Origin of the sequence: Bacillus sp. DX4.1 (assembly GCF_030348195.1) — a bacterium.
Taxonomy (GTDB): domain Bacteria; phylum Bacillota; class Bacilli; order Bacillales; family Bacillaceae_G; genus Bacillus_A.
Genome location: NZ_JAUCFT010000006.1, coordinates 1 through 57,671 on the forward strand (window position 1 = coordinate 1; position 57,671 = coordinate 57,671).

At 34.2% G+C, this 57,671-nt stretch carries 44 protein-coding genes and 13 pseudogenes (1 of these 57 running past the window's edge); 36 read left to right on the forward strand and 21 right to left on the reverse strand.

Features of this window, described 5'->3' with window-relative positions; translation table 11 throughout:
* From QUF99_RS00175 to QUF99_RS00185, 3 genes are all read left to right on the forward strand, one after another.
* On the forward strand, positions 1–380 hold a 380-nt coding region (locus QUF99_RS00175), incomplete at its 5' end, for a hypothetical protein (protein ID WP_289367988.1).
* Between the two features lie 524 nt (positions 381–904).
* Positions 905–1,327, forward strand: a complete 423-nt coding sequence (locus QUF99_RS00180; RefSeq protein WP_289367989.1) for a hypothetical protein — start codon at positions 905–907, stop codon at positions 1,325–1,327.
* Between the two features lie 4 nt (positions 1,328–1,331).
* Positions 1,332–2,789 (forward strand): FtsZ/tubulin family protein, encoded by a 1,458-nt coding sequence (locus QUF99_RS00185; RefSeq protein ID WP_289367990.1) that lies wholly within the window; start codon positions 1,332–1,334, stop codon positions 2,787–2,789.
* Positions 2,790–2,821: 32 nt separating this feature from the next.
* On the opposite strand, the gene QUF99_RS00190 is transcribed toward QUF99_RS00185, so the two are convergent.
* The 4 genes and pseudogenes from QUF99_RS00190 to QUF99_RS00205 form a co-directional block, all read right to left on the reverse strand.
* Positions 2,822–3,562, reverse strand: coding sequence for a MerR family transcriptional regulator (locus tag QUF99_RS00190; protein WP_289367991.1), 741 nt, complete (start codon positions 3,560–3,562; stop codon positions 2,822–2,824).
* Between the two features lie 2,233 nt (positions 3,563–5,795).
* Positions 5,796–6,908: an RNA-guided endonuclease TnpB family protein gene (locus tag QUF99_RS00195; protein WP_289367992.1), complete on the reverse strand. Its 1,113-nt coding sequence runs from the start codon at positions 6,906–6,908 to the stop codon at positions 5,796–5,798.
* An 11-nt stretch (positions 6,909–6,919) separates the two neighbouring features.
* Entirely contained in the window at positions 6,920–7,318 is a 399-nt protein-coding gene (gene tnpA / locus QUF99_RS00200) for an IS200/IS605 family transposase (RefSeq protein WP_230576261.1), read from the reverse strand.
* Positions 7,319–8,147: 829 nt separating this feature from the next.
* Positions 8,148–8,542: pseudogene (locus tag QUF99_RS00205) on the reverse strand (DDE-type integrase/transposase/recombinase); the annotation flags it as partial.
* A gap of 7 nt (positions 8,543–8,549) precedes the next feature.
* On the opposite strand from QUF99_RS00205, the pseudogene QUF99_RS00210 reads away from it, so the two are divergent.
* The 15 genes and pseudogenes from QUF99_RS00210 to QUF99_RS00280 all read left to right on the forward strand — a co-directional run bounded on the left by QUF99_RS00210 (position 8,550) and on the right by QUF99_RS00280 (position 24,011).
* Positions 8,550–10,342, forward strand: a pseudogene (locus QUF99_RS00210) (reverse transcriptase domain-containing protein).
* 111 nt (positions 10,343–10,453) lie between these two features.
* Positions 10,454–10,918, forward strand: a pseudogene (locus QUF99_RS00215) (C40 family peptidase); the annotation flags it as partial.
* A gap of 27 nt (positions 10,919–10,945) precedes the next feature.
* On the forward strand, positions 10,946–11,524 hold the full coding sequence (locus tag QUF99_RS00220) for a MerR family transcriptional regulator (RefSeq protein WP_289367993.1): 579 nt from the start codon (positions 10,946–10,948) through the stop codon (positions 11,522–11,524).
* 23 nt (positions 11,525–11,547) lie between these two features.
* Positions 11,548–12,444: a hypothetical protein gene (locus QUF99_RS00225; protein WP_289367994.1), complete on the forward strand. Its 897-nt coding sequence runs from the start codon at positions 11,548–11,550 to the stop codon at positions 12,442–12,444.
* Positions 12,445–12,639: 195 nt separating this feature from the next.
* On the forward strand, positions 12,640–12,900 hold the full coding sequence (locus QUF99_RS00230; protein WP_289367995.1) for a hypothetical protein: 261 nt from the start codon (positions 12,640–12,642) through the stop codon (positions 12,898–12,900).
* Positions 12,893–14,087 (forward strand): annotated as a pseudogene (mobP2, locus tag QUF99_RS00235) (MobP2 family relaxase). Before QUF99_RS00230 ends, mobP2 begins: the two are co-directional and overlap by 8 nt.
* Entirely contained in the window at positions 14,088–14,519 is a 432-nt protein-coding gene (locus tag QUF99_RS00240) for a hypothetical protein (RefSeq protein ID WP_289367996.1), read from the forward strand.
* Between the two features lie 9 nt (positions 14,520–14,528).
* Positions 14,529–14,804 carry a hypothetical protein gene (locus tag QUF99_RS00245; RefSeq protein WP_289367997.1) on the forward strand — a complete coding sequence of 92 codons (276 nt, stop codon included), beginning with the start codon at positions 14,529–14,531 and terminating at the stop codon, positions 14,802–14,804.
* Positions 14,797–17,405 (forward strand): annotated as a pseudogene (locus QUF99_RS00250) (LPD25 domain-containing protein); the annotation flags it as partial. The gene QUF99_RS00245 and the pseudogene QUF99_RS00250, both read left to right, overlap by 8 nt.
* A 743-nt stretch (positions 17,406–18,148) precedes the next feature.
* Positions 18,149–20,803 (forward strand): type IA DNA topoisomerase, encoded by a 2,655-nt coding sequence (locus QUF99_RS00255; RefSeq protein ID WP_289367998.1) that lies wholly within the window; start codon positions 18,149–18,151, stop codon positions 20,801–20,803.
* Positions 20,804–20,896: 93 nt separating this feature from the next.
* Positions 20,897–21,886 carry a DUF3991 and TOPRIM domain-containing protein gene (locus QUF99_RS00260; RefSeq protein ID WP_289367999.1) on the forward strand — a complete coding sequence of 330 codons (990 nt, stop codon included), beginning with the start codon at positions 20,897–20,899 and terminating at the stop codon, positions 21,884–21,886.
* Positions 21,879–22,541, forward strand: coding sequence for a restriction endonuclease (locus tag QUF99_RS00265; RefSeq protein ID WP_289368000.1), 663 nt, complete (start codon positions 21,879–21,881; stop codon positions 22,539–22,541). Before QUF99_RS00260 ends, QUF99_RS00265 begins: the two co-directional genes overlap by 8 nt.
* Positions 22,542–22,886: 345 nt before the next feature.
* A complete protein-coding gene (locus tag QUF99_RS00270; protein ID WP_289368001.1) occupies positions 22,887–23,111 on the forward strand; it encodes a hypothetical protein in 225 nt (74 codons plus the stop codon).
* Between the two features lie 203 nt (positions 23,112–23,314).
* Positions 23,315–23,557 (forward strand): helix-turn-helix domain-containing protein, encoded by a 243-nt coding sequence (locus QUF99_RS00275; RefSeq protein ID WP_289368002.1) that lies wholly within the window; start codon positions 23,315–23,317, stop codon positions 23,555–23,557.
* A gap of 175 nt (positions 23,558–23,732) precedes the next feature.
* Positions 23,733–24,011 (forward strand): annotated as a pseudogene (locus QUF99_RS00280) (AbrB/MazE/SpoVT family DNA-binding domain-containing protein).
* A 618-nt stretch (positions 24,012–24,629) separates the two neighbouring features.
* Here the strand turns inward: QUF99_RS00280 and QUF99_RS00285 are convergent.
* Complete coding sequence (locus tag QUF99_RS00285; protein WP_289368003.1) at positions 24,630–25,829, reverse strand: hypothetical protein; 1,200 nt, start codon at positions 25,827–25,829, stop codon at positions 24,630–24,632.
* Positions 25,830–26,426: 597 nt separating this feature from the next.
* On the opposite strand from QUF99_RS00285, the gene QUF99_RS00290 reads away from it, so the two are divergent.
* The 4 genes and pseudogenes from QUF99_RS00290 to QUF99_RS00300 all read left to right on the forward strand — a co-directional run bounded on the left by QUF99_RS00290 (position 26,427) and on the right by QUF99_RS00300 (position 31,180).
* A complete protein-coding gene (locus tag QUF99_RS00290; RefSeq protein ID WP_289368004.1) occupies positions 26,427–28,643 on the forward strand; it encodes an N-acetylmuramoyl-L-alanine amidase family protein in 2,217 nt (738 codons plus the stop codon).
* A 213-nt stretch (positions 28,644–28,856) separates the two neighbouring features.
* Complete coding sequence (locus tag QUF99_RS00295) at positions 28,857–29,168, forward strand: heavy metal-binding domain-containing protein (RefSeq protein WP_000637487.1); 312 nt, start codon at positions 28,857–28,859, stop codon at positions 29,166–29,168.
* 223 nt (positions 29,169–29,391) lie between these two features.
* A pseudogene (locus QUF99_RS28375) lies at positions 29,392–29,579 on the forward strand (hypothetical protein).
* Between the two features lie 62 nt (positions 29,580–29,641).
* A complete protein-coding gene (locus QUF99_RS00300) occupies positions 29,642–31,180 on the forward strand; it encodes a thiol-activated cytolysin family protein (protein ID WP_289368005.1) in 1,539 nt (512 codons plus the stop codon).
* Between the two features lie 728 nt (positions 31,181–31,908).
* Here the strand turns inward: QUF99_RS00300 and QUF99_RS00305 are convergent.
* Positions 31,909–32,616: pseudogene (locus QUF99_RS00305) on the reverse strand (IS6 family transposase).
* Positions 32,617–33,275: 659 nt separating this feature from the next.
* Between QUF99_RS00305 and QUF99_RS00310 the strand changes: the two are divergent.
* The 9 genes and pseudogenes from QUF99_RS00310 to QUF99_RS00350 all read left to right on the forward strand — a co-directional run bounded on the left by QUF99_RS00310 (position 33,276) and on the right by QUF99_RS00350 (position 41,326).
* Complete coding sequence (locus QUF99_RS00310) at positions 33,276–34,037, forward strand: hypothetical protein (protein ID WP_289368367.1); 762 nt, start codon at positions 33,276–33,278, stop codon at positions 34,035–34,037.
* 120 nt (positions 34,038–34,157) lie between these two features.
* Positions 34,158–35,012: a phospholipase C gene (locus tag QUF99_RS00315; protein WP_289368006.1), complete on the forward strand. Its 855-nt coding sequence runs from the start codon at positions 34,158–34,160 to the stop codon at positions 35,010–35,012.
* A 268-nt stretch (positions 35,013–35,280) separates the two neighbouring features.
* A pseudogene (locus QUF99_RS00320) lies at positions 35,281–35,445 on the forward strand (heavy metal-binding domain-containing protein); the annotation flags it as partial.
* 565 nt (positions 35,446–36,010) lie between these two features.
* A pseudogene (locus QUF99_RS00325) lies at positions 36,011–36,337 on the forward strand (winged helix-turn-helix domain-containing protein); the annotation flags it as partial.
* 32 nt (positions 36,338–36,369) lie between these two features.
* Entirely contained in the window at positions 36,370–37,449 is a 1,080-nt protein-coding gene (locus tag QUF99_RS00330; protein WP_289368007.1) for a sensor histidine kinase, read from the forward strand.
* A 76-nt stretch (positions 37,450–37,525) separates the two neighbouring features.
* A complete protein-coding gene (locus QUF99_RS00335) occupies positions 37,526–38,023 on the forward strand; it encodes a DM13 domain-containing protein (protein ID WP_289368008.1) in 498 nt (165 codons plus the stop codon).
* A gap of 310 nt (positions 38,024–38,333) precedes the next feature.
* Entirely contained in the window at positions 38,334–39,041 is a 708-nt protein-coding gene (locus tag QUF99_RS00340; RefSeq protein ID WP_289368009.1) for an IS6 family transposase, read from the forward strand.
* A gap of 44 nt (positions 39,042–39,085) precedes the next feature.
* A complete protein-coding gene (locus QUF99_RS00345; RefSeq protein WP_289368010.1) occupies positions 39,086–39,400 on the forward strand; it encodes a hypothetical protein in 315 nt (104 codons plus the stop codon).
* A 984-nt stretch (positions 39,401–40,384) separates the two neighbouring features.
* Positions 40,385–41,326 carry a hypothetical protein gene (locus QUF99_RS00350; RefSeq protein ID WP_289368011.1) on the forward strand — a complete coding sequence of 314 codons (942 nt, stop codon included), beginning with the start codon at positions 40,385–40,387 and terminating at the stop codon, positions 41,324–41,326.
* A gap of 488 nt (positions 41,327–41,814) precedes the next feature.
* On the opposite strand, the gene QUF99_RS00355 is transcribed toward QUF99_RS00350, so the two are convergent.
* Both QUF99_RS00355 and QUF99_RS00360 read right to left on the reverse strand, forming a co-directional pair.
* On the reverse strand, positions 41,815–42,072 hold the full coding sequence (locus QUF99_RS00355) for a tyrosine-type recombinase/integrase (protein WP_289368012.1): 258 nt from the start codon (positions 42,070–42,072) through the stop codon (positions 41,815–41,817).
* Positions 42,073–42,139: 67 nt separating this feature from the next.
* Entirely contained in the window at positions 42,140–42,847 is a 708-nt protein-coding gene (locus tag QUF99_RS00360; RefSeq protein WP_289368013.1) for an IS6 family transposase, read from the reverse strand.
* A 92-nt stretch (positions 42,848–42,939) separates the two neighbouring features.
* Between QUF99_RS00360 and QUF99_RS28615 the strand changes: the two are divergent.
* Positions 42,940–43,023 (forward strand): annotated as a pseudogene (locus tag QUF99_RS28615) (IS6 family transposase); the annotation flags it as partial.
* 158 nt (positions 43,024–43,181) lie between these two features.
* On the opposite strand, the gene QUF99_RS00365 reads toward QUF99_RS28615, so the two are convergent.
* The gene (locus QUF99_RS00365) at positions 43,182–44,822 is read right to left on the reverse strand and encodes a family 14 glycosylhydrolase (protein WP_289368014.1); all 1,641 of its coding nucleotides are present in this window, start codon (positions 44,820–44,822) and stop codon (positions 43,182–43,184) included.
* A gap of 293 nt (positions 44,823–45,115) precedes the next feature.
* Between QUF99_RS00365 and QUF99_RS00370 the strand changes: the two genes are divergently transcribed.
* Complete coding sequence (locus QUF99_RS00370) at positions 45,116–45,823, forward strand: IS6 family transposase (RefSeq protein ID WP_289368015.1); 708 nt, start codon at positions 45,116–45,118, stop codon at positions 45,821–45,823.
* A gap of 131 nt (positions 45,824–45,954) precedes the next feature.
* On the opposite strand, the gene QUF99_RS00375 is transcribed toward QUF99_RS00370, so the two are convergent.
* From QUF99_RS00375 to QUF99_RS00390, 4 genes are all read right to left on the reverse strand, one after another.
* Positions 45,955–46,134, reverse strand: a complete 180-nt coding sequence (locus QUF99_RS00375) for a hypothetical protein (protein ID WP_289368016.1) — start codon at positions 46,132–46,134, stop codon at positions 45,955–45,957.
* A 190-nt stretch (positions 46,135–46,324) separates the two neighbouring features.
* Complete coding sequence (locus QUF99_RS00380; protein WP_289368017.1) at positions 46,325–47,011, reverse strand: IS6 family transposase; 687 nt, start codon at positions 47,009–47,011, stop codon at positions 46,325–46,327.
* A gap of 266 nt (positions 47,012–47,277) precedes the next feature.
* The gene (locus tag QUF99_RS00385) at positions 47,278–48,192 is read right to left on the reverse strand and encodes an Rpn family recombination-promoting nuclease/putative transposase (protein ID WP_289368018.1); all 915 of its coding nucleotides are present in this window, start codon (positions 48,190–48,192) and stop codon (positions 47,278–47,280) included.
* Positions 48,193–48,260: 68 nt separating this feature from the next.
* Positions 48,261–49,133, reverse strand: a complete 873-nt coding sequence (locus QUF99_RS00390; RefSeq protein WP_289368019.1) for a recombinase family protein — start codon at positions 49,131–49,133, stop codon at positions 48,261–48,263.
* Positions 49,134–50,031: 898 nt separating this feature from the next.
* On the opposite strand from QUF99_RS00390, the gene QUF99_RS00395 reads away from it, so the two are divergent.
* Complete coding sequence (locus QUF99_RS00395; RefSeq protein WP_289368020.1) at positions 50,032–50,817, forward strand: GNAT family N-acetyltransferase; 786 nt, start codon at positions 50,032–50,034, stop codon at positions 50,815–50,817.
* A gap of 154 nt (positions 50,818–50,971) precedes the next feature.
* On the opposite strand, the gene QUF99_RS00400 is transcribed toward QUF99_RS00395, so the two are convergent.
* The 5 genes and pseudogenes from QUF99_RS00400 to QUF99_RS00420 all read right to left on the reverse strand — a co-directional run.
* Positions 50,972–51,301, reverse strand: a complete 330-nt coding sequence (locus QUF99_RS00400) for a 6-aminohexanoate hydrolase (RefSeq protein WP_289368021.1) — start codon at positions 51,299–51,301, stop codon at positions 50,972–50,974.
* Positions 51,294–51,530 carry a helix-turn-helix transcriptional regulator gene (locus QUF99_RS00405; RefSeq protein ID WP_289368022.1) on the reverse strand — a complete coding sequence of 79 codons (237 nt, stop codon included), beginning with the start codon at positions 51,528–51,530 and terminating at the stop codon, positions 51,294–51,296. Before QUF99_RS00405 ends, QUF99_RS00400 begins: the two co-directional genes overlap by 8 nt.
* 276 nt (positions 51,531–51,806) lie before the next feature.
* Positions 51,807–52,193: pseudogene (locus QUF99_RS00410) on the reverse strand (IS4 family transposase); the annotation flags it as partial.
* Positions 52,194–52,336: 143 nt separating this feature from the next.
* Positions 52,337–53,644, reverse strand: a complete 1,308-nt coding sequence (gene ltrA / locus QUF99_RS00415) for a group II intron reverse transcriptase/maturase (RefSeq protein WP_289368023.1) — start codon at positions 53,642–53,644, stop codon at positions 52,337–52,339.
* A gap of 519 nt (positions 53,645–54,163) precedes the next feature.
* Positions 54,164–54,316 (reverse strand): annotated as a pseudogene (locus tag QUF99_RS00420) (IS4 family transposase); the annotation flags it as partial.
* A gap of 93 nt (positions 54,317–54,409) precedes the next feature.
* On the opposite strand from QUF99_RS00420, the gene QUF99_RS00425 reads away from it, so the two are divergent.
* A complete protein-coding gene (locus QUF99_RS00425) occupies positions 54,410–55,117 on the forward strand; it encodes an IS6 family transposase (protein WP_289368024.1) in 708 nt (235 codons plus the stop codon).
* Positions 55,118–55,156: 39 nt separating this feature from the next.
* Here the strand turns inward: QUF99_RS00425 and QUF99_RS00430 are convergent, their stop codons facing one another.
* From QUF99_RS00430 to QUF99_RS00440, 3 genes are all read right to left on the reverse strand, one after another.
* Positions 55,157–55,540 (reverse strand): carboxymuconolactone decarboxylase family protein, encoded by a 384-nt coding sequence (locus QUF99_RS00430; RefSeq protein WP_289368025.1) that lies wholly within the window; start codon positions 55,538–55,540, stop codon positions 55,157–55,159.
* Positions 55,541–55,876: 336 nt separating this feature from the next.
* Positions 55,877–56,050 (reverse strand): hypothetical protein, encoded by a 174-nt coding sequence (locus tag QUF99_RS00435; RefSeq protein ID WP_006096976.1) that lies wholly within the window; start codon positions 56,048–56,050, stop codon positions 55,877–55,879.
* A gap of 142 nt (positions 56,051–56,192) precedes the next feature.
* Entirely contained in the window at positions 56,193–56,816 is a 624-nt protein-coding gene (locus QUF99_RS00440) for a TetR/AcrR family transcriptional regulator (protein WP_289368026.1), read from the reverse strand.
* A gap of 117 nt (positions 56,817–56,933) precedes the next feature.
* Here QUF99_RS00440 and QUF99_RS00445 point away from each other — a divergent pair, with 117 nt between their 5' ends.
* Positions 56,934–57,671: the 5' portion of an MMPL family transporter gene (locus tag QUF99_RS00445; RefSeq protein WP_289368027.1), read on the forward strand. It continues 1,491 nt past the right edge of the window; only the first 738 of its 2,229 coding nucleotides appear in the window; its start codon is at positions 56,934–56,936; the stop codon falls past the right edge of the window.

A 57,671-nucleotide genomic window follows, 5' to 3' on the forward strand; every position in this document is an offset into this window, starting at 1 on the left:
GCCTTTTTTATTACTATAATATCATGAGAAGGCTTCACCAAAATTGCGGAAGAACCATTTTACCACCGTTACTAACAGTTATGGAATTACAGGTAAGCCAGAATGATTTTGTGGATATGAAATTAACAACATTCACAAATAAATTTCTAGAAATGACTGAAAAAGATAACGAATTAGATCCAAAAGAAGCACATTTTTTCTTGCTGTATATACAACTTTGTGAACTAACAACAGAGTTAAGTGAAGAGATACGTCAATATAACATGACATTGACAACCTCTCCCCTAACAAGAGATGTATCGTATAGAACCAAACGGTTAATCAAGAAAGATACTCAGCATGAGTTGTTCGAGGCACTAAATGAAAGTTATTTAGCATAAACACTAAAAATGCAATGCTGTTATAGCATTGCATTTTTTTGTTCGTAATAAGCAGTATATATAAGTCTTATATATACTGCTTATTATATTAAGATTGATATAAAATTGATATATAAGAAGGTAAAACCTTTTTATAGAAAGGCTTTATTATACGCTGTGTAAATAAGCCTTGTATATACAGTGTACAATGGACATGTTATACAATATGTGAGTTTCATATCAACGTATAGTACTATTTTTTAGGGATATGTGTAATGAATATAGTAATGATAGTGAAATCTTTTCTATTAAAAGTTTAGAATGTGAATCACATGAAATAAAAGATTAACATAGTATGTATACGCTGTATATATAAGGCGTATACATAAACCTTTGTAAATTAAAGGTTCTTTTGATGATGACATTTATAAGTCCTACATATAAGTTCTATATGTAAGTTTTATATATAATGACTTGATATACGTCTTATAATGATGTACTATGTTTCTAGGAATAATTAACCAACGCTTTAAGGGGGGGACAACTTGAACGAGGTTTTAAGTGAAAAGTATCAAACGATAAGATTTACAGATGAAGTAGTGAACATGTTTGCAGACATTCTTGAACAAGACGAGATACTATATAATGTCTTTCTATACATAGGGAACGTAGTTAATACACAATTTCAAGAAACCAACTACATGAGGGGCATATCGATTAATGAAATAGTGGAAAATGTAGTCATAGATAGGAGAGTAAAGAAAACAAAAGGCAAATCTTATTCATTAGAAGTTGAGCGCACAAATATATCAAGACGTTCAGCTGAAATAAGTGTTAGTACATTATCATCAATGTCCTTAATCTATGAAAAGGTTATGCACCCGTATAAATTTTTGATTTCAACTTATAGAGGGCAACAAGTACTTATTGAGTTAGGGAAAAGAAAAAAAATTAATAAGGAGAGATAAAATAATGGCGAAAAATTTCTTGAAGAATGAAGTAGCAGTTAAGATGACGATGGTTGGTTTTGGTCAGGCTGGTACTAGAATGGTAGATAAATTTGCTGAATATAAACATACAGATGGAACAGCAGTATATAATTGCTTAGCATTAAACAGTAATGATGGAGATCTAGCAGAACTAAAAAATGTACCAAAAAGCAATCAAGTATCACTTAAATTAGGTGGTTTAGGTAAAAACCCCGAGCGTGCGGTAAAAGTGCTTGATTCAAATGATGATGCAAAAGAAAAATTAAAGGAATTTATCACAGAACGTGTAAGACCATCCGATGAACTTGTTTTATTTTTTGCAGGCCTAGGTGGAGGAACAGGAACTTCTACAATTATTAAGGCGATTGAAGAGTTTTCCGCTTTTCATAACAAGCCTATAATCAGACAAGAATTACAAACAGTTGCACAGCAATATCCAATGGCAGAGATAAAAGCTAATCAAGCAAAATTTGCAAGAATAGCTTTTGAAAATGCTATTGAGCGTAAAGACTTTATTAAAATGGGGATTGTTGTAACCCTTCCAGTAAGAGCAGATGGACCGGATGTACTAAGACAAGTTAATAAATTTTCTCAGGAGATTTGGAAATTAGCTAACGATAAATCAAAAGGTGTAGCATTTGTAGTATTTGCTGATAATCAGCACTTTTACGATGAATTTAAAGAGCTAAATGAAAATGAGAAAAAAGGTATTGCCAATGCGCGTGATTATGCAAATCAACGCATTAGCGAAATTATTCATGAGCTAAATACAGCTACAAATGGCTCTGGTACATCTGTAATACTTGATTCGCAAGACTTTAAACGTATTTTACTTGAGAAAACGGGATGTTTAGTAATTAATAAGATTTCACGTAATATGAACCAGATAGAAAATAGCCATACAATTGTAGAGATGTTTAAAGAATCATTAAGCGGAAGCTCTTTCCATCATCCAATTGATTTGATGAAAAAGAATAATGATGGTTCTGTTGAAGCATCAAAAGTGCATCATTTTGGTATGCTTGCTATCCTAGATGAACAAAAAAACATTGATGATTCCTTTATGGATGATGCTAAAGTAGAAGTTTCAAATAATCTACCTATAAACGGTACCGTTTTTAACGGGTATTTAGTAAGTAAGAATGATTTCTTGGGAAGTGTATATACGTTCTATAAAACTGATGCATTACCATCAAGGTTATCTAAAGGATTAGTTGAAGAGTTTAATGAATTTAAAGAGAAACAAAGTCAAATTCAATATAAAAAGTCTCAAATTAGTACAATAGAAAGTGTAGATGATGATGAGGACTTAGGTTTTGCATTTGGAGATTTTATCGATATGGGTAGTGACGAAGAAAATAAAGAAGCTGGAGCAAATGAAGATGATGCTGAATTTGCGGATTTTTTAGATCCAGATAAGATGTTTGGTACTACAAAATAACAAAAAGTCTGGAGATAGCTCCAGACTTTTTGTTATTTTGTAGTATTCATGAGAGATTTCATATAATCAATAATATTGTCATGTATGTACTGCTCAATGAAGAGTTGCTTTTTAGCTAAGTCTTCTTCTTTTTTAAACCATCCTACCTTTTTAATACGTTCTTCATCAGGTTTATTACTCCAGAGGTCTTCCGCTTTTTTTCTTAATTCTTGGCGTGCTCTATGTTCAATAATGAAATTGTCTAGTCTTTCTTGCCGTTGACGTAATTTTAAAGCTTCTGCATCTTCTGGTTGTGGTAACTGTTTTAATATATTTCCTATCTTTTCCTCGTACTGAGATTCAATATTTTTTATTTTTTCTTCTATCTGCTTATTTACCATTTTTTCAATTATTTCTGTAGTTGCTTGAAGGTTTAATTGAGCAGATACTTCATTTATTTGATTCTCTAATGATACTGGTCTTAAATCAAATTGATGTGGTAAAAGTTCAATAATGGCATCTAGAGACCATTTCTCATCTCTTTTTTGTTTTATGAAAAGAGCAATTTCAAGATCTAAAGTATTATAGAGTTTTTCGTTGGTGTTATTGGTTCTTAAAGTTTCATGTAGCCCTTTTTCTTCTAAAATATTGAACCAATTATATACGGTATTATGGTGGCGTCCGACTAATTTAGAGAATTCTGTTATCCTCCATGCCTTCTCAAAAACATTATCGTTTAATATATCATCATCGTGTGTTTGATGGTCTTGTGAATCGTTTTTTTGATCAATCATTGTAACTACCTCCTTAAAAAATCATCAAATAAACACTTGGATTGAAATTAACATGTGAACTGAAATTGACATGTTAATTGTTATTTCGGTGATATCAATACAAATACCTACTAATTTAGGTATTTACATGAAATATGAGATTAACATATAACCAAGAGTGTATTAACAAAACATTAACTATAAATCTGCAATCTGTTGATGTTTTGTTAACTAAAAACTCATAAATAGTAATGTTATATTAATGATAGTGAGTTTATTTTGTGTTAGAAATATGACTTATAGTTACCATGAGATTAACATGTTATTTTGCTTAATATTAATGATAAGGAAATATAGAGGTTTTGTAAACAAATTATGAGGATATAATAACTTTGTTCTGTGTGAACCAAGAATAGTAAGTTATTAAATTCTAATTTTAATGTATAAAAAGATAGAAAAAAAGCTACACTACTAATGTAGTGTAGCTGGTAAGCCTATTTTATAATACTAAGCAATATAAAACGAAAATCTATATAAATAATAGGTTGTATAAAGGCCTTTGAGTTGAGAATAAGATTTTCAAAGTAATCTTGTTCAACTATTGATCCTCAATTGAATTTAATGTCTACCTAGCTGTGTGATTACTTTTGGATTGACACGAATCTCTGTATTGCTAGTATGTTCCCCGTTATTTATGATATGGAGTTCATTGTTCCTTCTTTCATATAAATACGTAAGTGTGTTTTGTCACAGTATAGAATTTAATGAGTCTAGTACTTCTAATTAGCTACGAGTAAGCTTGTATAAAGCACACAAAATAGTATGTTTATGTACGGATAAGCGTCTGTAAGTAACTGAGTACGAAATATTATTGAGCCTATAGACTGAATTCGACTGTTATCCATATGAAATTGACGTGTTGAATGTGTATTGCTCATATCACCTCAAATACCTTCTGAAACAGATATTAACATGAAATATGAGATTAACATATAACCGAGAATGTATTAACAAGGCATTAACTATGAAATCATAATTCATCCGTATTGTTAATGTTATATCAACTAAAAATACATACATATCAATGTTGTATCAATGATAGTGAGCGTATTTTACGCTAGTAAAATGACGTATAGTTGCCATGAGATTAACATATTAGTTTGCCTAGTGTTCATAAAACAGAAATATAGAGATTTTATAAACAAATTATGAGGATATCAAAACCTTATTCAGTGGAAAAAGAGAATAGTAAGTTCTTAAATTTTAATGTATAAAAAGGTAGAATAAAGGCCACACTGCTAATGTAGTGTGGCTGGTAAGCTTATTTTATAATACAAGACAATATAAAATGAATAACTATATAAATAATAGGTTGTATAGAGGCCTTTGAGTTAAGAATAAGATTTTCAAAGTAATCTTGTTCAACTATTGATCCTCAATTGGATTTAATGTCTACCTAGCTGTGTAATTACTTTTGGAGTGATGCGAATCTCTGTATTGCTAGTATGTTCCCCGTTATCTATGATATGGATTGAATTCGACTGTTATTCATGTGATTTAGATTATATGAAATTGACATGTTAAACGTTTATTGCTCATATTAACACTCGAATACCTTCTAAAGCAGACATTAACATGAAATGTGAAATTAACATGTAACCAAGAGTATATCAACAAGATAGTAACTATGAAATTATAATTCCGTCAGGTTGTTAATGTTATATCAACTAAAAAACATATAAATAGCAATGTTGTATTACTGTGTTTTGTAGAAAATGAGCATAGTAAGTTCTTAAATTATGATGAAAAATTAAAGTGATTGCTGAAACATTATTTGATAGTGATGTATGCATTTTAAGGTTCACTTCTATAAAATTGTAGAAAAAATATGATACGATTATCATTAGTGTTAAAGATGATGCCTTTCATAAGTAATCTACCAGAGATTACTTGTAGAGGATCTTTAACACTTTTTAATTTAATAGTTTCTTTAGTGAGTTCCTGTGGAAATAGTTCCGTCTTCTATTACAGATATATCAACCCCGTAAGGTATTATTCGCTCGATAGTTTTTTGAATTTGTGATAATGATACGTGATTTATTGGTAGCTGAGATAAGTGAACTACCCACCACTTAACGCTCTTACGAGCCGTTTGAAGTGGGGGCTTCTCGGTTAGTCGTTACTTTTATTAGCTAACGAATTAGTCATAAGACCACAAGCTATCTCCCATGTTCCATAGGTTCTTTGATACGTTTTATGATAATGCTAACAAGCGTATCGCTTCATTTTTGATGTTGATTGCAGAATTATAATCTCTATCTATTGACGTACCGCAATCACAAGCATACACTCGTTCAGATAGTGCTAAATCCTTTACGTTTCCACAACTACTACATGTTTTTGTAGAAGGAAACCATTTATCAATTTTCACAAGTTGTTTGCCTTGTTCTTGCAACTTATAGGATAAAAAATTCGTGAACATCCCCCACCCATTATCAGCAACACTTTTACCAAAGTTAAGTACTCGTGACATCCCTTTCATGTTCAAGTCTTCAATTGCTACAACATCAAAGTTGTTGACTAATTCTTTTGACTTATGATGAAGGAAGTTTTTACGTTGGTTTGCTACTTTTTCATGCAACTTAGCTACACGAATACGTTGCTTATTCCAACGCTCTGAGCCTTTTGTACGTCTTGATAATACTTGTTGGGCCTTTGCTAATTTTTCTAATACTTGACGATAGAAGCAAGGATAATTGGCTTTCTCATTCTCACTACTAACATATAATTCAGACATGGCAAAGTCTAATCCAACAACAGTTTCAACTTCTTTCTGCACGATTGCTTTTTCATACTCAGTCAAGATAGACACATAGTATTTCCCAGTCGGTGTCATGGAAATCGTACATGACTTAATCACATGGTCTTGGGATATTTCTCTATGTTGTTTGACCTTTACAAGCTTCAATTTCGGTAATTTGATATGACCATTCAGCAACATAATATTTCCGTTGACCATATTCGTTGTATAAGATTTTCTACCCTTTTTGCTTTTGAACGTTGGGAAGTCATTTTGACCACTAAAGAAATTTTTATAAGCAGTTTGCAAGTTTAATTGAGCATTCGCTAATGCTAATGAATCCACTTCTTTCAACCATTCAAACTCTTCCTTGTACTTTGCAGGAGTAGGAAATTTTTGTTTCTTTAGTTCTTCCTTATTACCTTTGTGCTTCTCATACACTTCTTTTCGTTCAGCCAACATCTTATTGTATACAAATCGCACACACCCAAAAGTTTTACGTATAAGATGTGCTTGTTGTTCTGTTGGATACAAACGAAATTTGTACGCTTTATTGTGTATTGTCATATCATTTCACCTCACTTTTCACCTTGATTTTCGATATACTTTTTTACTACTTCTATTGGTGAACCACCAGTAGTGAGTAAGCAAAAACTTCTTGACCAAAACATCTCTTTCCAAAGTTTCTTTTTCACTTGTGGAAAGTCTCTCTTGATTAGTCGAGAACTGGCACTTTTATATGCATTGATGAACTTTGTTATTTCTGTATTTGGATGTGCTTTGAATAAAATATGAACATGGTCATTGTCATGATTCCACTCAACTAAAGTTATGTTATAGCTTTCTGAAAGCCTTATAAACATATCTTTTGCATAGTTAGACATATCATCATCAAATACATTTCTTCTGTATTTCACAACTAATATAAGATGATAATAAAGCGAGAATACTGAATGATTATTACTATCTAACTTCATTGATATACCAACCTTTACACTTTATAAGACTGATTATATCAGAGCGAAAATAAAAATAATAGCAAGTATTTTTTGGCTAATGCCAAACCGAAATTCATCTCCCACCTACCGTTGGGCTATCGCCCTGCACACGCTTGAGGAAGGAGAATTCTTTCGGGTAAAGCGTTAAAATCCTTCTAATAAAATATTCATTAATTTTATGTTGATAAATACTTAATAAACTAGATTGCAGTTGATATGAGATTAACGTTTGTTCCTTTGTTTCTTATTAACATGTCAATGTCAGTTGACATGTTAATGTTAATTATTTTATTGAAATGGGTTAATTGAGGTTCATTTATTTACATAACATTGATATTTATGTGCACGACTCACCAGTTTACAACCTGGCGGTTCGTTTGAAGTGAGCTCTTCTTGGGGTGGAGATACTTTTGTTAGCTATTTACCAAGCTATGAGGGGAGTCATTGTTTATCTTCTCCAATCTTATGCGTAAATATAATCGATTGGTTGGAGAAATTTTTTGTTTTTAGAGATTAATAGAAAAATATAGTTTACATAATTAATATTATGTAATATTTTCTGTATTTCAAGTAAATTATTTAAGATGAATAAGGGTAGTTTAATAGAAAATATAAGTTTGGGGGATTAGTCTATGTTAATGGTTCTGGTGCAAAAACTCTAAGATTCCTGCAAGCAATCTCCTAAACTTGGACATACTGATAGTATGACTCTAAAAAGGTGTGTGATCAGTATAGAAAAGAAACAGGTTCTGGTGCAAATATATGAAGAAGAATACGGATAATAGTAGATTTTTAACGGAATCGTATTTTATACTGCAAGTTCAAACAATTGATGGATGAATTCTTTCTGTTTTTGGACAGACTGGTTCCGTAAATCAATCTGTTCTTTTTTTATCATATGCATGGCTTCTACTCCAGAAAGAATGGTTGTAGCTGTGTCAAAAGATTTGAACCCTAGCATAGAACAGACTCGCTTTTTTATAAAGCGATGATCTTGCTCTACTATGTTATTCAAGTACTTTTGTTGTCTAAGTTGCATACCGTCAGGTATGCTTTTCTCTTTTTTCAACTGTTCAATTGCTATAGGATAGCCGGATTCTTATCGACTGTTATGACACGAGGCTGTGAAACATGAAAAGACCGCAAAGCTTTCTTGAAAAAGTGCTTTGCAGCCTTCTGATCTCTTGTTTTACTTAGGCAAAAAAGAAACCTGCAAAAACAGAGTCAGAAGGAAGACTATAAATTCCGACGACTCTATCGAAATTTGTACAATCCAGAGTTTTATTTCACGGCGTATGACAATCTTAGTAAAAATGATGGAGCACTCACAATGGGTGTAGATGAACGTTCTATTGATGGATTTTCAATAGAAATTATTGAAGAACTTATAGAAACTCTTAAGCAACGGACATATCAACCGTTTCCATCAAAAAGAGTATATATCCCTAAGAAAAACGGAAAGAAAAGACCATTGGGTATACCTAGTTTTGCGGATAAATTGGTGCAAGAAGTTGTGAGAATGATATTGGAAGCGATATATGAACCAACGTTCTCCATATCATCACATGCTTATCGAAAAGGAAAAAGCTGTCACACGGCACTTCAAGAAATCCAAAGAACGTTTACTGGTAGCAAATGGTTTATTGAAGGGGATATTAAAGGGTTTTTCGATAACATAAATCATCATACTCTGATTGGCATCTTAAGAAAACGTATTGAAGATGAGGCATTTATTGAACTGATATGGAAATTTCTTCGTGCTGGATACATGGAAGAATGGAAATTTCATAATACCTTTAGCGGTGCACCGCTAAAGGTATTATCAGTCCACTTCTTTCGAATATCTATTTAAACGAACTGGACCAATACATGATGGATTTTATACAAAAATTCAATCAAGGAAAGAAACGTAAGATAAATCCAGACTACGAACGAAAATATACTCAAATGAGAAAAGCGATTCGGAAGTATAAAATTGCATTAGAAAATGAACAAATGGGAGAAGCAGAGCAACAGCTAGAACAAGCTAAAGCGTTAAAGAAGGAATTACGCTCAATTCCATATAGCAATCCAATGGACTCAAATTATAAACGTCTTACTTATGTCAGATACGCTGATGATTTTCTAATCGGTGTGATTGGTTCAAAGTATGACGCTAGAAATATTAAGGAAACACTGACTGAGTATCTAATGGAGACACTTCAATTGGAATTGTCACAAGAGAAAACGCTTATTACCCATGCTTCCGAAAAACATGCAGGATTTCTCGGTTATAACATTCGTGTTTTTAGAGGAAGTGAACCTCGAAAAGATGCGATTGGCAGAGTATGTAGATACCTTAATGGAAAAGTTCAGTTAAAAATGCCTCACGAAGCTTGGGTTAACAAGTTGAAGAAATACCAAGCTATCAAAATGAGTGCCGATGGCACATGGATGCCAAAAGATAGAGGATACTTCCTTCATAATGAAGATTTAGAGATTGTCGCTCAATATAACAGTGAAATAAGAGGGTTATACAACTATTATCGGCTAGCAGAAAACGTGAGTAATCATATACATCGTTTTGCTTACTTTATGTATTACTCTATGCTGAAAACATTTGCATCTAAGTATAGAGTTCGGACGAAAGAGATTCGAAAACGATATGAGAAAAATAAGCGATTTACTGTCACATATAAAACATCTCGAGGAGAAAAACAAACTTATTTCATTGAACGTAGTTTTCCGAGAGAGAAAAGGTCAAAAGAAGCGAATCTAGACCTAATTCCAGATACAAAATATGTGTTAAGTGAAACGAGACTTTCTGATCGAATCAAAGCAGAACGATGTGAATTGTGTGGGGAAACTAACACCATAATTCATATGCATCACGTAAAAAGGTTGAAAGACATTAAAAATAAGCCGAATAAATCCTTCCTAGAGAAACGTATGGTTTCAAGGAATCGTAAAACCATAGCGTTATGTAAGGAGTGCCACGTTAAAAGGCACAAAGGAGAAGTATAAGCAGGAGACAGATGGAGAGCCGGATACATTGAGAGATGTAAGTCCGGTTCGGGGAGGAGCATTTGGAAACCTATCACAGCAATGTGAAAAGGCGCCGGGTGCCTACTCTACATGTACGTTGATGCAGTTTTGAAATATTATACACCTGGTTCAGTCGTTTCAGGTGGAGATAAAGGAGGCAATAGTGGTTCAAAAGTTGCCGATGTTGGGCGTGTTTGGATTGGTCGTTCCACCTATGTTTTTGGCGGAGGACGTACCAAATCAGATATAGAAAGAGGGATTTTTGATTGTAGTAGTTTTGTTCGCTGGGCGTTTGAACAAGTGGGAATGAACGTTGGAGATCTTGGAAGCACAAGTACAGAAACACTGAATAAAATTGGTACAAAAGTTTCTTCAAATGATATGAAAGCTGGCGACGTTATTTTCTTCGATACGTATAAAGGAGACGGTCACGTTGGAATTGTGATTGATAAAAATACCTTTATAGGCTGCCAAACAAATAAAGTAGTTTCCATTGAAGATTTAAATAATCCGTACTGGAAAAAAGTCTTTTCTGGTCATGTAAGAAGGTTCTAAAAATCGAAAGAATAGGAGACTTTTAGTATGAAAGATAAACGAAAAGTTTTGTTCATAGCGCTTGCGATTATAGTCGCAGGCGTTACGATTTTAAACGTCTATTTGAGTACAAAATCAATGAGCGATGGAAATGAAAAACAGTTAAAACTTTCAAATGAATTTTTAACAAGACAGAATGAAGATTTGAAAAAAAGGCTCGATAAGGTTCTTCCTTCGGCGCAAGAACAACAAAGAAGAGAGTATTTATCGACAGTTGAAACGTTCATACAGTTATCCTTTCATCGAGAAAAAGAGGGATATAACGAAAGAAAAAAACAAGCAAAAAACATTATGAGTGAAGAGCTGTTACAACAATTTTATCCAACAGATAAATACGAACTTGGGGATACGTATAAAACAAAACCAACTGAAATGAAATTCTATTTACAAGAAAATGATCCAGATAAAGATGAAGTTCAGATGTTAGCTGAATTTATAAATGTCACGACTGATCCATCACAAAATCGAGAAGAAAAACTTAATAATGTATTACGAGTTACGGCGAAAAAAGAAAAGGATACATGGCAAGTCACGAATGTAGAAGAACTCAATATAAAAGTTTTATAACGAAAAAACGGTGAGGTGGGAATGTGTTAGGTGCTATCAGTAAAAAAAACGAAAGAATGAATTTGAGACGGGATAAGTCATGGATCTATGGAGCAATTATTAGCTTTTTATTACTCGGTTTTTTCGCTTTCCTAACATCTAAAATTTACATGCCGAATAATGAAAAGCTATTTCATACAGAAACAAATAAAGTCGTAAAGTTGTCTGGGACAGGAAAGTTATTAGTGGAAAAAAGAGAGTACAATCCGCATAAAAACTTCATTGAAATTCGATTCAGAATAGAAGGATATGAAGAAACTGATTTTATATTTAAAGCACAAGAAAAAACAAATCCAGGTGCTCAATTACCTGTCAAAGTATTGTATCAAGAAAATGGGAATTACGTGGTGGAAGTACAACAATTATCTCCCAATTGGGGAGCTTTAGCGTTAGATATTTACAACAAAAACAGCGAAATAGAAAAAATGGATATTCGGAAATTCACGCAAGAACCTTCTGAATATGAAGAAGAAACTACGAGCAAGCAAAATCCAAATAAGCTCATCCAAACCGTTTTTACTGATCAAAGAAAAACAAAAGCAAATGATGAATTGTTGGCAAATGATAAGAAGTCATATGAACTAGATTTCATCGCAAGAGATAAGAAAGATTGGAATACAAAGATTGAAAACTATGGAAAAGCAATCAAGATTGAGGAAGAAAATGCGAAACAAATTGACCAAAAAATAAGAGATCTGAAGGAGGAAACGAAGTACCAAACGGAAGCTGAAAAGATGGAAACACAATCAAAAATTTCAGTTTTAGAATCTAGCATTAAAACCTCGGATAAGAGCATAGAGCTGTTTAAAGCGGAACAAAAAAGCACACGAGATAAGATCAAAAAGTTAGAGCAAAAGGCAACTGAAATTAATAAAAACTGAACAAAGTAGTGGGGACATAGTGGAGACATTGAAGAAAAATAAGGGGACGTAAAGGGGACATTTCCCTTCTTTCCTTGTTCCCATCGTTTTGCTAGGCTCCGCCTAGCTTCACACCTTCGGTGGGAACAAAAACCCCTTATGCTCTTCTCACTATTTTTAGTGCTCTACCCAGAATTTCAGAAAGGAGAGAGAAAAGTGGAAATAAGAATTAGAGAAGTAGATCCTGTAGCGGTAAATAAAATTGATGAAATGGCAAAAAGAAAAGGGATATCAAGGCAGAAGTTTTTGAAAGGTCAAATTGAAATGATCGCATTTTTTCAGGAGCAAAACAAAAGAGAGATGGAGTTACAAAGTCTAATCGAAAAAAACATCTATATGATGAATAAGTGTACCGATGAAATGCAAAAAATGAATCAGTTTATAGAAATGATGATGCAAGGTGATGGAAATGAATAATGCGGTAGCTGTTCAACCTTTAGTTACGCCTGGTGTTGTTTTGAAAACAAAATTTGTTCTACCAAGTAATGATGCGCTTCAAAATTATATTGAGTATGTAGATCGGGAAGAAGCAAAAAGTGAAGTGAAGTTAAATGAAAAAATGTTTTCGCTGTATCAAGACTATATGGGGAACCCGGAAAAGACTTCCGCACTCTTTACGGAACACTCTAATCGTTTAACAGAAAGTGATAAAAGAGCTGTAAAGGAAATGTTTAAAACCGCTCATGAGAATGGAAGTATTATGTGGCAAGATGTCATTTCTTTTCACAATCCTTGGCTCGAAGAACAAGGGATTTATGATGCGAAAACGAAAACAGTTGATGAGAAAAAACTAATGGATGTGACACGACTTGCAATGAAGGAAATGCAGAAACGAGAGGGCTTAGAAAAAAGTTCTACCTGGTCGGCAGCCATTCATTACAATACAGGAAACGTTCATATTCATGTGGCAACTGTTGAGCCGTATCCCACAAGAGAACGTGGTAAGAGAAAGCCAAAAACACTTGATGCGATGAGAGGAAAAGTAGTCAATAATCTTCTAGATCGAAAACAAGAACAAAAACAAATCAATGACCTCATTCGAAGCAACATGGTAGGAAGTAAAAAAGAAGATTCTACATTTACCTGGCGTAACAACAACTTGAAACCACTGTTTCTTCAAATCTATAAACAGTTACCAGCCGATAAAAGACAATGGCAATATAGCTACAATACAATCCAGCCATTAAAGCCTGAAATTGATGAATTAAGTAGAAGGTACATTCAGCAGCATCATAAAAAAGATTACGAACAATTTATGAAAAGTTTGGATAAGGAAGTTAAGGTTTTTAAAGAAGCATATGGAGAAGGGAAATACGATAAGAAGCTGTATGAGAATTATAAGAAAAACAAAATTAACGATCTCTATAAAAGAATGGGGAACGCTTTTTTACAAGAAATGAAGGCATACGATAAAGAACAAAAAAAAAATTCATCACACGAAAAAGTCAAAGCCGTATCAAAAATTTCAACAGAACGTATCCATTCAATATTCTATGAAAAAAGTAGAACGTGCTTTTAAAAGTGAATATGAAAGTTGGAAAAACCAAAAACACTATGAACGTATGCAAAAAGAAATTGAGTTTGAAAACGAAAGGGGTTATTAGATGAAAGATTTTAGAATGCAAGTTACATTGGATGAAGAAACAGATACTTATATTAAGGAGTATATGGAGGAACACAATATCAGATATAACGGTGAAGCAATTGTACGAATTTGTAAAGAACATCAGGCAACAAAGAGTAATGAATGGTCGCTCAATTATATTACTGAAGTGGTATCAAAAAATTTGCATGAGGTTTTAAAGAGTGAGTTAACAAAAATTCGTCTTGGCTCAAATAGTGCGGATAAAAATACGCAAATCTTAATTGAATTAATGAATGGATTACTCTTTCATCAAGGTGTACAAAATATTATTTCAACAGAAGTGGAAGAAATGGAAGGCGTAAAAACAGCGAAGCAAGTAGTGGGAAATCGAATCAGTCATTCGAGACAAAAACGATTGGATCATGAGGCATCAAAGAACAATGTAAGTTAGGTTTATTGGATGTTATTTTTTAATGAAGACATGGTATTAGGGGTTATAAAATCGATTGGAGAAGGTGAAATTGTATTACTGGTAAAAGATGAGGAATTAACAATCCAGCTAACAGAAGAACAAGAAGATGAACTCACGTTGCATGTAATGAATCAAGAGAATATGTTGCTTCCCATCAATGTAAAAACACATGAACTGTTTTTTGATACAAGTGAAAAGTGGAATGAAGAGGAGATGGAAGAATTACAGAAAGCAAGTGAAAGAGTAGGGGAAGGTCATGAGTAAAAATTATAAAAAAAAATATCAAACAAAATCATCTGAAGAAAAGAAAGAAGCCATTCAAGCATTAACAAAAAAGATGGAAAAAACGTAGAAGGTTATTTTCGTTCACCAGAAGATATGAAAGAATATCTTTCGTTTAGGGCAAATTTTCATCAGTATTCGATTTCGAATATCTCACTCATTCAAACGCAATTCCAGGGAGCCACGGCAGTGGGTTCCTTTTCTTTTTGGAAAGAAAAAGGCTTCTCTGTTCAAAAGGGTGAGAAGGGAATTCAGATTCTCGTTCCTAATCGAACAGTACCTAAGTTTAAAGATCAAGAAGGGAAATGGAAGTCAGTTAATAAGGCAAGTGAGGAAGAAAAAAAGAAAGTTGAAAGAGGACAAACTGAAGTTCAACCAGGACGTCTTTATTTTTCAATCGGAAATGTATTTGACGTTTCGCAAACGGATGCTTCCGCAAAAGATTTACCAAGTATTTTTCCGAATCGTTGGCTAGAAGGAAGCATAGAGGATTACAAATTATTGTACAAAGGTATGGAAGCCATTGCGGAAAAAAACGGTGTAAAAATCATTGCACCAAAAGAAGAACTCGGTGCCGCAAAAGGTGTGAGCTATACATTAACAAAAGAGGTTGCACTCAATCCTCGAAATTCAGAATTACAAAATGTGAAAACCCTTCTCCACGAGTTAGCCCATGCGAAACTTCATACAAAAGAGACACATATGAATTACACCGCACCAGAAAAAGAGTTTCAAGCTGAAATGACAGCTTATACCGTTGCTTCTTATTTTGGAATTGATACAAGCGAATATTCATTAGGATACTTAGCAAACTGGACACAAGGAAGAGAGCTGAAAGATAAAACAAAGTTATTGAAAGAAGTACATGATACGTCAATGGAATTTATCGAAACAATTGAAAGTAATTTAAATAAAGAAAATGAAAAATCACATGAAAAAGAGGTGGAAGGTTTGGCAAAATCAGTGGATGAAAAGAACGTTCTGTTAGTGCAATTTACGGGATTGAGTAATACAACGCAAGAGCTTGTTTCTGTTTCAGAGTTGAAAGAAAGAGCATCTAGAGACACAGCATTTAGACCGATAGAGAATGCAGAACAATTACATGGTAAGGAATTTATAGATGCTTTTAACGAATCCAATAAAGAACGATTTGCAGCACTAGATCAAAATGAGATTACCCGTCCAACGATGTTAATTCAGTGGTCTGAGAATGAAAATTTTAAGAGTAATGAATTGATTCCGTTTGGAGAAGCAAATGAAAAAATGACAGCAGCTATTACAAAAATTGAGGAAGCAAAAGAAATCGCAGAAGCGAAAGGTGAGTATGTTAGTTACGACATAACACGGTATCATATTGTGATTCCAAAGGACGTAGATGAGGATTTTGGAAGAATGCAGTTAGTCAGTATGGATCGGTTAGATCTCGGCGATGGTGCCTATACATCTCCCTATCAACAAGTATTAAATGAAAAAACATTTTTATCAGATGAAGTGAAACATGCGTTACGAGATGATGTAATAGAGCATACGCCTATGGAACCAGCAAAGGAGAAAATGTTTTCCATGTTGAGATCGGACGGCATAAATCCTCCAGAATATGAGTATGTTTCTATTCGGGAATTAAAAGAAAGAGAAGCCAGAGAAGCAGGTTTAGTGTATGAAGAAGACGGTAGTGAAATAGAACCAGCGTATAAAACACCGCTAGTAACAATTGAAGCATTGCCAAATGCGAAAGATGAAACAGTAGGAATCATGCATATGATGGATGCTGTTTCAAAAGATATACACCAGGTGCCAGTGTTACATCCAGATTCATCAAACCGTGATTTATTTGTGCCTCTAATGAGAGAGAATGGTGAACGTGGTAAGCTTCCTTTGGATATGATGTTGAATGAAAAATTATACGAAAAAGTCCAGCATTCTATTTTGGATGGGAGAGGGAATCAATCCTTTGTCGTACATCAAAAGGATGCAGATATGAAATTACATGAAATTGTGAGAACAGAGCGATATGGTGCTTTAGTTGATAAAGAAAAGGGGCAAGAAAATCCAACGTTTAGTGAAAAAGAAGTGGAACTATATAAAAAAGTGAGGAAGAAAAGATATGCGCCTATTGCTTCTCTAAATCAACAACTTCAGCAACAAGATAAAAATGAACCTTCTTTACTAGAAAAGGATTTGAGTGCGAAATATGAAACGTATAAGCGTGCACAGCATCTTGAATCGGCAAACGATATCGATAGTATTGTGAATCGTGTAACGGCAGAAGAACGTTATTATGCAACAAAAGATGTATCCATCGACAATGAACTTGTGAGCCAGAAATATGTGATGAAATTAGAAAAAAAAGTGGAAGAGAAATTGAGTAAAGAAGGAATTACACAAACGAATCATCCCACTTCAGTGTCCCAAGAACCATACAAAGAACAGTATAAAGAGCAAGTACTCGAAGAAATTGCTCCTTCAAAAGAGGAAGAACGTTATAAAGACCAGTACAAAATTGCAGTGTTAGAGCTTTTAGGAATCGATAAGGAGAAGTCACCTGACAAAACGACAGATAAACCAGAAAAATCATCCAATGAAGAGAAAAAGGAACCTGTGAAACAAGAGGGAAAACCGTCAAAAAGTCGTGAGGATCGTGTGAAAGAAATGAAAGAATTTGAAAAAGTACATTCCTTCACTGAAGTATATCAGTTAAAAAAAGAGGCTCTTCAAGAGATCAAAGAAATGAATCTTACAGATTCTCAAAGGGAAAAGTTATCAAAATTAGAAAAAGCCCTGGATACAGAAAAACAAGAATACGATAAAAATAATAAGCAAGCATCTAACAAAGACCAGGGGAAAGAGGAAGGTCAAAAGGAACAAAACAGCTTTTCAAAGATATTCAATCGATTCAAAGGTGTAACAAAGAAAGCAAAAACGGAAGAACAGGAAATGGAGCGATAAAAAATATAGATTACGTATAGGAAAGAGGAAACCGTATGAGATTGATGCAAGCCAATCAAAAAGGATTTGAAGATAAAGTAGAATGAATCATTTTTTGTTACTCAATTGAGTGAACGAAAAATGATTTTTTTATTAGAAAGATAAAAGAGAGCGAAGCTAAACGCTCTCTTTCTTATTTTGAGAATGAAAGGAGCAAAAGGAATGGAAAACCTTGAATCGAGGTTCGTGTCATGAATGTATGGCTATTTGCAGGCTGTATGTTCCTTGTGGCGGTCTTGTTAAATTTGTTATTGCTGTTTGGTCATGGAGTGGTTAAAAAGCTGAGAAGCAAGAAACTGAAGCGTCAAAATGAAATGATAGATCAATAGGAGGTTCCAATCATGGGGAAAACATTATTTATTGCGGAAAAACCGAAGGTAGCAGTTGAATTATTAAAGTCACCTAGATTTAGAAACTCACAAAAACATACAGGTAGTAAGCCGTATTATGGCTATTATGAAAATGAAAATTACATTATTAGCTGGTGCCGTGGACATTTGTTAGAGCTGAAAAATCCTGAAGAAATGGATGAAAAATATAAAGAATTTAAGTTTGAACACTTGCCTATTATTCTGGAGCCAGAATATAAAGCGAAACCAGACATTATAGAACAGATTACTACATTAGTGGAGCTATTAAAACGTTCAGATGTGGATCATGTGGTCAATTCTTGTGATGCAGATAGGGAAGGCGAGCTCATTTACCGTGAAATTTATGAATATGCAGGAGTCAATAAACGAGAATCAAGGCTCTTTATTTCTTCTTATGAACCAGCAGAATTAGAAGGTGCGTTAAATCGTTTAGAACCAGGAACAGACTATGATGGACTTGCACAAGCAGCCAAAGCAAGACAATACCTGGACTATATTCTTGGGATTAATGTTACCAGGGGATGTACGGCAAAGTTAGCAAAAAACCAGTTCTTATTAGCTTCTGGTCGAGTTCAAATGTGCATCTTAAATGAGATCCGGCAAAGAGAGGTTGCTATTCAAAATTATAGAGAACAAACCTATTATAATTTGAAGCTCTTAACGGAAAATGGTTTGTCACCAGTGATGAAAACAGAAGATCAACTTATAGATCCAGCTCCTTTACAGAGGCTTGGAGATAGCTTGAAAGAAACGAATGTAATCGTAACTGAATTTAAAGAGAGTACAAGAAAGAAGAAACCAAAACTGTTATATAACTTAACAGATATTTATAAAGATGCGCATGCAAAACTGAAAGTGAATGCAGAGACAGCCAAAAAGTACATCCAGAGTTTGTATGAAGAGGGATTTATCACATATCCTCGCTCATCATCTCGGCATTTACCAACGGAACAAGTAGATCGAGTAAAAGAAGTTATGAGTACATTAAACAATAGCGTGTATACAGATTTAGTCCAATCGGTTGATACTTCTGGGATAACGAAAAAACACGCTACTTTTAATGATGAGTTGGTAAGTAGTCACTTTGCTATTATCCCAACAACCAAATTATATGTTGGGACCAACCGAAACCCATTAGAAAAACAGTTATACGAATTGATTGTAAAACGGTTTATCGGAAATTTTATGAAACCAGCAATCTACCTGGTGCGAGAAGTACATTTTATAGATCAAGAAGGCAACACATACAGTACAAAAGAAAAAATCCTACAAGAGAAAGGGTTTCTGAGTGTTTTTCAAGAGGATATTGAAGAGGGTTCGGTTGAGGCATTTCAAATACCAGTTTTACAGGAAGGAGATTCTTTCAGAATCGTTCAGTATGACTTGATTGAGTCCAAAACAAAGAAGCCAGCTTTCCATACGGAAAGTTCGATTTTAACCTTCATGGAAACAGCAGGGCGCAAATTGGATGATGAACATTTGAAAGAACTCATGAAAGGAAAACGGATTGGAACAGTCGCAACGGAAGAAACGTTTATTCCAAAGCTCCTGGAACGAAGCTATATTTCTGTTACAAATAGTCAAATTCAAACAACAAATATCGGTCGTGCTTTTATTGATACATTTCCAGTAGATGAGATGAAAAATCCAGCCTATACAGCTGAAATGGAAGGGATGATTCATATGATCGAAAATAAAGAGCTGAATTATGAGGAATTTGTAGAGAAAACAAATACATTCGTAAAAGATACGGTGGAGCAATTAGGTGCAATGGATGATAAAGTATCGGACAACATCATTAACACCTGGAATCAGCAGATTGAAGTGTGCAAATGCCCCTGTAGAAAAGGGAAGATCCTTCATAAAGGTAATTTCTATGGATGCAGCAACTATCCTGAATGTGAAATTTCCTTACCAAAGAAAATCAAAGAAAAAGCGATTCCTGAAGTACAAGTGAAAAAGCTGTTTGAGGACAAAAAGACGGATCTCATAAAAGGATTCAAATCCAATGAAAAAGAGTTTTCCGCATACCTGGTGTTGCATGAGGGACAAATAAAGTTCCAGTTTCCAACTGAAGAAGAGCTATCATTCGGTAAGTGTCCAACATGTAAAAAAGGAGAGATCCTTCACCGTAAAACATTTTATGGATGCACAGAGCATAAAAATGGTTGTGAATTTATGTTACCAGCAAAAATAAAAGGAAAAGCCATTCCAGGTAACCAAATGAAAAAGCTCATTCAACATAAAACAACTGACTTCATTAACGGCTTTCAAGGAGAAAAAGGAGAATTCACGGCAGCTATTTATATGCAAGATGGTGGTCTGAAATTTCGCTTTCCAACGACAGATGATCGAACGATAGGTAAATGCCCAATCTGTAAGAGTAGAGTAATTGTAGGGAAAAGTAACTATTTATGTGAGAAATATAAAAACGGTTGTGATTTTATCATTTTTGGTACACTTTCAGGAAAAAATCTAAGTAGCAATCATGTGAAAAAATTGTTAGAAAAGAATGTTACGGACCAAATTAAAGGATTTGTATCGAATAAAACCGGTAAAACGTTTGATGCTCGCTTATCGTACAGTGTGCAAGAAAAACGGCTCAAATTCCTATTCGGCAAATAAAAATGAAATCAATCTAATGGCAAAAAGAGGACTATGTAACGGAATAGTCCTCTTTTTTATTTCATTTTATAGAGTAAAGGGGGGGATTCCGTAATGGCACATGTCAGTACGGAGGATGCGATGAAAGCGAGAGATGTGGATTTGATTTCATATCTAGAGGCCAAAGGGGAAAAGTTTAAGAAGGAAGGGAATTATTATCGACATACGGAGCATGACAGCCTTCTCATTCGAGACAATAAGTATGTATGGAATAGCCGTGGTGAGAAAGGTTATGGAGCCATTAGCTTTGCGATCATGTACTATAAGATGTCTTTTCCACAAGCAGTATTAGACATCAATAAAGGAGATTACAAAGAGTTTAATCGTTCTAAATCTGAAGAGGAACAAAAGAAAGAACAGCAGCCATTCGCCTATCCAAAACACCTAGAAGTGAACAAGCAAACAGAAATCAAACAGTACTTGATCCAGGAGCGTAAAATAGATCCACGTTTAGTGAATTGGCTCATCAAGAAAGATCTTATTGCACAGGATAAGAGAAATAATGTGGTGTTTAAGTGGAAAGAACAAGGTGGAAAAGGCGAAATTATAGGGTTAAGCCGTCAAGGTACTGTAAAAATGAACAATAAAAAAGGTACATTTAAACAAATTGTACCGAATTATGAAAAGATCGATGCAGGTTTTACCGTAGATGTTGGAAAGCCGCAAACGATGTATGTGTACGAAGATCCAATAGATATGTTATCTCATTGGAGTTTAAAACAAAATCAAATCCAAAATGCACGCTTGGTATCGATGCACGGTTTAAAGCATAAAACAGTGATTCAATCCCTCATTGATGCCAAAAAAGAAGGGCATCATATCAAACAAGTTGTTTTGGCTGTAGATAATGATAAGGCTGGTAAGAAATTTATAGAAAAAATGAAAGATATGTTGATATTTAAAGAAGATATTCCAACGGTTGAAAAGGATTGGAACGATGTTTTGAAAAAGTCAGTGGAGCAAAAACAACAGAAAGAACCGAAGAAAGAAACGGTTCAACCAAAGAAAATCAAGCCAATCAAAGAGGTGGAGCGAAGTGTCTAATGTACCATCTATGCCAAACATATTACAGTTTTTGATCTATGCATTTATTCTTTATGTTCTTTTTCATATTTGTAAATTTGTGTACCGAATCATCCAGGAAAAAAGAATGCTGAAGCAAATGGCAAGGTCGGGTATTCGATATATCGATAAAATGGACGGTCACCAATTTGAAGTGTATTTGAAAGCTCTCTTTCGAGAGTTAGATTTTCGCCCGGAAGTCACAAGGAAGTCAGGAGACTACGGTGCTGATTTGATATTAAAAGGAAAGAATCGCATTGTAATTCAGGCGAAACGATACGGGATGAAGAATCGAGTTGGTATTAGTGCAGTTCAGGAGATTTATGCAGCAAAAGCATATTACACGGCTCACGAGGCATGGGTTGTCACGAACAGCGTGTATACAAAGCAAGCAAAAGAGTTAGCAGCAGCATGTGATGTAAAATTAATAGATCGTGCTGAACTTCAGAAATTGATTAATAGAATCAATCCAGAACATTCAGCCCAAGATGTGTATCAAGGTGTAGATCCAGCAGAACGGAAATGTCCGGCATGTAAAAGTAATTTGGTTGTTAGAAATTCAAAGAAAAATGGAAACAAATTTTTCGGATGTTCTCAATTTCCAACTTGTAATCATACAGAGCCAATAAATAAATGAGCTGAAGACCATTTCCGGCTCTTTTTTCTCTTTTAGTAAGGTATTTCCATTTTTACCTCGAAAATTTCATTCTCATAGAAAAACAACCTCTCAAATTAGCCCGCAATCAATTTTAACTATATATGTAATGTAATTAGTCTTAAATTCATTGAAATTCCATATAAGTACGTTTAAGGGCTTTTAAAGATGTTCTATATATTTTTAATCAAAACGAAAGAAGATAAGCTATTATTTCTGAATTACACGGAGTAAATATTTAAAAACGTCCAATCCAGCCCTTGCAAGGTCGTTGATTCTGGTATATAATTACCTTACAAGGTCAAATTATAGTAAGGAGTGATTACATTGAAAAAGAAAACTTTTGAGGTAACCCAGGACTTACGGTGTTTGATAACACAAGGTGAAATTTGTTTAGACCATACTGATTTCAAGTACCAACGAATGTTTTGTAACGCATTAGAAGCAATAGGTATGAACTATCATTTACATGTGAATGAAGCTAAAGGAAATGCTGTAGTGGTTAAAATAAAGGCTGAAGGGAGTGGCATTTATGAAAATCTATACATCTGAATGGCTATCTTTAAGCGGAGAGATCAAACTAAAGCTAATTCGTTTAGCTGTTTTAGAAAATCAAAATAAGTATAAAAAATAAAAACCCTTCGTTGCAAAAGCAAACAAAGGGTATCTGATAAGTAACCTAGAAGTGAAGGGAATCTAGTACATTCCCTTCTTAATTATTATAGCATAGAAGGAAAACAACAAAGGAGACTTTCATGAAAGAGATCGAAAAATACATGACACCAGCTGAAGCATCGTTCTATTGGGGGATTCCTCGTGAAACACTGAAGCACAAATTCAGTCCTTCAGGTATGAATGAAAAGAAAGAAGCAGACTTACAACGTATGTTAGAGGAGGGCTTAATCAAGTACTTTTTGCATCCTGAAGGAAAGCGCAAGGAATGGATCATAAGCCGTCAGGCAATGTATGAATGGTTTGGAGAGCCAAAAAATAAGTAGAAAGGGTGTTAGAAGTGAAAGAGGAAATATTTTCTTTGTGGGGAGGATTCAAGAATACACTCAGCTTGATTGTTTGGTTTTGGATCATAATGTTTTTTATATTTGGAGAAAGCTTGTTACAATAAAATAGAATTATATTGGGTGCAAAAGATAATGAAAAGGGGAAAGAAGCTAAATGAAATCAACAGGAATGACTTGAAAAGTAGATGGATTAGGGCGTGTAGTGATCCCAAAAGAATTGAGGGATACTCTTGGTATTAAAGAACAATCACCATTAGAGATTTTTATAGAGGGAGAAAAAATTGTTTTACAGAAGTATCAAGCTGGTGGGGCTTGTGTGATAACAGGTGAGGTTTCAGAACGTAATATGTCATTAGCAAATGGAAAGATTACTGTAAGTCCAGAAGGTGCAGAGTACCTGGTTAAACAGTTGCAAGCATACCAGGTTAAATAAGAGATCCTGGATACAATCAAAAACGAAAGGCTCCTAAATATAGGGAGCTTTTTTTGTATATACAATATAATTTCACATACCGTATTTTTTAATAAAAACTAATATATGAAACAATTAGTCTACATTTAATTATTGCGGCATCTCTCTGATAAATGGATTGTAAAATGTGTCTTTTGGATAATGATCCTTACAAAATGGTGCTTACAATCTAGATTTTGGATAGATTTATTGCGAAATACGTCCATGTAACAGCATTTCAATTTAAATATGATACGATAGTTATATATTCATTTTGACAGTAAATGGGGAGGAGTGTCGATGAAAAACCATATAAGGGTGTTTTTGCCCATCCCCTCGAAAAGGGGGAATAAGGGGTTCAGCCGATATATGTACGTTATCTTAACCAAGAAAATTAAAATATAAATTTAAAAGGGCCCTTACCTTGAATACATATACTCAACGTAAGGGCGAATTATTTTTGGTTTGAAATAAAGCTTGATTAAAAATAACTTAGGGATCTGTGTAGCCAGTTTCCTTAACGTACAGAAAATTGGCTTGTTGGTTCATTACTCGTTAAAAATGTTTGTAAAGCTTCTAGAGGTTAAATCAACTTGCATTTTATTTGCTAGAATACCATTTAGCTAACCACTCATTCCATTTATCTTTTTGAATAGTAATGGCAAATATAGTGTTTTTATCAGGCTTGTCAGTAAGACATACGGATGTATCATGAACAGATAAATATTGTCCGTGGTTATTTTTTAAAGAGAAGCTTTCAAATCCATAATTGACAAGTGTCCATACTTGTCCATAAGCGCGAAATCCTGTAACGCCCACCTCATCATTTGCTGATGTAAGATAGGTTGCATTTGCTTCTATGTACACCTTGTTAGATCCTTTTTCAATTGGAATAATTGTAAATATGCTCCTATCTTCTGGGATCCAATTAGATGAAGCAGAAATATTCGTACTATCCTCCCATGTCCGCAAGACGTTATCCCTGTTTCTAATTTTCACAGAAATAGAAGAATATTCTTCATTTTTATGCTGTGTAACGACAGCGAGCTTATGTCTCTTTATCTCAGCAAGTTCAGCAGAGGTATAACTAAAAATTCCAGATTCTTTTACTGGATTTGAAGTTATCGTTGCCAGTTTTCGCTTTTCTTCCGGTAGTGCATGAAAAAGTTTCATTAGGTCAAAAGAAGCACTACCTGGTTTTGTATTTGGAAAATCCTGTCTAATATATTTTAAAGCTAAAGGCCCATTCATTTGACCACTATTGTCACTTTTTAAGTAATATGTTTGCCAATTCGTAAGCGCAATACCCGTATTCCCTTCATCTAATTGTTTTTGTGTAATATACAAAATATCATGTTTAGATAGTACTGGTTCATCAGGATTTAAGTCCACTATGATACCAGCTTGCTTAATCAGAAGTTGTTGACCATGTTTTATCGTTTTATATTCAACTTTCCCATCTTTATAGAAAAGTTTAATTCTCTTAGAAAAGTTTTGGTTTTTATAATAATCAAACGCACTAATACCAAATGCTCCTTTGTTAAAAGTAGGAGCTTTGTAAGCACGGTTTTCATTGTTAGCTATATAATCATTTTTAGCACTTTGTTCTGATGAAAAAATAACAAAAGGCTCTTTTAGAAACGTATCATAGGTATCACCAAATGTTGTAAGAATCGTTTCTCTTGTATCAACGTCTGCTTTCGCTTTATGTTTTGTAAATGGGTTAAAACTGAATACAATCCCCATCGCTATTCCTACAGGGGGAATTTTTTTTATACATCTCTTTATCTTTTCCTTCATGGATGTGCTCCTGACTTTCTAATTTATACTATTTCCAACATATTTACATTCATATCGGTAAGTTCATCTTAATTTAAATCCCTTTCAAAAGTCTTTCATAAATATTACAAAACCCTTTCATTGCTTCTCATACAAACACTTCAGGACTCTTGTAAGTAATTTCCGAAAATTGGACATACCGATAGGAATAAAATGATTGATACATAAGTAAACCACCGATATATCTTATTAAAATAAAAATTAAGACCCAAAAAACAAGAAAGGTTGGCATTTTGCCAGCCTTTCTTGCTTACTACTTCATTCATTTTACAAATAAAAATTTTGTTTTGGGGATACTTAAAAATCTTCGGTTAATGAGCATGGGACCAAGCTGAAGAAATATAGAACACCTTACAAAACTCATAATTTTACAAAATATTAACGAAAGACTTTTGTAACATTTATGAAAGACATTTGAAAGGTATTTAAGCTAAGATGAACTTATAAATATTGATTCTATATATTTAAATAAACATAAAGCAGTCTTTATATGTTTATTTTTCACAGTGTTACATGTAAGCAATTTAGGCTAAACCTTACTAAGAGAGGACAACAAAAATGAAGAAAAAATTTAAAACAATTGGAATTGGAAAGAAAGTAATTCCTACTGCAGCGGCATTAGGTATTCTTTTTTCTGTCGCTCCTATTGCAGAAAACAAAGCTAGCGCAGGGATAGGTACGGTAATAGATATAAGTATTACTGTATTAGGTGCTGTAGCAAACACTTATGAAGCACTTGGAATAAGCCCAGGGGATCGAGACCCTGGCACTCACATTGATGTATATGCAGAAAACGAAACTTACCAGGCTCCTAGTTTTACATCTGGGGAATTTAATATTTCCATGTATCATACACAAGGTGATTCGAATTTTCTTAAACCAGTTAAAGTACGCTATCCAAATGGAAGAATTGAAATTCATCAACTAAGATCTGGGCAGCAGCTTAAAATTACTGAAGCAGGTGCAATTATAGATCTAAACCCTAATGGAGCAAATGTCTCAGAACACGATCTTCTTTACATTACACAAGCACAATTAGACGAAGGAAAGACCGGAGTTGTGATAAATCAAGGCCAACATGCATTTGTAGAAAAAGCATCTGGTAAAAACCCAAGATTTCTTGGTCCACTTTACAAAAAATATTCCGGCGACTCCTTTGGCGATTGGACGGTGATTGCTAGAAATTCAGATTATCTATTTGATCAGATAGCAAATAAATTATCAGATAAGCAAAAACAATTGATAACATTGACTTCAAAGCCAGTATCTAAAGATGTCCTTGACAACTATGTTAATAATGACCCTAAAGCTCGTGCAGATTTTTATGATCGATTATCTGATGTATTGGCGGAGCGTACTAACGTCCTAGAGACATCTATGGAACTACCATTCATTAAACTAAATGATGGTAAACCTTATCAAATTATCCCTTATAAAAAAGGAACGAATAAAGTAATCGTAAAAACAGGTTCGAAATATCTTTCGGGGAAAGAAGGAAAGGGACTTCAATATTCCGATTCGCTTGGCGATGATGAAGTGTTTGAACTTGTTCAGATAGGAAATTCTTACAATGGCAAATTTCAGTTCCGTTTGAATAACAAAAATGGGGTAAGTTTGGCTGGTAATCAATATATTTCTCAATTTGGTACAGACTGGAGTTTCAAATCTGAAATTCGTTTCTCTGATAAAAGCAACAATGAAATTCACAATTGGTTAATAGAGTGGTATCCGGGTAAAGAAAATGAGAGACAGAAGTATGACAAAATAGAGATGATAAAGAATGAAAAGGACCCTACTAAATATAGTGCAAAAGATTCCTCTGGAAACGTGATAAAGAACAGCTGGGTAAATCGAGAGAATCAGTATTTCTTTGCAGATGCTGATGGAGCCCTTTTGACAGGCTGGCAAGAAATTAAAGGGAAGACTTATTATTTTACACCGCCTTATGGCCAAATGGTTTCGGGAGGTGGAACTGATTCATGGATCGACAATAAGCCCTACCATTTTAATGATGACGGTGTTTTGCAACGCTCAGCATGGAGGGATAATCTTTACTATTCTGATGCCTCTGGAGCGTTTGTTAAAGAAGGCTTGAAAGATATAGATGGTAAAATTTATTACTTCCAAAACTTCGAGCCAAATAAAAAAGAACTACGTCTTGAAGATCAAGATGCCATCCTTCACTTTTCCGACAAAGGTGTGCTTGAGAGAGTTTCTAATCTAAATGGAGAAGCTATAAACAGCAGGATTAATGTTCAGCTTGACAACAAAATATTAGCATTTAATCATGACGGTTCGATTTTTAAAACAGGGATCAACAAAAGAGAGAAAATAGTGGAATATTATAGTTTAGAAGATGGAGATTTCTATACCGGTTGGAAAATAATAGACGGTAAGAACTACTATTTCACAAATGGCCGCAATTATACGTTCAATGATTATGACAACATTGACGGAAAAAAATATTATTTTCATGAAGACGGATCAGTTAACCGAGCAGGGTTTGAAAAAATCGATGGTAAGATATACCATTTTGACAATAACGGCGTAGCACAAACGGGCTGGCAAACTATCGATAATAAATATTATTACTTCGATGAGAAAGGGGCAGCTAAAACAGGATGGTTCAACGTTGGTGGCGGATATAGACCTTGGCCTCTTGCATACGGATACCTTTGGTATTGTGCTAGAGAAGATGGTTCACTTTATTCAGACGGTTGGTTTAAAATCGACGGTAAAGATTATCACTTTGACCAGTGGGGACATAAAATGTAAAGTAATAACATAAAAATAACAAGGGAATGCTTGTATGCTGATCTATACTGCATTCCCTTGTTGTATGTATGCTATATTTAGCTCGACACGACAAAAAAATATTGTACGTTAAGGGAAAATTTCACATACAAAAAAGACGATTCAAGTATAAATGAATAATAAGATTATAAAAAACGAAAATAAATTTTTAGAGATTATAGGAGTGTGTCAGCAATGATCGTAACAACAACTAATACTATTCAGGGTAAAGAAATTATTGAGTATGTAGACATCGTAAACGGTGAAGCAATTATGGGTGCAAATATCGTACGCGACATCTTCGCTTCTGTTCGTGACGTTGTAGGTGGCCGTTCTGGTGCTTATGAAAGTAAATTAAAAGAAGCTCGTGACATTGCGATGGAAGAAATGAAACAACTTGCAACGCAAAAAGGAGCAAATGCAATTGTTGGTATCGATGTAGACTACGAAGTGGTTCGTGACGGAATGTTAATGGTTGCGGTAAGCGGTACAGCAGTACGTGTGTAAATAGATAGAATGTAGATTTTTCTATAGCTGTTATGTATTTTCTATAAATATAGATGCATTATGTTTATGAACACATCACAAAACATAAAAAAGGAAGAGAATTTTTATAATTCTCTTCCTTTTTTATTTACGAGAAATTTCATGTTCATTAGCTGTTTAGTTCATCGAAAAATGCTGTAGAATTTACCTATTTTATTATAACAGTATAAAACATGGTTTTAAGATGTTATATTGCATATCAGAATGTGTTGATATATATATAAGTACTTACTATAATGAGAGCATAAAGATAAATCACATCTTATCAACAACAAAAGAGGAGGAAATAATATGACAATCGCAATGACAATTTTAAAATTTGTAGGTGGAGCAATTCCATTAGTTCAAGAACTTTTAAAAGCATTTATGTAAGTTCACTATTTAGCAATTATTTATAAATAATTATCATACCTTAATACGAAAAAAAGAAGGGGTTGATTTTTTTGAAAATTACGAAAAATACTAAAGGAATAAAACTCCTAACATGTTTATTAGTTAGTTTATGCACTATTAATTATTCATCTATTTCCTTCGCAGAAACAAAAACAGGTAATGCAAATGATGCAACAAAAAAAGCTATTAACATTGATACTGGCATAGGAAATCTTAAGTATAATAATCAAGAGGTTTTAGCAGTAAATGGTGATAAAGTAGAGAGTTTTGTTCCGAAAGAAAGTACAAATTCAAATGGTAAATTTGTAGTAGTTGAACGTGAGAAAAAATCACTTACAACTTCACCAGTGGATATTTCAATTATTGATTCTGTGGCTAATCGTACTTATCCAGGAGCAGTACAACTTGCAAATAAAGCTTTTGCAGATAATCAACCTAGTTTATTAGTGGCTAAGAGAAAACCTTTGAATATTAGTATAGACTTACCTGGCATGAGAAAAGAAAATACAATAACTGTCCAAAATCCAACATATAGTAATGTGTCTGGAGCAGTAGATGATTTAGTATCTACTTGGAATGAAAAGTATTCAACAACACATACGTTACCTGCAAGAATGCAGTATACAGAATCTATGGTTTATAGTAAATCTCAAATAGCAAGTGCTCTTAATGTTAACGCTAAATATCTTGATAATGGGCTGAACATTGACTTTAATGCGATTGCAAATGGAGAGAAAAAAGTGATGGTTGCGGCATATAAGCAAATATTTTATACCGTAAGTGCAGAACTACCTAACAATCCATCAGATCTTTTTGATAATAGTGTTACTTTTGGTGAGTTAACTCGTAAAGGGGTAAGTAATGCGGCTCCGCCTGTTATGGTGTCAAATGTAGCTTATGGCAGAACAATTTATGTGAAATTAGAAACAACATCTAAGAGCAAAGATGTACAAGCTGCCTTTAAAGCCTTAATTAAGAATAACAGCGTCGAAACGAGTGGACAGTACAAAGATATTTTTGAAGACAGTACTTTTACCGCTGTAGTATTAGGCGGAGATGCAAAAGAGCATAACAAGGTTGTTACAAAAGATTTTAATGAAATACGAAATATCGTTAAAGATAATGCAGAATTAAGTCCTAAAAATCCAGCATACCCAATTTCATATACAAGCACTTTCGTAAAAGATAACGCAACTGCTGCTGTTCATAACAATACGGATTATATTGAGACTACAACTACAGAATATTCTAGTGCTAAAATGACGCTTGATCATACTGGTGGATATGTTGCTCAATTTGATGTATCTTGGGATGAATTCTCATATGATCAAAATGGCAAAGAAGTACTAACCCATAAAACTTGGGAAGGAAACGGCAGAGACAGAACTGCTCATTTCAATACAGTGATACCACTTCCACCGAATTCAAAAAATGTAAAAGTCGTAGCGAGAGAATGTACAGGTCTTGCATGGGAATGGTGGAGAACAATTATTAATGAACAAAATGTTCCATTAACAAATGAAATAAAAGTTTCAATTGGAGGAACGACATTATACCCAAGTGCTAATATTAGTCATTAGGTAAAAGTGAAGCGCCCTGTTTACAGGGCGCTTTTTTACTTGGCCACAAGTATATGGGGTATGGAAACGATTTAGGGAATGAGGTGCCACTCTTTACTTACAGAATGATTTGAGGAATGCTCTGACATATCTAAATCTTACCCATTTAAATTTATAAAAGAAGAGTCCATTTTGGATTCTTCTTTTTATGTGTTCGCAAAGGTACACTTTTTGACATGACGTTTAAATTTCGTATGAATTAAGCTTATTCCCCCTTTTCGGGGGGATGGGCAAAAACACCCATCAAATACATGAAAGAGAAATTTGGATTCCGTATGGGGAAGTAGAAAGATATTATAAAAGTAAAATAGGAAAATGGTTTCGAAAAATAGAAAACGAATGGGAAACACAAACACTCAGTAATGAAAAACAACAAACCTTAGAAGGCATACGGCAACGATTCAAGGAATAGTCCGCCATCCCAATAGAGTGTACTCAATTGGGATGAATAGTCTTAGATTTTAAATAGATACCACATTAAAAACAGTTCAATTAGAGTATTTTCGCTCCAAAAAAAGTAAGAAAAATACAGGAATTCTATTTTTTACAGATGTGGCGGGTCAGTATACGAATCGTTTCCGTATCCCTATTAGATAAACACTTATTTTCCTCATATAAAGAATTAAGGTTCTGGTGCAAAGATAAAATAAAAGAGACTATAGCTCATATATTTCTAGCGGAATTCTATTTTATGCTGTAAGCCCAAACAATCGATGGATGAATTCTTTCTGGTTTTGGACAGACTGATCCCGTAAATCAATCTGTTCTTTTTTAATCATATGCATAGCTTCCACTCCTGCAAGAATGGATGTAGCTGTGCCAAAAGACTTGAACCCTAACATAGAATGAACACGTTTCTTAATAAAACGATGATCTTGTTCCACTATGTTATTGAGATATCTAACTTGCCTTAGCTCTATGCCTTCAGGCATATGCTTTTCTTCTTTCAACGCTCGAATTGCTACAGGATAAGCGGGGTTCTTATCTACTGTTATCACGCGAGGTTTAGAAATATACGAAAAAGCCAAGGCTTTCTTGAAAAAGCGCTTGGCTGCTTGTTTATCTCTTGATTTACTAAGATAAAAATCAATGGTGTTCCCTTCGGAATCTACAGCACGATATAAATACATCCATTGACCTTTTACTTTGATATAGGTTTCATCAACTCTCCATGAGTCATTTGTTGATTTAAGATGATATCGTACTTTCTCTTCTAATTGAGGCCCATATTGATGAACCCAACGCATAATGGTTGTGTGAGCGATTGATACTCCTCGTTCTTCCATCATTTCCACCAGGTTACGAAAGCTTAAATTGTACCGCAGGTACCATCTTACTGTTCATAAGATGAGTTCAGGCTGATAGTGTTTCCACTTGAATAAGTTTTGCTTTTCCATACTAATCACGTCCTTTTTTAAAGTACTAGTATCAGTATGTCCAAGTTTCGAAGATTCGTTACATGAGCCTTATAGTTTTTGCACCAGAACCAGAAAAAGAATCCCTTATGATTTCTGGGATTCTTTTTCTGGTTTAAAGTTTGCTCACACAAATGATCTGCACATCAATTCATTCTTGATATACAGATCATTTGTATGATATTTTTTTACATATAATTGCAATTGCGGAATAATGAACTTACATTACTGCTTTTAAAAGCTCTGCTACGAACGGGATGATTCCACCTAAAAATTTTAAAACTGCCATTGCGATTGCCATGTTATTTCCTCCTCTTTTTATGTATTAAGATGTGGTACATCTTTATATTTTTATTATAGTAAGCGCTTACATTAATATCAACACATTCTGATATGCAATATTGCATAATTATATATAATTTATATATATAATTAAATAGATTGACGATAAAGCCAATGAACATGCAGGTTTCCTTCTTTGTGTGCTAGTTTCACCAGCAAAGAAGTCAGACCTTTGAAAGACTTTTGTAACATTTATGAAAGAGAAATGAAAGATTTGTTATTTAGGATGAGGCTTATCTACTAGTAGACGATGCGCGCAGATGGTAAAACCATTAGTAAAAATAAGAAGGGACTATGACATGTTTATGAAAAGGAAACTACCAATACTTACATTCTTAGCATTCATATTTAGTTTGATCGTTACTGTTTTCCCTACAAATTCTGCTTATGCAGCTGAGGACAGTCGTATACTTGATATTTATGGGGATCCAGTCAAGACATCTAAAGATTATATAATGGTACGTAAAATTTGGGATGGTAAGCCTCGGTATGCTGCTTATGCAGGTGTAGGTGAGAAGAGACTTGGAGTAACTTATGAGAAGTTTGCGGGTTGGCATTATGTAATTCAGTATAAAGATAAATCTTATTATGGTACTGCTGAGACTCATAAGGATACAAAAGGTAATGAGTACTATGGTACACCTATCAATTTTGAAACTCCAGATGGGGTAGAAAGTGATGGATATATAAGACATAATACGCCAGTTACCATGTCAATGTGGATTGGGGGACCAAATGCTGAGGCAGGAGGAATTAAAAAATATGTCAATGCAGGGAATCGCGGCTGGATTTATTTTAGCGATCAATCAAAAAGTACGTTAACAGTTCAGGAACAAAATGCAAAGGAAATCAATTTAATAACAGGTAAAACTGATTATCTTAGAGATAAAATGGGTAGACCTTGTGATTGGTACAGTGCAGATCCACAAAATTCTGAGTATGGAGTTACATCATATTTTGAGCTAGAGACTTCAGAGCAACCATTTTCAAATCAAGATAAACTATGGGGAAGTTCTGCGCCGCCATATCAATCTGGTTATGAATTGGTACCTTTACAATAGGGTATTTGTTACATTCCGCTTTATATAACTGTACCTATTAGCATTTAACGTGTCTTCCGGTAAGGTAAGAGAAAACGCTATGAAGGAAAGTTAAATTATATATCAAATGGAGGAATATTTATGAAAAGAAAAATTTTTGCTATAGCTTCTGTAATTGCTTTAACAGCTCCTATTCAAAGTGTGGCGTTTGCACATGAAAGTGATCATCAGTATGATCCACCTATTGCTCAAAGATGGTCAGCAGAATCAATACATAATGAAGGAGTAAGTTCTCATTTATGGATTGTCAACAGAGCTATTGATATTATGTCCCAAAATACGACTGTAGTGAAGCAAAATGAGACAGCTCTATTAAATGAATGGCGTACTAATCTAGAGGAAGGTATTTACTCTGCGGATTATAAAAACCCATACTATGATCATTCCACATTCGCTTCACACTTCTATGATCCTGATTCAGGAAAAACGTATATTCCATTTGCTAAACAAGCAAAGCAAACAGGAGCGAAATATTTTAAGCTAGCTGGTGAAGCTTATCAAAATAAAGATATGAAAAATGCATTCTTTTATTTAGGATTATCACTTCATTATTTAGGGGATGTCAACCAACCAATGCATGCAGCAAACTTTACTAACATTTCGCATCCATTCGGCTTCCACTCAAAATATGAAAACTTCGTTGATACAGTGAAAGACAATTACAAAGTAACGGATGGAAATGGCTATTGGAATTGGCAAAGTGCAAATCCAGAAGAGTGGGTTCATGCATCAGCATCAGCAGCAAAAGCTGATTTCCCATCAATTGTTAATGATAATACGAAAAGTTGGTTCCTAAAAGCAGCGGTATCACAAGACTCTGCTGACAAATGGCGTGCTGAAGTAACACCGGTAACAGGAAAACGTTTAATGGAAGCACAGCGTATTACAGCTGGATATATTCATTTATGGTTTGATACGTACGTGAATAACAAATAACAAAATACACTTATACATGGCAAAAGTTATGTATGTTATAAAGTGAAACTTCCAACGGTGGGGGGCTTCATCCCCCACCTATCTTCTTTGTTTCTCTCTGAATCTTGATGTGGAAGTCTTACTGACCGCAAATAGCGGAATCAAGTAAAACGGAAACGACTATTGGGTTCAAGGGTCATTCTGAGAGTAAATACTATAATTTGAGTTTGATAAGTGTATTTTAGAAATTTCCAGGCCTTTCAAATCAATGAAAGACTTTTGTAACATTTATGAAAGTAAATTAAAAGAAGCTCGTGACATTGCGATGGACGAAATGAAACAGCTTGCGACGCAAAAAGGAGCAAATGCAATCGTTGGTATCGATGTAGACTACGAAGTGGTTCGTGATGGAATGTTAATGGTTGCGGTAAGCGGTACAGCTGTACGTGTGTAAATAGATAGAATGAGGATTTTTCTATAGTTGTTATGTATTTTCTATAAATATAGATACATTATGTTTATGAACACATCACAACACATAAAAAAAGGAAGAGAATTATAAAAATTCTCTTCCTTTTTTTATGTTTTCATAGATTTAGTGATACAGAAAAATCTTGATACGTCTGCAAAACCGTTCCAAAACCTCAAAAATATATTTTAGGAATGTACTTGAAAAATAAATAGCTTTAGGTACATATTTGCTTATTCTTCAAAGGAATTAACCGTTTAAAAAGATAGACTCTATTGGGATATAATTGTGAATCTTTGATTAATGTTCCATAGAGGGGGAGTAAGACGGTTCGTGCTCTAGTCCGTCAGATATTTACATAGAATAAAAAATAAATTGTGAACCCATTAAAACCTCTGAAAGAGTTTTGTAACATTTATGAGAGAAAGATGTAAGAGTTTTAAATTAAGATGAACTTACTGATATTGATTTTATATCAGCCGTTATTAAAAAGTACAAGTAGAGAGTGAGGAACAGCATTGTATTTAAGCTAAGCAAACCAAACTCTACTAAGAGAGGGAATCAGATACCGATAAAAGCAAAAGAATCCCTATCAGAAGTGATAGAATTTCCAGATTTGAAAATTTATCCAAAGACGAAATGTGTGCTTGTTTGTGAAAATGAAGTTGAGTTAACGGTGAAAGAGTTTGAAGTACTTTATGTCATGGCAAAGCATCCAAAACAAGTATCTTCTCGCTCGCAACTTTTTGAACTTATTTGGAATTTTGAACATGAAGGGGCTACTAACACAGTCACTGTGTTAGTGAGTCGTTTACGTGACAAACTGGAGAAGCATACGATAAAGAATCGTTGGATTCATACGGTTTTTTTGATATGATATCGTTTTGAGCCAAATGGAGGAAATGAAGCATGAGATTACGTATTCAATTGTTACTAATGAATTTATTAAGTACCAGTATCATGGTAATAGCTATATGGTATAGTGAGACGAAAATGTTACTTGAACCGGAACAAACACGGTTATTAACAGTAATCGCAGTTGTAGCATTCATTATTTCAACGTTTATTTATTGGTTAATGACACGCCCTATCATGAGGTCTATCCAAAATTTAATAGAATTAACGAAACAATTTAGTGATAGACAATTTGAAACGATGTATATAATTGGGCAAGGACCACGGGAGTTTAAAGAATTAGCAACAGCCTTTCAACAGATGGCAAAAAAGTTAGAAGAAGGGTTTACTAAGTTAGAAGAAGGGGAAAAAGCACGTAAAGAGCTGATTACGAATATTTCACACGACTTACGCACGCCTATGGCTAGCATGCAATTGATGATAGAAGCAATACAAGATGACCTGGTTGAAGATCCTGAAATAAAAAAGCAGTACTTAGTGACGACCTTAAAAGAAATAAAACGATTGAGTGGATTAATCAATGACTTATTTGATCTTTCGAAGTTAGAACTTGGACAAGTAGATTTTTATCCAAGTTTCACACATATGGACAAAATCCTATTAGATGTACTGGAGTCATATTCTGTCTTATTAGCAAACAAACAAATTGATTTACAATTGTATGTTCCTGATACATTACCTCGGCTTTTAATCATGCCGTGTAAAATAGCACGGGTTATCAGTAATTTGTTAGATAATGCGATTCGGTATTCTCCTGTCTCCGGAACAATTGAGTTGATTGTAGAGGAAAATAAGCAGAAGCAACAAGTCCAATTCATTTTGCGTGATGAAGGAGAAGGAATTACTCCAAATGACCAATTACGCGTATTTGAACGCTTTTTTAGAACAGATCAATCCAGAAGTTCACAATCTGGAGGTTCCGGTCTCGGACTCGCCATTACAAAATCATTAATTGAAATGCACAAAGGAGAAATTGGTGTGAGAGATCGCTCAGATGGAAAACAGGGAAGTGAATTTTGGTTTACTCTTCCCATCACATCAGAAAAAAATAAGACTGCTGAAAGACTTTTGTAATATTTATATTATAGAAACGAAAGACTTTCTTGTTACCATACCGCTAAACAGTATACTACAGGAGGACTTTTACTTTATGAAAAGAAAATATGTATTGCTTATAGGAGGTTCCATAATTGTTGGGGGAATTTTATGGTCATTGTTCCGCCCCGAGAAATTATTTATTGATAAGCAAGTGAATGAAGCATCGCCACAAACAGAAATACAATCAAACAAAACAAAACAACAAGAAGAACGAGTAATAAGTACAGGTCAGTTTCAAAACGGTGTTCATGAAACAACTGGAATGGCAACGATCCATCAATTAGGGGATGGAAAACGTGTTTTACGACTTTCAAATTTTTCAACTTCTAATGGGCCAGATGTTCGAGTTGTATTAGTTCCTACGAATCGTTTGAAAAATAATGAAGATGTTAAAAACCATCAGTATATTGAATTAGGAAAGTTAAAGGGAAACAAAGGAGACCAAAACTATGAAATTCCTGAAGGGATAGATGTAAGCACATACGGTTCGGTTTCTATATGGTGTAAGAGATTTAATGAGAACTTTGGTGCGGCTTATTTTGAAAAGTAAGAAAGAACATAAAAATGAGGCTTGTGTACATGCCCCACATCCATCAACTTAAGAAATTTATAAAAATGATTTGAGTCAGTAACAATAATTCATCCAAATGAATTTTATCGACGAATACAAACAGAATCGTTACAAATCAAAGAAGTTAGAGTATGAGGCGAGATTTTTTTCTTGTCTCACATAAAAAGAAGTAATTTTATGAAATAAAGAGCAATTCTATGAAACAATGAGTTAAGGAGGTTCTGATGCAAAAAATCTCTTAAATTTGGACATACTGATATTACTACTCTACAAAAGGTGTGTGATCAGTATGGAAAAGGAAAATTTGTTCAAATGGAAGCATTATCAGCCTGAACTAATCTTATTAACAGTAAGGTGGTACCTACGGTACAATTTGAGCTTTCGTAACCTAGTGGAAATGATGGAGGAAAGAGGATTATCAATTGCTCACACAACGATTATGCGTTGGGTTCATCAATATGGACCTCAATTAGAAGAGAAAGTACGACATCATCTTAAATCAACAAATGACTCGTGGAGAGTCGATGAAACTTATATTAAAGTAAAAGGGCAATGGATGTATTTATATCGTGCAGTCGATTCAGAAGGTAATACAATTGATTTTTATCTAAGTAAATCAAGAGATAAACAAGCAGCCAAGCGCTTTTTCAAGAAAGCCTTGGCTTTTTCGTACGTTTCTAAACCTCGCGTGATAACAGTAGATAAGAACCCTGCCTATCCTGTAGCGATTCAAGAGTTGAAAGAAGAGAAACATATGCCTGAAGGCATACAACTAAGGCAAGTTAGATATCTCAATAATATAGTGGAACAAGATCACCGTTTTATTAAGAAACGTGTGCGTTCTATGTTGGGATTCAAGTCATTTAAAACAGCAATTTCTATATTGAGTGGTGTTGAAGCCATGCATATGATGAAAAAAGGACAACTTCACCGACAGGTGAAGTCTATCCAAAATGAAGTTGAATTTGTACATAACTTATTTGGAATTGTATCATAATCTGGAATTGAACAGATTGTGTAGGTTCTCTATGTCTCTATTAAATGATTTTTGCACCAGAACCAGTATTTTCACTTACGAATGAGTGGTCAAGTTTAATTGGATTAAATAAAAATGAATTATTAATGGCACCTTGGATTGTACTAGCTCCGTTGTTATTTTTTACAATTTCAATATTTGTTCTTCACCTTATGATTCAAGGTATAAAAGAACAGTACAATACACGCTTTATTTCTAATGATAAGAAAAAAAGAGGGGAAAGATCATCGTTTGACGCAAAACAGCCAAAGATGAAAGTTGATAAATCTTCTTTTGCTAGAATGAATCTAAACTCCATTTATAGAGAAAAAGATAATTAGTACGATTGGACAAGAAGTATCAGTTTAAAGTAACTGATACTTTTTGTGCTCCATTATATTAAACTTTGTATAATGAGTGTTGCCAAAACTCATTTTCACTTTGAAGTTTAATAAATATAGCTAATTAATTAAGTGTAGCAGGAGACATATATTGATATAACTCATCGGCAAATAAAAACAACTCTTGTTTTTGATTCATATTCATAAAAAGCACGTCACCCTTTCTTATTAACATAAGAGAATAGTCTAAATCCTTAAGTTGATGGATGTGTATGGTGACCCCTATAAATAACTGTAAAGAAATAAAAATTTCGTTTTGAAGTATCCCAAAAACAAAAATTTTATCTGGAGTCTCACCAACAAAACGTGAATTTCGTACGCTAAGACTGTTTCATAAATGATATATATATTTTTATGCAATATTGCATATCCAAATAAAGGGAACTAGTATACAGAATGTGATTAAATTATATTAATAACATTTAAGTAAAATTAAACTATTTCTTTGTATATTAAAATAGTTATTTTTTCACCATATATAATAAGTTATAACTATTACAATTACTTAAATGAAATTAAAAAGTAATTATAATAGTATAAGATTTCTATTTTCACTAATATGTAATAATTAAATTATTGAATATAATCGACAAAATTCTACTATTTACGCATTAAAAATTTAATGTTTTAATAAAAGTGTAATTGGTATGACCACTAAAAGGGGAGAAAATCAAGCCAATAAAAGTTGAGGGGAATTGTCAGTAACATCATGCTAGAAGGATTAACTAAATATTCATTCTTTATAGGCGTGGTGTGGAGATCATCTAGAATCACAAAAGTATCATATCTGTAAAAATAGCATTCTAAGTTTCTACATAACAAAAGTGATTTTGTTTTATTCAAAAGTAATAGTATAAGCAATGTACAGTATAATTTCATCTTTTGTAATCTTGTAGAAATAATGAAAAGAAGAGGGGAAATAACATGAAACGTATAAAAAAAGTAATCCCAGCAGCATTTGTATTAAGTTCAGCTTTATTTGTAGCACCGGGATTTTCTTCTGCGGCTACTGATACTCCTACGAACGTAGGAAACCTTCCAGTAGTAATAAGTTCCCAAGAGGCAAAAGCACCTATGACGGCAGAACAAGTTCAGCAAAATGGTATGGCGCTTCCTTACATTCCTACAGGCCCTTATGAAGAGTTTCCTAATGAATGGCATGTGTCTACAAGCGATGGAGCTTTAATTGATTATGTATATGTAGATGTAGTTGCTAATGAGAATGGGACGAGTATCAATGATGTAATTAGATATAAAGATTACAGAATTTTGAAAGCGGATGGGACTTGGCTTCAAGATGGAGAATCATATAGTAAAACAGCAAATAAAGGAGAGGTATTATATTCAATAGCAATTCCTAAAACTAATCCAGCTGTATCCGATACTAAATTAAAGAAAAACGTGAGTTGGAAATTAATTGATTCAAATGTAATAGATAAAAATTCGGGTTATCATTGGAGTAAATCTGTAACAAGTGGTATTTCTCATAATGTAACTGTAGGGTTATCTTATACAATTGGGATGGAAGTAGGACTTGAAGGAATTGCAACAGTAAATCAATCATTAACTGCAAGTTTCGGTTATGGTATTACATTAAATTCAGAAGAGACAGTTACGAAAACATTTGATTTTAATCCAAAACCTGATTATGCATATGATCAATATAGAACTGCATTATATCAACAAGTAGCTAACTATTCAGTTGCTCCAGGTGCAGGATTACAAAAATGGATGTCTGATTGGGAAAATAATGATCCTACAAATCAAGTGTTTAAATTGCTTGGTAAACCAGCACCATTTAAATACAAAGTAAAAGAAGCAGTTAATTATCCAGTAGATGTTTTAGTTGCTCTTACTTCGAAATAATAAAAAAGCTAGCATTTTGCTAGCTTTTTTATTATTTCACCTATATGGGGTCACAATATCACAGCCATCAACTTAAGAAATGCATTGTTCTCCAAAACAAAAAAATGAGCTGAATTCCCATGGACAACTATGAAGAGATAAAATTTTCGTTTTGGGGATACTTCAAAATATTAGCTTGATGGGCATGGGGTGCAGCCAACGAAATATTGGTTATTTGATTTTGGTGATACTTTTGGTCATAGAAAAACGATCTAAAAGTTATCGGGTAAGACTTGGACTTCAATTAACCAAAAACGGAGGTTTTAGGTTAATAAGGGGTATGTGAACGATTCGGGAAATGAGGGGCCACTCTGGGATTTTATTACAAATAAAAGGAGTAGAAAGGATTTTTTTCTACTCCAATATTTTTTCCTTCCATATAATAAGAAATCTTCGATTTATCTCATAGGTATTTTCTAGTTCAGTTTAGAAACAGATTTTTTTGGATTTTATAATAGGTTCAATTTATCTAACATTTTTGTTCTAGATGGGTTTGTATAAAGCAATGTAGTATGTATATTGGAATGACCAGCTATATGTGCTACTTCATGTACATCAAAACCACTTTCAAGTGCGTGGGAACAAAAATAATGTCTTAAATCATGTGGTTTTAGTGATATGGTTAATCCAGCCAATTTACTATACTTTTTAAACATGTCATTTACGGTCATGCGGCTTAATTTCGGCCCTTTATTTGATACAAACAAATAAGGGTTCTGGTGCAAAAATAAATTATAAAAAAAGTAGGACCTGAATTTCCTACTAAATTACAGATTATGATGCGATACCAAACAATTTATCAATGAAATCTTTTTGATTTTGGGCAGACTTTACCCCTTGATGAAGTTGCTTCTTTTTCATCATATGCATCGCTTCTATGCCACTTAGTATGTAAGTGGCTGTACGAAATGATTTGAATCCTAACATCGAACGCACTCGCTTTTTAATAAATCGATGATCTTGTTCCACGATGTTATTGAGATATTTCACTCGCCTTATTTGGATGCCTACAGGCATCTTTTTTTCATTCTTCAACTCTTCAATTGCTACAGGATAGGCGGGATTCTTATCGATGGTTATCACACGAGGCTGTGAAACATGAAAAGACTGCAAAGCTTTCTTGAAGAAACGCTTTGCAGCCTTGTGATTTCTTGTTTTGCTTAGGTAGAAATCAATGGTGTTTCCTTCTGAATCAACTGCACGATATAAATACATCCACTTTCCTTTGACCTTAATATACGTCTCGTCTACTCGCCAAGAATCATTCGTTTTCTTAAGATGACGACGAACTCTCTTATCTAACTCAGGACCATATTGGTGAACCCAACGCATAATCGTTGTATGAGCAATGGATAAGCCCCGTTCCTCCATCATTTCGACTAAATCACGAAAACTGAGGTTGTACCGTAGGTACCATCTTACCGTTAATAAGATAACATCAGGCTGATAATGTTTCCACTTGAATACATGTTCCTTTGCCATACCGATCACACCTTTTCTAGAGTAATAGGATCAGTATGTCCAAGTTTTAGAGATTACTTACACGTATATTAAAGTTTTTGCACCAGAACCCCATATACAAACAAAAGCAAAGTCTTCAACCAAACTTCGTTTTTTCGACGTATAACGCATTACATGAATTATTAATAGTTTCATAAAACTGGTCCGCAATATTCCCCATCTCTTTATGTCTTCGGAAACTTTGCAACAGAACTAGAAAGAGGAATGTGACATTTTTTAAGATTTATTTTTCCTTCAAAAACAAAAAAGATCCTTTATCACATATTAAAGGATCTTTTTTGTTTACATAATATAATTACCACCGACTTATATGAGAGGTAGTCTTCAGTGGGACTGGATTCCAACTTTGTGGTATGGTTTGCCATGATTTGACCGTTCCATCTTTACTTTTAATAAATGCTTTAAATTCTATATTTCTTTCAGCTGGCAACACAACATTTCCTCTCCAATCATTACTATGAGAATCATAATATAATTGAATTGGATACTGTTTCGTGTCCCAACTTCCTAATTCCGCACGATTCCCAGTAATATAAACAGTATCTCCTATTGTTGTAGGAGCATTTTTTACTACAATCGTTTGCATAACAGGAGTCACACCTAATAAATCCTTAAATTTCTCCATTAATGAATTGTTATACATTACATCTTGATAACGAAGTAACGTAAATCCAGCAAAATTATAATTAAAAGCCATTTCTGCAACTCTGTTATACTCTGCCTCATTTCCTAAACTTAAAGCATTTTCACCATTTAATACAATTCCCTTTTGATTAGCTAATGTTGCAATTTCTTGTACTAATGTTCTAGGCATTGAATATTCTGGATAACTACCTTTGTCTGTCATTTCTAGACAAGTAAATGTTACATCTAACTTTGCGCTTTTGAAAGCATCAAGTAAATGGCTATAATTATTATACCCTGCTGGCTTTTCTGCCCCGTGAGGTATAACCGGATTATTATATTGCCAATGTACTCCTGCAATCTTTGCGCCGATTGGTACTTGAAAACTTGGATCAAAGGCATCGTGTGCCAATTCACCAATTAATTTTGTATGACTTTCTAAAACACCTTGATACCATTCTAAATAATCTTTTCCATATGAAGAGTTATATCCATTCTTTAGAAACAGTTCCCCATCACTTGGTGGTAAAATTTCTGAAACAGAAGTAAGTTTTGTACTCCACTCTTTGTTCACTTCATTTAAGGAATCATATTTATTTAATACCCAGGAACGGAATTTTGATTTTGCAAATTCTGTATAGGCTTGAAACTTTCCACGTGATGGATAACTGCTTCCATCAGCAGATGTGTAGGAAGGATATCTCAGCTCTCCAGCTGGTCCCCCAGATAAGTATATCTTTGCGATTACATCTTTATACGGTTTCATAGCTACTGCGAATGCCGTATATAGTTCACCATATTCCTTTTGAATTACATCTGAAGCAAGTGGATTCAATGTTTCTTTATTAACGGTTCCGGTTTCAGATTTAAAGTAAAGACTATCATCATTTTTTTGATTCCAAACCCATGAAGGAATTGGTGTATTACAATCATCGCTAACATTTCCACCACACTGATGTGTAGAAATAATAGGTATCATTTTCATACCTGCATTTCTTACTGATTGAGCAAAACGCTGTGCGTATGAAAAATCAAATTGCTGATCCCCGTTCTTTTCCATATCTCCCCACCAAAAATCAACAGTAATAGCATAAAAACCATTTTGTTTTGCCCACCTTAAATCATTTTCAAATGTCTCCCAATTTGTTACTTCCGGAATCTTTTTTAATGGTGCCATTAAGTAAGCTTTGTAATCCGGATTCATTCCTTTTCCATTTACGGCTGCAAAACTTGCTTGTGGAATTAATAGAGATACAAATAACATCAAGACAGATAAAATGACAATACCATAATATTGAAACTGTTTTTTCATCCCTTTTCTCCTTTTCCCTTTTTTAAATTTATAAAACACTTATGTATCCGTTTTCATTATATACGAAAAACGCAATCGTTTGCATGAAAATATTGCATAATATTAAACTAAAATAAACAAGCTAGATTAATTAACTTGTTTATTTTAAAATTCGACTACAGATTATTCACTTTTACATAAAAATATCATTTCTCATTTTACGGTTCTGATGCAAAAACTCTAAAGCTCTTGCAAGTAATCTCCTAAACTTGGACATACTGATAGTACTACTCTACAAAAGGTGTGTGATCAGTATGGAAAAGGCAAATGTATTCAAATGGAAGCATTACCAGCCTGAGATTATCCTTCTTACAGTGAGATGGTACCTACGGTATAATCTCAGCTTTCGTGATTTGGTGGAAATGATGGAGGAACGGGGCTTATCCATTTCTCATACAACGATTATGCGTTGGGTTCATCAGTATGGTCCTGAATTGGACAAACGAATTCGTCGTCACCTCAAGCAAACAAATGACTCTTGGAGAGTCGATGAAACATATATCAAAGTTAAAGGGCAATGGATGTATCTGTATCGTGCTGTTGATTCGAAAGGAAACACAATCGATTTTTACTTAAGTAAAACAAGAGATCAGAAGGCTGCAAAGCACTTTTCCAAGAAAGCTTTGCGGTCTTTTCATGTTGCGCACCCTCGTGTCATAACAGTCGATAAGAATCCGGCTTATCTTATAGCAATTGAACAGTTGAAAAAAGAGAAAAGCATACCTGACGGTATGCAACTTAGACAACAAAAGTACTTGAATAACATGGTAGAGCAAGATCATCGCTTTATAAAAAAGCGAATCCGTTCTATGCTAGGGTTCAAATCTTTTGACACAGCTACAACCATTCTTTCTGGAGTAGAAGCCATGCATATGATTAAAAAAGAACAGATTGATTTACAGGACCAATCTGTCCAAAAACAGAAAGAAATTATTCATAAACTGTTTGGGTTAGCCTCATAAGCTAGAAATGTAGAGGAAATTGCTACTCTATATTTCTAACTAACATTGTTGCACCAGAACTGTCTCCTTTGTGGAGGCGGCTTTTTTGTTTCAGTATAAATAATGAAACAAAAATCTTAATGTAAAAGAAGTTAAGCTACATAAGATAAGAATTCAAGTAATACTGGATATTTATGATTTGGAAATTTCTGATTATAAAAGTAGGCTGAAACCAAAAGTAAAAGAAATGATAGACCTAAAAACAATAGAACGTCAATCGATGTGAATATTTTTCCAAAAGCAGATAGTAAAGATGAGCTTGTTGAATTCATTAGAAATATCCTCCAAATTGAATTTTATGCATTAAACAGCTAACATAACATAATCTAATTGTTTTATCAAAAAAATCAGAAAAAAGAAAAGTATTCTCTTCGGAGAGCGCCTCAAGACAAGTAGAACGCATATGGTTCTGTTGCAAAGTTTCCGAAGACATAAAGAGATGGGGAATATTGCGGACCAGTTTTATGAACCTATTAATAATTCATGTAGTGCGTTATACGTCGAAAAAACAAAGTTTGGTTGAAGACTTCGCTTTTGTTTGTATATGGCATGAACAGTTTCTATACCTTTAATAGTACGTGAGGCATGGCGAAGACTTTGAAAGCCTAAGGAACGGGAAAATCGACGTTTCACATGTCGATGATCTTGCTCGATGATATTATTGAGGTACTTTATTGTACGATGAAAGGTATTTTTGTAAAGACCTATCTCCTTTAATTTTTTGAATGCGGAAGCTAAAGAAGGAGCCTTATCTGTCGTCAGAACCGTTGGTTCTCCAAAAGTTCGAGCGAGTCTTTTCATAAAAGCATATGCTGCTTGTTTGTCTCGTTTTTGACGAAGTTGAATATCAAGTGTTTGTCCCTCTTTATCAATTGCTCGATATAAATAACACCACTTTCCTTTAATTTTGATATAGGTTTCATCCAAACGCCAAGATAACAATGTGTTTTTGTTTTTCTTCTTCCAAATTTGATAGATAAGATTTCCATATTCATGAACCCAGCGCATGATAGTTGTTGGATGAATAGAAATACCACGTTCTTTGAGAATTTCAGACACATCGCGATAGCTTAAAGAAAAACGACAATAGTAGCCAACGGCTACCAAGATAATATCTTTCTCGAACTGTTTTCCTTTAAAATATCCCATTTGTTACGCTCCTTGTTTGTTTTTTACAGAGTTTAGCTTACTTTAGAAAACTTTGCAACAGAATCCTATAAGGGATAGAGCCTATACTTTCATAAAGATATACACTAACTAAATTTCGACATGAAGAAATGGAATTGCTACTATTAGGGACATGTATGGTGACCCCTAGTAATTCAAACCCTAAGCTTGATGGCAATGTATAGTGAATCCTATTAATAATAAAAAGCCTTGCGTGATTTTTCGCAAAGCTTTTTTAATTACATGTATTATAATAATAATTTTCGTATTTCTTCCGTAGTTAGACCTGTGAATTTTGCAATGTCTTCTAATGGCATACCATTCTTATGCATACCACGGATTAATTGGATTTTTCCTTGCTCAATTCCTTCTTCTCTTCCTTTTTGGACCCCTTTTTCTAAACCTTCCTCTAATCCTTCTTCACGAGCGTGTGCCAACTTAGCTTGCTCATCTAGAAGTAACTTCTCACGAGCTTCATAAGCTGTTCGGAATGAGGAGTCATGGCTCATATTTTCCCATTTATTCATTGCCTTTTGTAAAATTGGATCTTGATTCATCGCAATCTCCTCCAATGTTTGAGTTAAATGTTCATCTTCATGTGCTGGTAGTAATAACATCCAACGAACAAATGCATTTTCCCATGGATTTACTTTTTCTTCATGCCATTGTTTGACCAATTTTGGAATTTCTACAAAATGAATTTCAATATCACCACTTAGTATCTGTTGCTTTTTGGGATTCCATAATTGTCCTATGGTGTGAAATGAATCATCCTGGGAGAATAATATAAAATCTAATAAGTTAATGGTAATTGTTTTCCGAAGTGAACGATACGGCATCCCTTCTTGCATTTGGGATGTATAGAGTTTACTCCAGTAATATAAAGATCGCTTCACCATATCGTGTGTATTGCGAAGCTGTATCTCGATATTCACTTGCGTTCCGTTGTCTAATGTTGCTAATAAATCTAAAATGGATAACTTATCATCTTCATAAGCCTTATGAAGATGTGGGTCCTCCAATTGTAGATATGCAATAGGTGCATCTAAAGATTCCTCTAAAATAGCATTCAAAAAGCCAGTTAAAATTTCTTCGTTTCCCTTCGTTCCAAATAACTGTTTAAAAGCGAAATCAATTCGTAAATTTACTAATTTTGTGGACATGGGTTTCCTCTCCCTGTCTTTCTTTTCTTCTTATTATTTTATAATGTAATTCTTTATATAAGCAAATGTTACTTTTCCCATTGTAGCTCCAATTCATCACAGTACACATCTAACTCCGTAAAACAGTTTTGTAAATCCGCTTCAAAATCAATTTCACGAATTATGTTATCTACCTTTTGTTCTAAATCTGGAATTGTGGTGTAAGGAACATAGAATTTGTACTCTCCCGAATGTTGTTCCATATTGTATTGTGATATGAGAAAGGATTCGATATTCTTTCGAACTTTCCCCTTTCCTCGTACAAATTTATTATTATTTTCCACACGTAACAACATACGAATAGTGGCTGTTTGTTCTTTAGCTTGTTCGCCTTTTTCGGTTTGCTTATTTTTTCGTATGTATCGATAGAGTGTAGCTTGACTAATACCTGTCATGTTTACAATTTCTTGTATGCTATATTGCTCTGATTTATATAAGTTTAATGCCTTTTGAATATAGGTATCTTTAACACGAGGACGCCCACCAACTCTTCCTCTGGCTCTTGCGCTTACAAGACCTTCTTGTGTTCGTTGGGCGATCAAGTCTCTTTCAAATTGGCTAAATGCCTGAAATACTGTTAACATCAATTTCCCTTGAGGTGTATTGGTATCAAATTGTTCTTTGATACTAATTAGCTTAACTCCCTTATTCTCAAAAAAATCAACAAGTTCAATTAAATCTTTGGTACTTCTGCCTAATCTAGAAAAACTTTCTACTACTAACGTGTCACCAGGTCTAATTTTATCTTTCAATCGAATAAGTTCTGGACGATCACTTTTCGTACCTGTCATTTTTTCAGTCAAAATTTCAGTACAGTTATAATTTTGAAGCATATCTATTTGACGAATTAAATCTTGTTGTTGGGTACTTACCCGTGCATAACCATAAATGTATGAATTCATAAAATCACCTACCCTTTACATGATAATTTTATCATAAAGGGTGGTTAAAGTTAATTTGATTTTGACAATAGTTTTGATAACGAAGTTAAGCGATTTATACGATCAAAATTTTGGCTTTTTTCGCATTATCAAAAACAATCATTTTTGATAATTATAAATCCAACTTTTCTATTTTTGAACGTCCCAAAATCTTTACTTTTTGGGACGTTTTTTATAAAACAACTCAAAAGATGTACCTTTACGAATATCAAAAAAAAGAATCCTTGCGATACAAGGATTCAAAAAACAGGAAATTACAAATCTATATAAATAAGAGAATTACTTATCATTACAGACTACATATATAATTATATATATGTATGAAAAATTTCTATTTTGGATTTGTAATTAAGTCCCAGGGTGGCCCCTCATAACCTGAATCGTTCACATACCCGTAAAAGTTTACATTCGATGTAATTATAGAATATTGGAATTAACCATCCCTGTTTTGTGCTAAAATTGGGAATATATGTTTATTTCGAAAGGGGTGGATTCAGTGCATAAAATTATTAATTTTATTTATGGAATATTACTTGTAATTTATACTTTGTACTCATTTTTTGTAAAAGATGAAAGTGATTTAAAATTTATTATGATATTAACCCTGTTGCTTATTGTTTCTGTGGTTTTAGAAAAAAGAAACGTTAAAAAAACGACCGATTAAAGGTCGTTTTTTTTGCGTTTCTTAATGTGATCGAAAGTAAACTTTTATAGTAAAGTTTACTTTCATTTTTTTCTTGAAAATATTTTTTGAAGGGTATGAGATATATTTTAACCAAAAAACTGAAAATTAAAATATTTAAATGTATAATAAAGTACAGAAGATATTGAAGAAAAAATAGAGAAGAGGGAATATCGTATGACTAGTTTAAAAAATGTTCTTGAGCTTGATTTTGCATATCTTGAAACCTTTACTAGCCGAATAGAGAAATCATGGGGTTCTATATTTTGTAATGAAAGTAATCCATATTATTATGATGCAAATCATGCACATGTAAGTGTAGTAAGTTTAAATCCACAAATGATAGTAGATGAAGTAGTTCATTTCTATAAGACTAAAAATATAGTACCTAGATTTTATATATACAACTTAGATATGCAAGAAAAACTGATTTCTGAATTACAAATAAAGAATTTTGGATTTGAAGAATTAATAAGTCCAGTCCAATTATGGAATAAGAAATTAATTAAAAAAGATAAAAATGAAAAAGTTACTATTGAAAGGGTATCTGAATTAAATTTTGAAGAAGCTTTAGATATTGAATGTAATATAAAAGAGTTAGGAGGCGAAGTTAGAAAAAAAGCTTTTCAAGATGAATTCCAACATCCAGCATTCACTCACTATCTACTTAGATACAATGGAGTAGCATGTTCCATCGCTTGTATTTTTGAACATGAAAAACAGGCCCGAATGGAAAGTGTAGCTACAATTGAAAAGTTTAGAGGTAAAGGGTTAATAGGTGAACTTATTCACTTTATTCAAAGTGAAGTAATGAATAGAGGACTAGATAATCTTTGGGTGATCCCAATTAACGAAACAGTAGAAAAAGTGTATGAAAAGTATGGATTTGAAACAGTAGAAAAAATTAAAACGGGACATGCGTTTTTAGAAGGAAAAAGCATTAAAGAAATTCACGAGAGATAGAAAAAATTAATTAATTTTGTTAAAGATAATTATTAAGCTAACAAGTGTATTGAATGTAAACTTCTATATAAAAGTTTACATTCAAAAAGGGGGCAATAAAAAAACAGTAGTGCATAAAATCACTACTGTTTTTTTATTGGTTTTTGCAAGTGAATTATTTGAATTCTTTTCTATATAATATAAAAGAATAAATAGCTCCAACGAAGAATACAAAGGCTTCAAACATTATAAAGAATTGACGGAAATATACAATATCTTTATCAACTAAAGAAATAAATATGCCATTCATTATAATTTGAGTAGTAAACATACAAGAAATAATTTTAAGATAAATAGCATTTGTTCTTTCATCTGGTTGACCAAATTTTTTGCTGATAATAAAAAGTACAATTACTGAACCTAAAAATAGAAGTGTTATAAATCCTACAACGATATTGAAATTTTGTGTGCTTTCTAACATCCATTTGTTTAATAGATCAATCATTATTATCTTCCTTTCCTACATAAGAGAATATTTCGTTTATATCAACCTCAAAATAATTTGCTATTCGATATGCTAACACAAGTGAAGGAGAATAATTATTCTTTTCCATCACAAATATCGTTTGTTTAGAAACTCCAACAGCGTCAGCTAAATCTTTTTGTGACATTCTTTTTAACACTCTATATTCATACACTTTATTCGCTATGGAATCCCCATATTTTTCCTTCATAGTTAACACCTTCCTTTCTTAACACTTATATTAAACTTATTTTATAAAAAAGTAAAGTTTAATTATACAAAAGATAAATTTTTTTATATAAATTAAAAGAAATTCTATATAATCTTTTGAATTTCAATCTTATAAAAAGGGTACCGCCACATCGCTATCAAGCTAAGGTTAGGAAAGGCCAGTTTCAGAAGAAAATTTTTTCTTTTTCTAAAAATCAGTGTAGATCATTGGAAATTTTGCATATCAAATAAACCCTAACGGGTTTCACTTTTTTTATTAAGCTGCTTGATTGTCCGACATGGTACAATTGTAAACGACACCTAATATATCAAAGACTGTTTTCTTCTTGTATCGATGAGATTTCCGTCCGTTTCGCTGTAGGAGGTTAAACAGACGAAGAAGAATCTTTGATAATCCTTGGGTGTCTTTTTGCATTGCTCGAAACAGAAGAAAAAAATAGTCTTTAATCATATATATGGCTTTATATTCACTCAGCTCTTGTTTCTTTTTTATGAGAAGTAACTTCCGCATTTGAAACATAATAGAGGAACAGAGTAGAATGGCAATCAGTTGCCCATACAAATGGCATTCCAATCGTTCTCGTTTTATCTTTTTACAATGATGAATGTGAAAGAATGATTTCCACGTTTTAAATAAAATTTGTCGGGTAAAGAACTGGCGCGGTATCAGTTATGACCCGTTTCCAATCCCTCCCCATAAGAACTGCTCGTGAGGTTTTCCCTCAAGCAGCTCACCCCATAAACTTCATCAAAAGGGGTATGAGACCTATCAAATCGCAGACACTTTCATCGGTATCCCTTTGCGCTTTTAAGGGAATGGACTTTCCAGTCCCAGTAGAGCCCCAGTACACCATAGAGATATTCATTACTCCATCTCTGCCATCCGATACTACGCTTTCGTCGCCGCTTCCTTCTTGTCAGCAGTGTACGGATTTTCATCTCCGTATAGTCACGCACTTCGCTAAATGCTCCGCTGGAGTTTCCAACTCGAAAGTAGTTCACCCATCCTGTTAGTACGGCATTGATTTGTTTTACTAAGTCTTGTGCTGGTTTGGCTCCTGCGTTTTGAATGAGTTCGCGGATTCTTGCTTTCACTGCCGTACGGGCTTTCTTCTTTGGGGTCATGCATATGAAGTGTCGGGTCTTATTTCGGTTCAGTACTCGCCTGAAATCAAATCCCAGAAAGGCAAAAGACTCTCCCTGTAAGACATCGACCATCCGAGTTTTCTCAAGATTCAGTTCAACTCCCAAAGGCTCCAATTGTTCCTGCAGTCGTCGCAGTGCCAGTTCAGCCCACCCCCGTTTACTGGAGTGCCCACTTACGGTGATAACCATATCATCGGCAAATCGGTGATAGTTCACAGCTTCATAGTTGCCTTCCGTCGTTTTACGCCGAATGGCATCAAATGTCCAATCTACCTCATTCAAGTAGATGTTTGCCGCTAGTGGCGAGAACGGTCCCCCTTGCGGGACTCCAATCTTTCCTGCGGCTTTTACCACCTGTTTTACTAGGCGCATAACTTGGTGGTCTTGGACACGATTTGCGATTTTCCTCAGTAGGATGTTATGCCGGATTGTATCAAAGTAACGTGACAAATCAACATCAATGACTGTAGTCATACGACGCAGCACACTGCGTCGCACTTCTGCCAGCGCTTGATGCAAGGAGCGTTTTGGTCGGAATCCGTAGGAATTTGGGCAGAAATCAGCCTCAAAGATAGCTTCCAATATGAGTTTTAGCGCTCCTTGGACCACACGGTCCCGTATACACGGGATTTGCAGTGTCCGCATTTTGCCGTTTGCTTTTGGGATTTCTACTTTACGATTAGCTTGTGGTTGATATGTGCCAGCCTGCAGTTCTGCTTGGATGTTCTTTAAAAACGGTATAACTCCCTCTAGTTCTATATCAGCGAAACTTTGACCGTCGATACCTGGAGCACCGCCGTTTTTCCTCGCATGCTGATGTGCTTCATGGAGGGTTGTTAGTTTGGTAATGTGGGAAAATAGTCCCCAAAACCGATGCGTAGGTTCAGACTTCGCCTTTTGATAGATTCGTCGCCTTAGTTCCTGCAAAGTAATAGGTGTTTTTGTCATGGCACCCTTGCCTCCTTTGGTCGTACGAAATATTTGCAGGTTCGGACCCTTCCCTCCCCGCGCGTTTTGCTGCACGCAGATCTCTGGTACTACGATCCGTTCCGCCACCCTGACACCTACCGTTCTCACTTCCCGATCGCGGTTATAGAGACGGTCTCCTCGATGAGGTTTCTTCATCGGGTGTCGAGGGCTTCTCCAGTTTCCACATTATCTTTCTCTCCATGTCGCCGCTGATACCCCGCCGGTGAGAACTGCCGTTCCAGACTCGTTTCGGTCAGTTCTTGCTGCTTTCGCACGTTATCGACCGTCTCAGCCACCGGAATTGCGTGTAACGAGGCTACGTCTACGTTCACTGTACGTTACAACCTGGAGATTTGCCCACATGCCTTTTGCATGTGATGTCAGAGGGCTTCGCCATGTCGCTTTCACTTCATGGCGCCTCTCAGGCTACGGGAGTGGAGTCTATTCTCCCGATTGGACTTTCACCAACTAGATAATGTGTCCTTATCTGGACACGCCGATTTGCCAACGAAGGGAGTAGAATTCATGAATCGCTTCTTTTGAAACATATTCCGATGGAATATTAGTCACATACACATTGATTCCTTGCAATTTTTTAATTCGATCGCTAAAAGTTATCCTTTTCTTTTTCTCTTTATATGCACGATCTTTTCGGCTCTGGTGCAAAAACTATAAGACTTATGTAACTAACCTCTGAAACTTGGACATACTGATACTAGTACTCTAAAAAAGGACGTGATCAGTATGGAAAAGCAAAACCTATTCAAGTGGAAACATTATCAGCCTGAACTGATCTTATTAACAGTAAGATGGTACCTGCGGTACAATTTGAGCTTTCGTAACCTGGTGGAAATGATGGAGGAAAGAGGATTATCCATTGCTCACACAACCATTATGCGCTGGATTCATCAATATGGACCTCAATTAGAAGAGAAAGTACGACATCACCTTACATCAACAAATGACTCGCGGAGAGTCGATGAAACTTATATTAAAGTAAAAGGGCAATGGACGTATTTATATCGTGCCGTTGATTCAGAAGGGAATACCATTGATTTTTATCTAAGTAAATCAAGAGATAAACAAGCAGCCAAGTGCTTTTTCAAGAAAGCCTTGGCTTTTTCGTACGTTTCTAAACCTCGCGTGATAACAGTAGATAAGAACCCTGCTTATCCTGTAGCAATTCGAGCGTTGAAAGAAGAAATGCATATGCCTGAAGGCATAGAGCTAAGGCAAGTTAGATATCTCAATAACATAGTGGAACAAGATTATCGTTTTATTAAGAAACGTGTTCGTTCTATGTTAGGGTTCAAGTCTTTTGGCACAGCTACATCCATTCTTGCAGGAGTGGAAGCTATGCATATGATTAAAAAAGAACAGATTGATTTACAGGATCAGTCTGTCCAAAACCAGAAAGAATTCATCCATCGATTGTTTGGGCTTACAGCATAAAATAGAATTCCGCTAGAAATATATGAGCTATATTCTCTTTTATTTTATCTTTGCACCAGAACCCTTTAATTCATTTAACTCTTCCATATACTCTTGAACAAGTGTGACTGCCTGGCTCATGGTAGCTCCCCCCCCAAATGCAGCTGTTACGCCAATGATCTCAAGAATTTCCTGCTCTGAAGCTCCTTGATCTATACATCCTTTAGTGTGATAAATAATGCAATACTCATCCTGAGAGTAAAGGCTTATCCCTAAAGCAACCAATTGTTTTACTTTTTTTGATAATGTACCTTCTTTAAAGCATTCCTCTGTAAAAGAATTAAACTGTTCAGCCAGTTTTGGCATTTTTTCCGTAAATAAACCCAACCCATGTTTATAGTGAAGAAGTGCAGATTCAGTAGTATTTCTACCTTCAAATTCCATATTTAATCAACCCCATTTCTAGTATTTATAAAACATACGTTAGTATGAGCTTAAAGTACTTTGATTAATCATATTTGACATTATGTAATTTAGGGGGGCATCTTTACTTTTCAAAAATAATTCTTCTTAAATAAACAGATAAATTTTATATATATTCATATAAAAGTTCTTGTACATCAATTCAATCATTCAATAGAAATAGTAAGATTTTTTGTATACATGTATAGTGTATGACTACCTTCTCAGCATAATATATACCTAATTTAAATTTTCACATGAGCATGTCTAAGTTTTTGGTATAGAAAAGGCAAGCATTTAAATATGCTTGCCTTCGTTCTAACGACGATGCTCGACTAAATCAATTACCCCTAAAACAACATGAGCTAAACCAAATCCAAATACCGTATTAGCAATCATCTTATTAGAACCACGTGTCTGCTTAAGTGCATAACCTGCAGCTGTGACCGCTGTACCTAATGCAGTTGGAATTAATCCTTCACGAATATCCATCGTAATATCCTCCTAGCATCGTAGTTAGTAAAACATGTAGTATTTCACAATAAAATACTAACATAAAAATTAGTATGGTCGCTTTTTATATAAATATGTAAACACCAATATCAAGGAAATATACATAACTAAAAATCCTGAATTAATGTCCCAATCCATTCCAATAAAAATCTACAATGCTTACAGCTAAATCATCTATATTGGCAATCAGTGGCTTTTGATTTACATCTTTGTAATCACCTAAGTATAGCAAAGCAACAAAGGCATGAGTACTTAAAAGCGAGTGCCCTTTAGGGATTTCACCTTTTTGCATCGCTTTGTGTATTACTTGATCCAATACTTCGTACATTTTATCTTCAGCTTGTTGCATTTGTATTAAGTGATTCTCTGAAAGAGATATTTTTGCATCTTTCATGAAACTCTTGATATCAATGTTCAGTGTTGCGGTTAAATGAACTTTTGCAACATCAAGTAATCGCTCCTTAAGCGGCTTACTTGTTGAAAGAATTTTATGCATATTGTCTCTAATGCGTGCCATCATTTGAATCATTGTATCCGTAAAAAGATCAGCTTTTGTAGCATAGTAATAATAAACAGTTGCCTTTGTTACATCGCACTCTTTTGCAACATCTTCCATAGAGACGATTTGATAACCTTTACTTAAAAACAGCTTTGTAGCAATATCAACAATTTTATCTTTTGTAGATTTTGTATTTTTATTTTGAGGTGGTCTTCCTAAAGGACGTTGTTTTTGTTCCAATATCATTCTCTCCTGACTCTTCATAATTAAAAATATTATAACATATCAGTTGAATAGTACTTGATTAATTAACTAACCAGTATATATAATTAATTCTAAAATTAGTAAGAAAGGTGGAATATCATGAAAAAACATCCTCTTTATACATGGGGGAAATATGTCGGTGGGCCAAAAGCAAGGTGGATTACCCTTTTTGTATGGGTCTTGTTGACACTTGTTTTATCGTTTACTTGGCCAGCTGTGAATACCGTTGAAGATGAGACAGCCCCTAATCTTCCTGAAACGGCTATGTCACAACAGGCTAATAATATGATTAAGAAAGAATTTCCGAATGACTCAGGAAACCCTGTGCTTATTGTTTGGCATAAAGATGAAGGTTTAGAAGAGAAGGATTTTAAGACAATTCAAGATACTTATCAAAAACTTAGAAATTCGCCATTAAAGGGGCAATCAACGTTACCACCTTTTGATACCATACCGCACCAAGCGTTAGCAAAAAATGTTTCAGAAGATGGTACGTCTCTTGTAACTCCTGTGTTTTTTGATAAAACTGCAGGGACAGATATGCTGCAAGAGAATATGGTTGAACTGCAGAGTGTCATAAAGAATACAGTGGAAGATGATCCATTTAAAAGAAAGATTTCCGATTCTGGTTTGCATGTACGTCTATCAGGGCCAGTTGGTATTCAGACTGATGCAGTAAGCATATTTAGTCAGGCTGATTTGAAATTATTGGTTGCAACTGTATTACTTGTTTTAGCTTTACTTATTCTTCTTTATCGTTCGCCGCTATTAGCAATCTTACCTTTAATTGTAGTTGGGTTTGCTTATGGAATAATTAGTCCAACTTTAGGTTTTTTA

Excerpts from the sequence above, each read along its gene's own strand:
- tnpA (WP_230576261.1), bottom strand. The coding sequence starts at position 7,318 with ATGAAGTTAGATAGTAATAATCATTCAGTATTCTCGCTTTATTATCAT.
- QUF99_RS00245 (WP_289367997.1), top strand. The coding sequence starts at position 14,529 with ATGTTATTTTTTAATGAAGACATGGTATTAGGGGTTATAAAATCGATT.
- QUF99_RS00405 (WP_289368022.1), bottom strand. The coding sequence starts at position 51,530 with ATGAAGGAAAAATATGGGGATTCCATAGCGAATAAAGTGTATGAATAT.
- ltrA (WP_289368023.1), bottom strand. The coding sequence starts at position 53,644 with ATGACAAAAACACCTATTACTTTGCAGGAACTAAGGCGACGAATCTAT.
- QUF99_RS00330 (WP_289368007.1), top strand. The coding sequence starts at position 36,370 with ATGAGATTACGTATTCAATTGTTACTAATGAATTTATTAAGTACCAGT.
- QUF99_RS00240 (WP_289367996.1), top strand. The coding sequence starts at position 14,088 with ATGAAAGATTTTAGAATGCAAGTTACATTGGATGAAGAAACAGATACT.
- QUF99_RS00395 (WP_289368020.1), top strand. The coding sequence starts at position 50,032 with ATGACTAGTTTAAAAAATGTTCTTGAGCTTGATTTTGCATATCTTGAA.
- QUF99_RS00350 (WP_289368011.1), top strand. The coding sequence starts at position 40,385 with ATGAAACGTATAAAAAAAGTAATCCCAGCAGCATTTGTATTAAGTTCA.
- QUF99_RS00390 (WP_289368019.1), bottom strand. The coding sequence starts at position 49,133 with ATGAATTCATACATTTATGGTTATGCACGGGTAAGTACCCAACAACAA.
- QUF99_RS00190 (WP_289367991.1), bottom strand. The coding sequence starts at position 3,562 with ATGATTGATCAAAAAAACGATTCACAAGACCATCAAACACACGATGAT.
- QUF99_RS00360 (WP_289368013.1), bottom strand. The coding sequence starts at position 42,847 with ATGGCAAAGGAACATGTATTCAAGTGGAAACATTATCAGCCTGATGTT.
- QUF99_RS00435 (WP_006096976.1), bottom strand. The coding sequence starts at position 56,050 with ATGGATATTCGTGAAGGATTAATTCCAACTGCATTAGGTACAGCGGTC.
- QUF99_RS00365 (WP_289368014.1), bottom strand. The coding sequence starts at position 44,822 with ATGAAAAAACAGTTTCAATATTATGGTATTGTCATTTTATCTGTCTTG.
- QUF99_RS00295 (WP_000637487.1), top strand. The coding sequence starts at position 28,857 with ATGATCGTAACAACAACTAATACTATTCAGGGTAAAGAAATTATTGAG.
- QUF99_RS00310 (WP_289368367.1), top strand. The coding sequence starts at position 33,276 with ATGTTTATGAAAAGGAAACTACCAATACTTACATTCTTAGCATTCATA.
- QUF99_RS00195 (WP_289367992.1), bottom strand. The coding sequence starts at position 6,908 with ATGACAATACACAATAAAGCGTACAAATTTCGTTTGTATCCAACAGAA.
- QUF99_RS00260 (WP_289367999.1), top strand. The coding sequence starts at position 20,897 with ATGGCACATGTCAGTACGGAGGATGCGATGAAAGCGAGAGATGTGGAT.
- QUF99_RS00425 (WP_289368024.1), top strand. The coding sequence starts at position 54,410 with ATGGAAAAGCAAAACCTATTCAAGTGGAAACATTATCAGCCTGAACTG.
- QUF99_RS00430 (WP_289368025.1), bottom strand. The coding sequence starts at position 55,540 with ATGGAATTTGAAGGTAGAAATACTACTGAATCTGCACTTCTTCACTAT.
- QUF99_RS00400 (WP_289368021.1), bottom strand. The coding sequence starts at position 51,301 with ATGATTGATCTATTAAACAAATGGATGTTAGAAAGCACACAAAATTTC.
- QUF99_RS00340 (WP_289368009.1), top strand. The coding sequence starts at position 38,334 with ATGGAAAAGGAAAATTTGTTCAAATGGAAGCATTATCAGCCTGAACTA.
- QUF99_RS00440 (WP_289368026.1), bottom strand. The coding sequence starts at position 56,816 with ATGATATTGGAACAAAAACAACGTCCTTTAGGAAGACCACCTCAAAAT.
- QUF99_RS00185 (WP_289367990.1), top strand. The coding sequence starts at position 1,332 with ATGGCGAAAAATTTCTTGAAGAATGAAGTAGCAGTTAAGATGACGATG.
- QUF99_RS00315 (WP_289368006.1), top strand. The coding sequence starts at position 34,158 with ATGAAAAGAAAAATTTTTGCTATAGCTTCTGTAATTGCTTTAACAGCT.
- QUF99_RS00385 (WP_289368018.1), bottom strand. The coding sequence starts at position 48,192 with ATGTCCACAAAATTAGTAAATTTACGAATTGATTTCGCTTTTAAACAG.
- QUF99_RS00375 (WP_289368016.1), bottom strand. The coding sequence starts at position 46,134 with ATGAATTCAACAAGCTCATCTTTACTATCTGCTTTTGGAAAAATATTC.
- QUF99_RS00380 (WP_289368017.1), bottom strand. The coding sequence starts at position 47,011 with ATGGGATATTTTAAAGGAAAACAGTTCGAGAAAGATATTATCTTGGTA.
- QUF99_RS00275 (WP_289368002.1), top strand. The coding sequence starts at position 23,315 with ATGAAAGAGATCGAAAAATACATGACACCAGCTGAAGCATCGTTCTAT.
- QUF99_RS00285 (WP_289368003.1), bottom strand. The coding sequence starts at position 25,829 with ATGAAGGAAAAGATAAAGAGATGTATAAAAAAAATTCCCCCTGTAGGA.
- QUF99_RS00220 (WP_289367993.1), top strand. The coding sequence starts at position 10,946 with ATGAAAGATAAACGAAAAGTTTTGTTCATAGCGCTTGCGATTATAGTC.
- QUF99_RS00370 (WP_289368015.1), top strand. The coding sequence starts at position 45,116 with ATGGAAAAGGCAAATGTATTCAAATGGAAGCATTACCAGCCTGAGATT.
- QUF99_RS00255 (WP_289367998.1), top strand. The coding sequence starts at position 18,149 with ATGGGGAAAACATTATTTATTGCGGAAAAACCGAAGGTAGCAGTTGAA.
- QUF99_RS00335 (WP_289368008.1), top strand. The coding sequence starts at position 37,526 with ATGAAAAGAAAATATGTATTGCTTATAGGAGGTTCCATAATTGTTGGG.
- QUF99_RS00345 (WP_289368010.1), top strand. The coding sequence starts at position 39,086 with ATGATTTTTGCACCAGAACCAGTATTTTCACTTACGAATGAGTGGTCA.
- QUF99_RS00290 (WP_289368004.1), top strand. The coding sequence starts at position 26,427 with ATGAAGAAAAAATTTAAAACAATTGGAATTGGAAAGAAAGTAATTCCT.